At 73.6% G+C, this 46515-nt stretch carries 33 protein-coding genes, 2 tRNA genes and 1 pseudogene; 28 read left to right on the forward strand and 8 right to left on the reverse strand.

Features of this window, described 5'->3' with window-relative positions; translation table 11 throughout:
* Positions 1 to 54 precede the first annotated feature (54 nt).
* The 3 genes from GCU69_RS21500 (at position 55) to GCU69_RS21510 (ending at position 3235) form a co-directional block, all read left to right on the forward strand.
* Positions 55 to 1380, forward strand: coding sequence for a glutamate-5-semialdehyde dehydrogenase (locus tag GCU69_RS21500; RefSeq protein ID WP_098751871.1), 1326 nt, complete (start codon positions 55 to 57; stop codon positions 1378 to 1380).
* Between the two features lie 92 nt (positions 1381 to 1472).
* Complete coding sequence (locus GCU69_RS21505; protein WP_098751870.1) at positions 1473 to 2054, forward strand: SCO2584 family spore wall biosynthesis protein; 582 nt, start codon at positions 1473 to 1475, stop codon at positions 2052 to 2054.
* 89 nt (positions 2055 to 2143) lie between these two features.
* Positions 2144 to 3235, forward strand: coding sequence for an SCO2583 family membrane protein (locus tag GCU69_RS21510; RefSeq protein WP_098751869.1), 1092 nt, complete (start codon positions 2144 to 2146; stop codon positions 3233 to 3235).
* Between the two features lie 69 nt (positions 3236 to 3304).
* Here the strand turns inward: GCU69_RS21510 and GCU69_RS21515 are convergent, their stop codons facing one another.
* Positions 3305 to 4390: a M48 family metallopeptidase gene (locus GCU69_RS21515; RefSeq protein ID WP_098751868.1), complete on the reverse strand. Its 1086-nt coding sequence runs from the start codon at positions 4388 to 4390 to the stop codon at positions 3305 to 3307.
* A gap of 197 nt (positions 4391 to 4587) precedes the next feature.
* Here GCU69_RS21515 and GCU69_RS32765 point away from each other — a divergent pair, with 197 nt between their 5' ends.
* From GCU69_RS32765 to GCU69_RS21550, 8 genes are all read left to right on the forward strand, one after another.
* On the forward strand, positions 4588 to 4752 hold the full coding sequence (locus GCU69_RS32765; protein ID WP_098751867.1) for a hypothetical protein: 165 nt from the start codon (positions 4588 to 4590) through the stop codon (positions 4750 to 4752).
* A gap of 54 nt (positions 4753 to 4806) precedes the next feature.
* On the forward strand, positions 4807 to 5430 hold the full coding sequence (nadD, locus tag GCU69_RS21520) for a nicotinate-nucleotide adenylyltransferase (RefSeq protein ID WP_098751866.1): 624 nt from the start codon (positions 4807 to 4809) through the stop codon (positions 5428 to 5430).
* 36 nt (positions 5431 to 5466) lie between these two features.
* Entirely contained in the window at positions 5467 to 7299 is a 1833-nt protein-coding gene (locus GCU69_RS21525) for an LCP family protein (protein ID WP_098751865.1), read from the forward strand.
* A 153-nt stretch (positions 7300 to 7452) separates the two neighbouring features.
* Positions 7453 to 7884 (forward strand): ribosome silencing factor, encoded by a 432-nt coding sequence (rsfS, locus tag GCU69_RS21530; protein ID WP_098751864.1) that lies wholly within the window; start codon positions 7453 to 7455, stop codon positions 7882 to 7884.
* On the forward strand, positions 7881 to 8534 hold the full coding sequence (locus GCU69_RS21535) for a histidine phosphatase family protein (protein ID WP_098751863.1): 654 nt from the start codon (positions 7881 to 7883) through the stop codon (positions 8532 to 8534). Before rsfS ends, GCU69_RS21535 begins: the two co-directional genes overlap by 4 nt.
* A 138-nt stretch (positions 8535 to 8672) precedes the next feature.
* A tRNA-Ala gene (locus GCU69_RS21540) sits at positions 8673 to 8745 on the forward strand.
* A 158-nt stretch (positions 8746 to 8903) separates the two neighbouring features.
* Positions 8904 to 9056 carry a hypothetical protein gene (locus tag GCU69_RS21545; protein ID WP_156206928.1) on the forward strand — a complete coding sequence of 51 codons (153 nt, stop codon included), beginning with the start codon at positions 8904 to 8906 and terminating at the stop codon, positions 9054 to 9056.
* A 3-nt stretch (positions 9057 to 9059) separates the two neighbouring features.
* The gene (locus tag GCU69_RS21550; protein WP_098751862.1) at positions 9060 to 9293 is read left to right on the forward strand and encodes a hypothetical protein; all 234 of its coding nucleotides are present in this window, start codon (positions 9060 to 9062) and stop codon (positions 9291 to 9293) included.
* Here GCU69_RS21550 and GCU69_RS21555 read toward each other — a convergent pair.
* Positions 9272 to 10714 carry a glycosyltransferase 87 family protein gene (locus GCU69_RS21555; protein WP_408055830.1) on the reverse strand — a complete coding sequence of 481 codons (1443 nt, stop codon included), beginning with the start codon at positions 10712 to 10714 and terminating at the stop codon, positions 9272 to 9274. The two genes, GCU69_RS21550 and GCU69_RS21555, sit on opposite strands and share 22 nt — an antisense overlap.
* 179 nt (positions 10715 to 10893) lie before the next feature.
* Here GCU69_RS21555 and GCU69_RS21560 point away from each other — a divergent pair.
* Positions 10894 to 10966, forward strand: a tRNA-Ala gene (locus GCU69_RS21560).
* Positions 10967 to 11281: 315 nt separating this feature from the next.
* On the opposite strand, the gene GCU69_RS21565 is transcribed toward GCU69_RS21560, so the two are convergent.
* Positions 11282 to 12847 (reverse strand): NADH-quinone oxidoreductase subunit NuoF family protein, encoded by a 1566-nt coding sequence (locus GCU69_RS21565; protein ID WP_156206929.1) that lies wholly within the window; start codon positions 12845 to 12847, stop codon positions 11282 to 11284.
* Positions 12844 to 14742: a hypothetical protein gene (locus tag GCU69_RS21570; protein ID WP_156206930.1), complete on the reverse strand. Its 1899-nt coding sequence runs from the start codon at positions 14740 to 14742 to the stop codon at positions 12844 to 12846. The genes GCU69_RS21565 and GCU69_RS21570 overlap by 4 nt, the downstream gene beginning before the upstream one ends.
* A gap of 392 nt (positions 14743 to 15134) precedes the next feature.
* Here GCU69_RS21570 and leuS point away from each other — a divergent pair, with 392 nt between their 5' ends.
* The 6 genes and pseudogenes from leuS to GCU69_RS21600 all read left to right on the forward strand — a co-directional run bounded on the left by leuS (position 15135) and on the right by GCU69_RS21600 (position 26437).
* Positions 15135 to 18056: a leucine--tRNA ligase gene (gene leuS, locus GCU69_RS21575; protein WP_156206931.1), complete on the forward strand. Its 2922-nt coding sequence runs from the start codon at positions 15135 to 15137 to the stop codon at positions 18054 to 18056.
* A gap of 237 nt (positions 18057 to 18293) precedes the next feature.
* Positions 18294 to 19091 carry a hypothetical protein gene (locus GCU69_RS21580; RefSeq protein ID WP_156206932.1) on the forward strand — a complete coding sequence of 266 codons (798 nt, stop codon included), beginning with the start codon at positions 18294 to 18296 and terminating at the stop codon, positions 19089 to 19091.
* Between the two features lie 760 nt (positions 19092 to 19851).
* Complete coding sequence (locus GCU69_RS21585; protein ID WP_098751856.1) at positions 19852 to 20697, forward strand: DegV family protein; 846 nt, start codon at positions 19852 to 19854, stop codon at positions 20695 to 20697.
* A gap of 877 nt (positions 20698 to 21574) precedes the next feature.
* The gene (locus GCU69_RS21590) at positions 21575 to 22645 is read left to right on the forward strand and encodes a ComEA family DNA-binding protein (protein WP_235978616.1); all 1071 of its coding nucleotides are present in this window, start codon (positions 21575 to 21577) and stop codon (positions 22643 to 22645) included.
* Positions 22642 to 25290 (forward strand): annotated as a pseudogene (locus GCU69_RS21595) (ComEC/Rec2 family competence protein); the annotation flags it as partial. The gene GCU69_RS21590 and the pseudogene GCU69_RS21595, both read left to right, overlap by 4 nt.
* A gap of 265 nt (positions 25291 to 25555) precedes the next feature.
* Complete coding sequence (locus tag GCU69_RS21600; RefSeq protein WP_408055831.1) at positions 25556 to 26437, forward strand: YceI family protein; 882 nt, start codon at positions 25556 to 25558, stop codon at positions 26435 to 26437.
* Positions 26438 to 26512: 75 nt separating this feature from the next.
* Here the strand turns inward: GCU69_RS21600 and GCU69_RS21605 are convergent, their stop codons facing one another.
* A complete protein-coding gene (locus GCU69_RS21605; RefSeq protein ID WP_176604622.1) occupies positions 26513 to 26812 on the reverse strand; it encodes a hypothetical protein in 300 nt (99 codons plus the stop codon).
* A 425-nt stretch (positions 26813 to 27237) separates the two neighbouring features.
* On the opposite strand from GCU69_RS21605, the gene holA reads away from it, so the two are divergent.
* Entirely contained in the window at positions 27238 to 28230 is a 993-nt protein-coding gene (holA, locus tag GCU69_RS21610; protein ID WP_098751852.1) for a DNA polymerase III subunit delta, read from the forward strand.
* 405 nt (positions 28231 to 28635) lie between these two features.
* On the opposite strand, the gene rpsT is transcribed toward holA, so the two are convergent.
* On the reverse strand, positions 28636 to 28902 hold the full coding sequence (rpsT, locus tag GCU69_RS21615) for a 30S ribosomal protein S20 (protein WP_098751851.1): 267 nt from the start codon (positions 28900 to 28902) through the stop codon (positions 28636 to 28638).
* A 199-nt stretch (positions 28903 to 29101) separates the two neighbouring features.
* On the opposite strand from rpsT, the gene lepA reads away from it, so the two are divergent.
* The 4 genes from lepA to hemW all read left to right on the forward strand — a co-directional run bounded on the left by lepA (position 29102) and on the right by hemW (position 37516).
* Entirely contained in the window at positions 29102 to 30982 is a 1881-nt protein-coding gene (lepA, locus tag GCU69_RS21620) for a translation elongation factor 4 (RefSeq protein ID WP_098751850.1), read from the forward strand.
* Positions 30983 to 31245: 263 nt separating this feature from the next.
* Positions 31246 to 33135 carry an AMP-dependent synthetase/ligase gene (locus GCU69_RS21625; RefSeq protein WP_156206934.1) on the forward strand — a complete coding sequence of 630 codons (1890 nt, stop codon included), beginning with the start codon at positions 31246 to 31248 and terminating at the stop codon, positions 33133 to 33135.
* A gap of 526 nt (positions 33136 to 33661) precedes the next feature.
* The gene (locus GCU69_RS21630) at positions 33662 to 35725 is read left to right on the forward strand and encodes an ATP-binding SpoIIE family protein phosphatase (protein ID WP_156206941.1); all 2064 of its coding nucleotides are present in this window, start codon (positions 33662 to 33664) and stop codon (positions 35723 to 35725) included.
* A gap of 558 nt (positions 35726 to 36283) precedes the next feature.
* Positions 36284 to 37516 (forward strand): radical SAM family heme chaperone HemW, encoded by a 1233-nt coding sequence (gene hemW, locus GCU69_RS21635; protein ID WP_098751848.1) that lies wholly within the window; start codon positions 36284 to 36286, stop codon positions 37514 to 37516.
* A 393-nt stretch (positions 37517 to 37909) separates the two neighbouring features.
* On the opposite strand, the gene GCU69_RS21640 is transcribed toward hemW, so the two are convergent.
* Together GCU69_RS21640 and GCU69_RS21645 are read right to left on the reverse strand one after the other, a co-directional pair.
* On the reverse strand, positions 37910 to 38749 hold the full coding sequence (locus GCU69_RS21640) for a DUF3097 domain-containing protein (RefSeq protein ID WP_156206935.1): 840 nt from the start codon (positions 38747 to 38749) through the stop codon (positions 37910 to 37912).
* Positions 38750 to 38784: 35 nt separating this feature from the next.
* Positions 38785 to 39516, reverse strand: coding sequence for an MBL fold metallo-hydrolase (locus tag GCU69_RS21645; protein WP_156206936.1), 732 nt, complete (start codon positions 39514 to 39516; stop codon positions 38785 to 38787).
* 202 nt (positions 39517 to 39718) lie between these two features.
* On the opposite strand from GCU69_RS21645, the gene hrcA reads away from it, so the two are divergent.
* The 5 genes from hrcA (at position 39719) to GCU69_RS21670 (ending at position 46507) form a co-directional block, all read left to right on the forward strand.
* Positions 39719 to 40735 (forward strand): heat-inducible transcriptional repressor HrcA, encoded by a 1017-nt coding sequence (gene hrcA, locus GCU69_RS21650; RefSeq protein WP_098751843.1) that lies wholly within the window; start codon positions 39719 to 39721, stop codon positions 40733 to 40735.
* Complete coding sequence (gene dnaJ / locus GCU69_RS21655; protein ID WP_098751842.1) at positions 40736 to 41872, forward strand: molecular chaperone DnaJ; 1137 nt, start codon at positions 40736 to 40738, stop codon at positions 41870 to 41872. It begins immediately after the preceding gene.
* Positions 41873 to 42121: 249 nt separating this feature from the next.
* Positions 42122 to 43237, forward strand: coding sequence for a nitronate monooxygenase (locus tag GCU69_RS21660; protein WP_098751846.1), 1116 nt, complete (start codon positions 42122 to 42124; stop codon positions 43235 to 43237).
* Entirely contained in the window at positions 43234 to 43971 is a 738-nt protein-coding gene (locus GCU69_RS21665) for a 16S rRNA (uracil(1498)-N(3))-methyltransferase (RefSeq protein ID WP_098751841.1), read from the forward strand. The genes GCU69_RS21660 and GCU69_RS21665 overlap by 4 nt, the downstream gene beginning before the upstream one ends.
* A 250-nt stretch (positions 43972 to 44221) precedes the next feature.
* A complete protein-coding gene (locus tag GCU69_RS21670) occupies positions 44222 to 46507 on the forward strand; it encodes an ATP-binding cassette domain-containing protein (protein ID WP_156206937.1) in 2286 nt (761 codons plus the stop codon).
* The last annotated feature ends 8 nt before the right edge of the window (positions 46508 to 46515 follow it).

Raw genomic sequence — 46515 nt, forward strand, 5'->3', positions numbered from 1 at the left:
CTCGCGGGCCGGAACGGCGGACGGAGCCGTGCCCGGGCTCAGTACCCTGTCCGCATGAGCAGCGTCTTCCCCTCGCCCCTCGCCGATCCCACGCCGCAGTCCCCGGTCATCCGGGCCGCCTACCGCGCGCAGGCCGCCGCCGCCGAGATCGCCCCGCTGCCGCGGGCCGTCAAGGACGACGTGCTGCTCGCGATCGCCGACGCCCTGGAGGTGCGGGTCAAGGAGATCGTCGAGGCCAACGCCGAGGACGTCGGGCGGGCCCGTGAGGCGGGCACCGCCGAGGCGATCATCGACCGCCTCACCCTGACCCCGGAGCGGGTCCGCGCCATCGCCTCGGACGTACGGGACGTCGTGGCGCTGCCCGACCCGGTCGGCGAGGTCGTCCGTGGTTCGACGCTGCCGAACGGCATCGACCTGCGCCAGGTGCGGGTCCCGCTCGGTGTGGTGGGGATCATCTACGAGGCCCGGCCCAACGTCACGGTCGACGCCGCGGCACTGTGCCTGAAGTCCGGCAACGCGGTGCTGCTGCGCGGCTCCTCCTCCGCCTACTCCTCGAACAAGGCCCTGGTCACCGTCCTGCGCGACGCCGTCGGCGGCGCCGGGCTGCCCGCCGACGCGGTGCAGCTGGTCCCCGGTGAGAGCCGGGAGTCCGTACGCGAGCTGATGCGCGCCCGCGGCATGGTCGACGTGCTCATTCCGCGCGGCGGCGCCTCGCTGATCCGTACGGTCGTCGAGGAGTCCACGGTGCCCGTCATCGAGACCGGCACCGGCAACTGCCACGTCTACGTCGACGCCGAGACCGACCTCGACATGGCCGTGGAGATCCTGGTCAACTCCAAGGCGCAGCGGCCCAGCGTGTGCAACGCCGCCGAGACCCTCCTGGTGCACCAGGACGTGGCCGACTCCTTCCTGCCGCGGGCGCTGGTCGCGCTGGCCGAGCACGGCGTGACCGTGCACGCCGACGAGCGGGTCCAGGAGATCGCCGACCGGGTGCGGTCCGGCGCGACCGTGGTCCCGGCCACCGTCGAGGACTGGGAGACCGAGTACCTCTCGTACGACATCGCCGCGGGGGTCGTCGACTCCCTGGACGCCGCCGTGGCGCACATCCGGCTGTGGTCCTCCGGCCACACCGAGGCCATCGTCACCACCTCGCAGGCCGCCGCCCGCCGGTTCACCCAGCTGGTCGACTCCACCACGGTCGCGGTGAACGCCTCGACCCGGTTCACCGACGGCAGCCAGTTCGGCTTCGGCGCGGAGATCGGCATCTCCACCCAGAAGCTGCACGCCCGCGGCCCGATGGGGCTGCCGGAGCTGACCTCCACCAAGTACGTCGTCACCGGCGACGGCCACGTCCGGGACGCCCGGCAGCGCAGCTGCTGACACCGCCCCGGTCTCCCGGGGGCACCGTGCGTGCCCCCGGGATATTTCTTCCCGCCCTGCCCAAAGCGGCGGTCCCGGGCTAATCTGGTGGGGTGCCGGACGATGTGGGGGGCAAGCCGTTCCAGGACGGTGACGAACCCGACAGCGACAGCCACGGGGCGGCGGACGAAGAGTTCGCGACCGTGGTGTTCGACGAGGATTTCGTGCGGTCCGCCGAGATCCACGAGCCCAGCGCCGTCGAGCGCATGCTGGCCGCCGCCCAGGCCCGTGCCGAGGCCGAGGCGGCCCGCCGCCGCCCCGGCGCCTCCGTCAGCGACGAGGAGCTCTACGAGGCGTACGGCGGCCCCGGCGAGTGGTACGACCCGGACGACGACGGCCACGACCCGTACGGCCCCTACGGCGGCGCCCTGCGCCCCTATCGCAGCGGGACCCGCTGGCACCGGCCGGTGGCCTGGGTGCTCGCAATCGTGATGGGCGTCGGCATGGTGGCGCTCGCCTTCGCGGCGGTCTACCGCGGCGACGCGGGCAGCAGGCAGGACCCCTCGCCGCCGCCCGCGACCACCGGCGTCGACGACGACCGCGCCGAGCGTTCCGCCGGGCTGCCGGAACCGCTGCCGTACGCCCTCGCCGGGGGCGCCGCCCCGGCGGCCGTGGCCGTCCCGTACGCCCGCTGAGCGCGCCGCGCCGCGATGGCCGGCCCGCGCCGGGAAGTTCGGTGTCACCCAGGCGTTTACCAGGTGCCCTCCCGACCTACTCTGTTGGTATGACCGGGCCTGGAGACCCACCTGAGGGGGCACCCGAGGGCGTCCCGGGAGGTGGCGACGACGAATACCGATCCGTCGTTTTCGACGAATCCTTCGTTCGTGCTGCCCGGCTTCAGGAGTTCTCCGCCCAGGAGCGGCTGGACGACCACACCCCCGCGGTGCGCCGCCAGGGCCCGTGGCGCCGGAGCCGGGGATCCCGGCAGGCGCTCGTCCTGGTGCTGCTGATCGCCCTGGCCTTCGCCACGGCCGTGTACATGGGGGTGCGCAATCCCTACCGGAGCCTCGCCGAGCGCGACCCCGAGCCGCTGCGCAGCACCGTCGTCCCGCTGGCCCCGCGCGGCGCGGTGCCCGGCGCGGCACCGGCCGCCCTGTTCGAGCACAGCCCGGCGGCGCACTTCCGGGTGGGGGCCGAGGGGGTCAATCTGCCGGCCGTGCACGGCACCGAGAACTTCACCGACACCCAGGTCCTCGCCGCGCTGGACGCGGCCAAGGAGTACATCATCCGCTCCTCGCTGGACCCCGAGGTGCTGACCGGCGGCACCGTGCGGCCCGTGCGCGTCCTGGTCGACTCGTACCAGCTGGAGCAGTTCGACCGGAGCATGGACCGGCCCGCCGACGACGGGCGGCACGCGGCCACCGGCTGGCTGGTCCGCTTCGACGCCTCCCGGGTGGCGCTCGCCGACCCGCAGGTGCGCGTGCGGGGCAGCCTCGCCGTGACCGAGACGGGCTCCAGCCGGCTGGAGGTCACCGGCGACCACACCTTCGTCTACGCGCTGCGCCCGGCCGCCGGGCAGCCGGAGGGCGACGGCCGGGCGTCGCTCTTCACGGTCCGCCGCGAGGTCCGCTTCCGCTTCGACCGGGACGACCTGCGCGACCACCAGATCGAGGTGGTCCAGGCCTATGTGCAGGCGGGCCCGATGAGCTGCGGCGGCGACACGGCCGGGCAGCTGCGGCCGCTGCTGGCGGGGCAGGACGCCGGGAAGGGCCGCCCGGCCGGCACGGACCCGTACGCGCCCCAGCGGTCCACCGCCTCGCTGTGCGGGGTGATGGCCGACGAGGCGCAGCCGAGCCCGCCCCGGGGGTCGCCGTAGCGGCCGCCCGGGGCGCGGGACGGCGCCCGCCCGCCGGAATCCGACGGGGGGCGGCCCTGCCGGGGCCCGTCAGGAGGACGCGGCCGGGCCGCTGTCGTCCGCCGGCGGCGTGGAGCCGCCCTTGCCGCCGTTCGCGGCGCCGCTGAACCTGTCGCGGAGCTTGCCGCCGAGGTCGCCGGCGCCGCCCGCGATGTCCCGCACCAGGCCCATCAGCGGGTCCTTGCTGTTGCGGACCGAGTCGGCGTAGTGGTTCGCGGACTCCTTGAAGGAGTCGCTGACCGAGGTGTCCTTGTCCTCGTCGCGGCGCGGGTAGTGCCCGTCCATGAGCCGCTGGAAGTCCCGGCTCTCGGCCCACTTCTTGAGTTCGGCCGCGCGCACGGTCGTGAACGGGTGGCTGCGCGGCAGCACGTTCATGATCTTCAGCACGGAGTCGCGCAGATCGCCGCCCGCCTCGTACTCCTCGGCCTGCTTCAGGAAGGCCTCCACGTTCATCTCGTGGAGGTGGTTGCCGCCGGCCATCTTCATCAGGCCGCGCATCGAGGCCTGCAGGTCCTGGCCGACGACCAGGCCCGCGCGGTCCGCCGACAGCTCCGACTTGCGGAACCACTCGCGCAGCGCCGTCACGAGCGCCATGATCGCGACATTGCCCAGCGGGATCCAGGCGACCTTGAGCGCGATGCTGGTGAGGAACAGCAGGATCGTCCGGTAGACGGCGTGCCCGGACAGGGCGTGTCCCACCTCGTGGCCGATGACCGCCCGCATCTCCTCCTCGTCCAGCAGCTCGACGAGGCCGGTGGTGACGACGATGATCGGCTCGTCCATGCCGATGCACATGGCGTTCGGCTTGGGGTCCTGGTTGACATACATCGGCGGGACCTTCTCCAGGTCCAGGATGTCGCACGCGTCCCGCAGCATGACGTGCAGATGCGCGAACTGGTCCTCGCTGACCCGCACCGAGTCGGAGAGGAACATCAGGCGCAGCGAGCGCTCCGGCAGCAGCCCGCTCAGCGCCTTGAAGGCGGTGTCGAAGCCGCTCAGCTTGCGCAGCGCCACCAGCGCCGAGCGGTCGGCGGGATGTTCGTAGGCGCGTGAGGAGATCTGCGGGAACCGCCTGCGGTTGCGGCTCGGCACGTTCCCGTTGCTGTCTTCGGTCATCTTTGGCCCCCTTGTCGGCCCGGCACATGGCCTCGTCCCCCTGGCAGCCACCACCCTAAGTGCTGACTGTCACAGCGGGGCCGCGGCGGTCGGACCCGTAGGACGCCAAGAGTCGGCGTGAGGTTGCGTCGGCGCCCCGCTTACGATGAGAGCGCATCACGCGTCCTGTCCGACGACGACCCCGAGGTCTGCCGACGATGAGTCTCCCCAGCTCCGCCCACGCCCTGCTCACCCTCGCCTCCGGGGGCGGTGAGCACGGAAGCAACCACGAGAGCCTCAACCCGTACCTGATCGGTGGCCTGACGCTCGCCGCGCTGCTGCTCCTGCTCTGGATCACCACCCGTCTCAACCGCGACCGCTGAGGCGGCCGGAGGCAGCGGGACGCGCCGCCGGACCGGGAAGTAGGCTCTGCTCGCATGGGAGAACAGCAAGCGCCCGCGACCGGTCCGGTGAAGCGGCGGCTCGGTGTCATGGGCGGCACGTTCGACCCGATCCACCACGGGCACCTGGTCGCGGCCAGTGAGGTCGCCGCCCAGTTCCACCTGGACGAGGTCGTCTTCGTGCCGACCGGCCAGCCGTGGCAGAAGAGCCACCAGACGGTCTCCCCGGCCGAGGACCGCTATCTGATGACGGTCATCGCGACCGCGTCCAACCCGCAGTTCTCGGTCAGCCGGATCGACATCGACCGCGGCGGCCGGACCTACACCATCGACACCCTGCGGGACCTGCACGCCGAGCACGGTGACGCCGACCTGTTCTTCATCACGGGGGCCGACGCCCTCTCGCAGATCCTCGGCTGGCGGGACGCCCCGGAACTGTTCTCGCTGGCACACTTCATCGGAGTGACCCGTCCCGGGCACGTGCTCTCCGACCCCGGCCTCCCGGACGGCGGCGTCTCGCTGGTCGAGGTGCCGGCGCTCGCCATCTCGTCCACGGACTGCCGTGCGAGAGTGGCGGCGGGCGAGCCGGTCTGGTATCTGGTGCCGGACGGGGTGGTGCGCTACATCGACAAGCGCGGGCTCTACCGGGACGCCGGCTAGGCGCGACGGCAGGGCACGGCACGGGAAGGGGCACCGGTGAACGACGCACACTCCGGGCGGTACGGCAGGCCGGAGGACGGCCAGGATCCCTACGTCCCCGACGCGTACACGCAGCAGTACTACGACCCGTACACCGAGCGGGAGCAGCAGCCGCAGCAGTACGACGAGTACGGCCGTCCGTACGAGTCCTACGACCCGTACACCCAGCAGCAGCGGCCGCGCTACGACGAGCAGTACGACCAGTACAACCGCGGCTATCCGCAGCAGCAGTACGACCAGGGCTACGCCCCGCAGGACTACGGCCACGACCCCGACCCGGGCGGCTACGGCACCGGGACCGGCACCGCGCAGCCCTACCCGCAGCAGCAGCCCTACCCGCACGAGCAGCAGCCGCAGCAGCCGGACCCGTCGCGGTACCCGTCGCACCAGCAGGACCCGAGCCGGGATCCGCGGCACGGTGTCCCGCAGCAGTCCGCCCAGCAGCAGTGGGCGCCGCAGCAGCAGACCCGCGCCCCGGAGCGCCCCCAGCAGCCCGGGCAGCCGGGGCACCCCGGCCACCCCGGATCCGTTCCGGGCCCCCGGGACGACGACTCGGGCGCGCCCGACTACCGCACCGAGCAGTTCTCGTTCATCGAGGAGCCCGACGAGGACGCCGACGACGTCATCGACTGGCTGAAATTCGCCGAGACCCGCACCGAGCGCCGGGACGAGCGCAAGCGGAAGTACCGCAACCGCCTGGTCTCCCTCCTCGTGGTCCTCGCGCTCGCCCTGGCCGGCGGCGTCGGCTACCTCTGGTACGAGGGCAAGCTGCCCGGTCTGTCCGGCGACGGCGGGGGCGCCCAGGCGGCCGGCGGCCCGCAGAAGCGCGACGTGATCATCGTGCATCTGCGCGACACCAAGCAGGACGGCGGCAGTTCCACCGCGCTGCTCGTGAACAACGAGACGACCGGCAAGGGCACCACGCTGCTGCTCCCGAACTCCCTGGCGGTGACCGGCGAGAGCGGTTCCACCACGCTCGGCGCCTCCGTCGAGGAGGAGGGCAACGGCCCCACCCGCGATGCCCTGAACACGCTGCTCGGCTCCGGGATGAAGCACAGCTGGCGGCTGGACACCCCGTATCTGGAGAATCTGGTCGAACTCGTCGGCGGCATCACCCTCGACACCGACGCCGCCGTCCCCGCGGCGAAGAAGGGCGAGGACCCGCTGGTCGGGAAGGGCCGGGAGCAGAGCCTCGACGGCCGGGCCGCCGTCGGCTACGCCACCCTGCTGCAGAAGGGCGAGGACCAGGCCGACCAGCTGCGGCGGTTCGGGCAGGTCCTGCAGGCCGTGCTGCGGAAGATGCCGAGCGACCCCGAGCTGGCGACGACCACGGTGCAGACTCTCAACCAGATCGCCGACCCGTCACTGACCGAGGGGCAGCTCGGAGCCTCCCTCGCCGAACTGGCGGAGCAGGCGAAGAGCGGCGCGTACGAGACGACGCTGCTGCCGGTGCGGCAGGACGGGACGCTGAGCGACGGGACCGCGGAGAGCGTGGTCAAGGACGTCCTCGGCGGCACGGTCACCAACGCCGACCCGGACGCGGCCCCACGGGTGAGCGTGCGGAACGCCACCGGTGACACGAAGGCCGCGGGCACGGCGCAGGCGGCGCTGGTCAACGGCGGCTGGACATACGTCGACGGCGGCACCGGCACGGCGCAGCAGACCTCGCGGGTGACCTACGCCGACGCGGCACGGGCCGCCGAGGCGAAGGAGATCGCCACCGCGCTGGGCCTGCCGGAGAGCGCCGCCCGGAAGGGCGAGGGGGCGGCCAACGCGGACATCACCGTCGTCCTCGGCGGCGACTACGAGCCGGGCGGCGCCGGGCAGTAGCGCCCCGGGCGGCCGCCGGTCCCGGTGGCCGCCCCGGGGTCCGGCGGCCGCGGGCCGGGTGTGCCGGTGGATCGTGAGATCCTGGATTCCGGCCGCGCGACCCCGCCCGGGGCACCGCGGCCGGCATCCAGCCCCTCGACCGAAAGCCTGCTTGTGACCGTCACGGACCGCTCCAACGAGCTGATCAACGCCGCCGCCCAGGCAGCCGCCGACAAGCTCGCGCACGACATCATTGCGTACGACGTCAGCGAGGTGCTGTCGATCACCGACGCCTTCCTGCTGGCCTCCGCCCCCAACGACCGCCAGGTCAAGTCGATCGTCGACGAGATCGAGGAGCGGCTCAACAAGGAGCTGGGCGCCAAGCCGGTGCGCCGCGAGGGCGACCGCGAGGCCCGCTGGGTCCTGCTCGACTACGTGGACATCGTGGTGCACGTGCAGCACAGCGAGGAGCGCGTCTTCTACGCCCTCGAGCGGCTCTGGAAGGACTGCCCCGAACTGGAGCTGCCGGCCGACGCCGCCGCGACCCGCGGCAAGGCCGAGGAGCACGCCCGCGCCGAGGGCGACGAGGACGGTGAGCTGAGCTGAACGGCACGAGCAGCGGCCGGGGCCGCAAGATCGTCCTGTGGCGGCACGGCCAGACCGCGTGGAATCTCGAGCGCCGCTTCCAGGGCACCACCGACATCGAGCTGACGGAGACCGGCCGTTCCCAGGCGCGCCGCGCGGCCCGGCTGCTGGGCGCGCTGGAGCCGGACGCGATCATCGCCTCCGACCTGGTGCGGGCCCGGGACACCGCCGCCGAGCTGGCCGCGGTGACCGGGCTGGAGGTCACCGCGGACCCGGGCCTGCGGGAGACCTACGCGGGCAGCTGGCAGGGCCTGACGCACGAGGAGATCCTCGAGCGGCACGGCGAGCAGTACGCCGCGTGGAAGCGCGGCGAGCCCGTACGGCGCGGCGGCGGCGAGCTGGAGACGGACGTCGCCGACCGGGCGGCCCCCGTGGTCGCCCGGCATGCCGACAAGCTCCCGGAGCGCGGCACCCTGGTCGTGGTCAGCCACGGCGGCACCATCCGCACCACCATCGGCCGGCTGCTGGGCCTGGACTCCCGGCACTGGGAGGCGCTCGGCGGCCTGTCCAACTGCTGCTGGTCGGTGCTCGGCGAGGGCGCCCGCGGCTGGCGGCTGCTGGAGCACAACGCGGGCACGCTGCCCGAGCCGGTGCTCGGGGACGACGACTGACGCACGCGGCCGGGGCTCCCGGCGGGCCCGCCGGAGCCCGGCGCGGACCGGATTTCTCATTCGGCCTGGTCACCGGTTAAGCTACTGCTCGTTCACGGCGCGCCGGTGAGAACCGGACCGGGGCGTCGCGCGAACGGCGGGGCTATAGCTCAGTTGGTAGAGCGCCTGCATGGCATGCAGGAGGTCAGGAGTTCAATTCTCCTTAGCTCCACACCTGTCGATCCCGCCCTCCAAAAAAATGGAGGGCGGGATCGTTGCATTCCGGACAGTTTCCGGAAGCAAGGCGCTACGGGAGTTACTCCTGTGGTGAGAACGCTGACCGCGTGCCCGTCCCATGGCAGAATCAAAGGTCGTGAGGGGAGGAGCGACATGCCGGAGAGCATTCTCGGTGGCACCGGGAACCTTCTCGGTATGACTCTCCTCCGCTGTCCGTCCTGTGGCTCGGTCCATGTCGCCCAGATGCTCGGGGACAACGGCGGTATCTCCTACGTCTGCACGGCCTGCGGCCACAGCTGGAGCTGACTGATGGGTGCACACAGCAGGAAGTGCGACTGGTGCGGCAGCGGTACGCCGATCGTCCGCGACATGGAGCCGCTGAACCTCGACTACCAGTACTGGTGCGAGGAGTGCGCCCGCGCGCTGATCATCGTCGGCGACCCCATCGAGACGTACCGGGAGCTGGACGGCGAGCCGATCTACGGCCGGCTGCTCGACGAGCACTGCGCGCTGAAACGGTTCTACTCCTTCGCCACGGCCTGAGAGCCGACCCGCCCCACGCCCGTCCCCGCGCCCGCCCCGCCCGTTCCCGCCGCGCCACCGGCCCGCACGGCTCCGCCCAGCGGCGTCCCGCGCCGCGCCGCCCTCCGCCAGGCCCGTGCCGCCACCGCAGCCGTCAGCACCAGAAAGCCGACCGCGAGCGCCGGATAGCCCGCCGACAGCAGCATCTGGCCGCCGGTCTGCCGCAGTTCCTGCCGGGCGCCCGGCGTGTGCGGCACCCACCACAGGGCGTACGAGCAGAACACCAGCCAGACCGCGGCGGTGACCGCCGTCCACCACGCCCGGCGGTGCGACCGGCGCAGCGCCTCGCCGCCCAGCAGCAGCACCAGCGGCACGCACCACACCCAGTGGTGCGACCACGACACCGGGCTGATCAGCAGCGCGGTCATCGCACAGGCCAGGACCGCCCACGCGTCGAGCCCGGCGAGCAGCGCGGCCGTGCCCGCGGCCAGCCCGGCGACGGCGACCACGGCCACCGTGACGGCCCACCACACGCCCGGATCGGTGGTGTGCATCAGCCGTGCGAGCATCCCGCGCAGCGACTGGTTCGCCGTCTGTTCCAGATGGCCGGCCCGGCTCGCGGAGAACACCGTGCCGGACCAGAACGTCAGCGAGTCGCGGGGCAGCGCCACGGCGGCGGTCGCCACCGTCCCCGCGAAGGCCGCGGCCGACACGGCGGCCCGCCGCAGCAGCGGATTCCACGCCGCGGCGATCCCGCCCCGGCCGCCGGCGGCGCGCAGCAGCTGCCAGCCCCGTACCGCGCCGGCGACCGCCAGGAACGCCGCGAACAGTGCCGGGGTCAGCTTCACGCCCGCCGCGATGCCCGTGCCCAGCCCGGCCCAGCGGTGACCGGCCGGCCGGGACAGGTCCCACAGCACGAGCACCGCGAGCAGCAGATTGATCTGCCCGTAGCGCAGCGTCGTCCACACCGGTTCGCACCAGACGGCCGCCCCCGCGAGCGCGAAGGCCAGGGCCGGGCGCGGCAGCCGCGCCACCCGCCCCGGGAGCCGCTCCGGCAGACCCGTCAGCCTCAGCGAGAGATGGACCAGCGCGACCAGCAGACCGAGATTCCCGGCGGTGACGAGGAAGCGCATCGGCCCGACGTCGAGCAGCGTGAGGGGTATGAACAGCAGCGAGGCGAAGGGCGGATAGGTGTTGGGCAGGTCGGCATAGGTGGCCCGCATCGCGTAGAGGTCCCCGCCGGTGCGGGCCGTCCAGCCCTCGGCCCGGTAGACCATCAGATCGATCATGGTCACCTGCGCCGCCCGCTGCGCCGCCCAGAAGGCGGCGAACGAGGCGAGGCAGCAGACCGCCGCGATCAGGGTGGGATGTCCGGCGGCCCGGGCGCGCAGGGCGGGGACGGGGGGTTCGGCGGTCCGTTCCGTACGTTCCGTCGCGGTCACGGTGGCGCGGCTCCAGAATCCAGGTCTGCGGATGCGGGGTCGGCGACAGGGGCACAGGAGGGAGACAGTACCGGCCGGGATGATCTCCGGCGGAGGGGGAGGGATATGGATTTGGCGATTGGCGGGGTCTGCCGTGTAAAGTTGGCGCAGCCGCCACGGGGAACCGGGCGACAGCAAGCGGGGCTATAGCTCAGTTGGTAGAGCGCCTGCATGGCATGCAGGAGGTCAGGAGTTCAATTCTCCTTAGCTCCACGGTGAACGATGAGAACGGGCCGTCCGGAAGGGCGGCCCGTTCTGCGTTCCGCGGGGCCGTCCGCCCGCCGCGTCCGCCGCGTCCGCCCCGTCCGCCGCGGCTCCGGACGGGGCCGAGACGACGCGTACGCCGGGTGCCGCGTACGCCGGGTGCACCGGGTGCACCGGGTGCACCGGGCAGGACTCGGGCGACGGACGTGCCGGTTCCGGACGCCGCGCCCGCCCCGCGCCGACACGACGGAGCGCCCCGTCCCCGTGCCGTCTCAGCAGGGGGGCGGGGCGCTCCGGCCCGGGCCGGCTCGGCGGCTGCGCGGCTCAGCCGCCCCCGCGGGGCAGCGCCTGGCGGTTGCTCGGCGCCGGACCGCGCGGCGCCGGGGCCTCCTCCAGCCGCAGCGCGAGCGCGGGACAGCGGCGCACGGCCCGCTGCGCCTGGCCCTGGAGGTGTACGGGCACGGAGGCGTCGGCGAGCACGGGATAGCCGTCCGGGCCCATCCGGATGAGTTCCGGCACCAGCCCGGCACACAACGCGTGACCCTCGCAGAGCGTCCAGTCGACGGCCAGCTTCTCCCCGCTGGGCACGCCCTCCTCCTGGTAGCCCGGCGCGGGCAGCGGCAGCACGCCCTGGGTCGGGCGGCCGCAGCCGCCGTTCAGCACATGGGAGGCCAGATCGTCGGTGAAGGTGCTGAGCGCCGAGGTGATGAACCGTACGGAACCGTCCGGGTGCGCACAGGCCCCGCGGCCCCGTACGGACTGCGTCACCTGCCGCAGAGCCTCCAGCGAGGTCCGGCCGCCGCCGCCCAGCACGTCGGAGAGCCCGGCGGCCGCCGCGGGCAGCCCCAGCTTGCACGGGCCGCACTGCCCCGCGGTCTCCGCCGCCAGCCAGTGGGCCACCCGCAGGGTCTCGCCGAGCGGGCAGGTCTCCGGGCCGATGGGCAGCAGCGCGCCGGCCCCGAGCGCCCCGCCCGCCGCGTCCATCGACTTGCGGGAGACCACCGCGCCGTGCGCCGTCATGCCGTCGATCCACTTGCCGTGGTAGCCGCCGGAGGCCACGCCCTGCGGCAGCGGCGGCGCCCCGCACAGCTCCAGGACGTACCGCAGCGGTACGCCGCTGGGCACCTCCAGGACCGTGGGCCGGGCCACCGAGCCGGAGACGGTCAGCAGGACGGTGCCGGGCTCGGTGCTCAGCCCCGTGTTGCCGTAGCGCTGCGGGCCGAGCCGGGCGGCGACGGCGAGCTGGGCGAAGGTCTCGGTGTTGGACAGCAGCGTCGGCGCGTTGCTCACCCCGGAGTCCGAGGCCCGTACCTTGCGGCCCGGGGGCAGCGAGGGGCCGCCGTTGGCGGCGCGGATCACGGCGGAGGACTCGCCGGAGACCATCCGCTCCGGGGTGCGGACGATCCGGGCACGGAGGGTCTGCCCGCGCCGGTCCGACAGGCCCCGCTCGCCGAACGCCTGCCGGACGGACGCCTCGGTCGAGTCCCGGGTCACGGCGACGACCAGGGTGCGCGCCCCGAGCGCCTCGGCGGCCAGCAGCGCGCCGTCGAGCACCAGGTGCGGGGCGCGGTTGAGCAGCACGGTGTCCTTGCGGCAGGCCGGTTCGCCCTCGCTGCCGTTGACCACGACCACGGGGCGCACCCCGCGGCGGATGGAGGACTTGGCGACGGCCCGCAGTTTCCTGCCGAACGGGAAGCCCGCGCCGCCGCGGCCGCTGAGTGAGACGGCCTCGGCCAGCTCGGCGAGCCGTTCACCGGGCATCGGCTCCAGGGCGCCGTGAACCTTGAGATGCATGTCGAGGTCCAGGCGGTGGACCAGATCGAAGCCTGACGTCAGCTGGGGGAGTCCCACGACCCGGACCTCGGGTACGTCGGGCAGCGGCACGTTCATGGCCGGTCTCCTGCGGGCTCGTGCCACGGCTCACCGGGCGGGGGCGGGTAGAAGGGCCCGGGCGCGTCGGAGGCGCCCGTGGTGCCGGACGGCCCGCCGTCCCGGGAGTCGGGGCCGGCGGCCGGGCCGAGGCGGTCGGCGGGGGTGGGCGGCGGCGGGGACGGGACGGGCCAGGGTGCCGCGGCCCGCTCCGGGGACGGGCCGGCGCGGACATCGAAGCGCGGGTCGGAACGCAGGTCGGAGGGGCGGGCGAAGGGCTCGGTCGGGGCGGCGTCGAAGACCGGGTCGCGCAGCGGGTCGCCGCCGGTCCCGGAGCCGGCGGGGAAGCCCGGGGAACCGGCGGGGAAGCCGGGGGAGCCCGCCGGGGAGCCGTCCCACGCCGCGCCGCCGCCCGGGGAGGCGCCCGGCGGAGAGCCGACTCCCGCCGGACCGTTGTCCCGGGGATGCGCCCAGGAGCCGCCCCGGGTGTCCGCGCCCGGCGGGTCCGCGTACGGCCGGGGCAGCGGCTCGGTCCGCGGTCCCTCGCCGGAAGCGGAACCGCCGGTCCGCGCCCCGGAACCGCCGAAACGGGACCCCGACCCGGACCCGAAATCGGACCCGGAATCGGACCCGGACCCGGAATCGGACCCGAAATCGGACCCGGACCCGGAATCGGGCCCGAAATCGGACCCGGACCCGAAATCGGACCCGGACCCGAAATCGGACCCGGAGCCGAAACCGGACCCGGAGCCGAAACCTGCACCGGCATCCGCGCCGGACCCGGCCGTGAAACCGCCCGCCGCATCGCCCCGCGCCCCGGTGAGCGGCCCGTCCGGCGTCCCGGACAGCGGGTCCGCCGCGCTCCCCGGCACCGCCCGGACCGGCGCCGCCGGGGAGAATCCGCGCCCCGGCGGCACGATCCGGGAGGGACGGTCCGGATCCGCGTCCGGCGTCCCGTCGGCGGACGTCATGGCCCGGTAGCCCGCCGAGAGGCCCGCGCCGGGGCCCGCGGCCCCCGCCGGCCGGCCCGGAGAGCCGAGCGGGACCGCGCGGGTCGACTCCAGCGGTGGCCCGGAACTCCCGCGAGCGGGCCGCGGGATCGCGGCCCCCCGCCGCTCCCCGGCCCCCGGCAGCGGCGTCACCGCGGTGTCCCGCGGCGGGGGAGCAGGCGCACCCGGCGGTCGCGCGGGCTGTTCGCCCGGCCGCAGCAGGGCCAGCAGCACCTGCGCGATCCGCCGCCGGTACGGCGCGGGCAGGATCCGTACCGACACGGCGAGCCCGACCGCGAGCAGGCACAGGGTGTACAGCGCGACCACGTAGCCGGCCGCCTCCCGGCCCGCGTACAGGCCGTGCACCAGCGCCGCGCACCAGGCGGGGTAGGCCAGCGAGTGGATGGCGCGCCAGCGGCCCGCCACCTTGCGGCTCTCCGAGGCGAACGCGCTGCGCAGCGCGCCGGTGGAACCGGCGATCACCATCAGGTACCCGGCGAGCGAACCGAGTCCGATGAGCCCCGCCGAGCCCTGGACACCGAGTCCGAACGGCACCAGCGCGCCGATCAGGGACGTGTGTCCGGCGGAGACCTTCAGGACGATGTGCATCACCAGGAAGCCGAGGGAGGCCACGGCCACGGCGCGGTGGACCGCCTGGGCCAGCAGCCGCTGGCGGGGCGCGAGCAGCACCCGGTCGGTGGCGATGAGCCCCCAGACGACGGCCGCGGTGAGCGAGAGCAGGGTCAGGACTCCGCCGACGAAGTCCAGCAGGGCGCGGAGCTGTTCCCCCGTGAAGAGAACGAGCATCGGAACGAGGATCAGCAGTGCCGTCGAACCGGCGAACAGCGCGGGCCTGGGGACGGCCGGCCGCTCGGGTGCCGGATTGCGAGGTATCAGGGGCTGGGTCCGTTTCTTACGAGGGTTCATGCGGTGACTCCTGTGGCGCGAGAAAGGGGTCCCGGCTCCGCATGCTAAGTGGCCTCTCGGGTAACGTCCGGGCGTTTGGTTATTTGCTCAGCTGTCAATTACGGACGGCCGCCGCACGGTGTTCAACGCCCGCTCCGTGCGGCCCGGGCGGTCGCTGCGGTACCCTGACGCCATGCGTGCCGTACGCCTTCTGCTTAGCGAGCCGCGCTGATCAGTCCCGACCCGTGGTGCCTCGCGGCAACCCGAGGTCGGAATCGGCGCGGCGTCCCCTCCTGTGCGAGGGGCATTCCCTTTTCCGGGCACCTTCCGGTGCGGGACGAGTTCCCGCCCGGAGACGGCGCCGGGACAGGTTTCGGGTAACGGCAGAGACGATCGATGGAGCTTTGAGGACGATGAGCGAGAACCATTCCGCCGCCGAACCGGCCGCGTCGCCCCGTACCACGTCATTCCGGTACGAGGCAGCGCTGGCAGCCGACATCGAGGCACGCTGGCAGGACTTCTGGGACGCCGAGGGCACCTACGAGGCCACCGGCCCGGAGGGCGGCCCGGGAGCCGCCGGAGAAGCCGGTGACGCCGCCGCGCGGCCGAAGAAGTACGTGATGGACATGTTCCCGTACCCCTCGGGCTCGGGACTCCACGTCGGCCACCCGCTGGGCTACATCGCCACCGACGTCTACGCCCGGCACGCCCGGATGACCGGCCACAACGTCCTGCACACGCTGGGCTTCGACGCCTTCGGGCTGCCCGCCGAGCAGTACGCCGTGCAGACCGGCACGCACCCGCGGGTCTCCACCGAGGCCAACATGGAGAACATGACGGCGCAGCTCCGCCGGCTGGGCCTGGGCCACGACAAGCGCCGGTCGTTCGCCACCATGGACCCGGAGTACTACAAGTGGACCCAGTGGATCTTCCTGCAAATCTTCAACGCCTGGTACGACGACGCCGCGGACCGCGCCCGGCCGATCGGGACCCTGGTCGAGCAGTTCGAAAGCGGTGAGCGGGAGACGCCCGGGGACTGGGGCCCCTGGAGTGAGCTGAACGCCGCCCAGCGCGCCGACCTGCTGGGCGAATACCGGCTGGCGTACGCCTCCGACGCCCCCGTCAACTGGTGCCCCGGGCTGGGCACCGTGCTGGCCAACGAGGAGGTCACCGCCGAGGGCCGCTCCGAGCGCGGCAACTTCCCGGTCTTCAAGGCCAAGCTGCGGCAGTGGAACATGCGGATCACCGCCTACGCCGACCGGCTGCTGAACGACCTGGACGCGCTGGACTGGCCGGAGGCCATCAAGTTGCAGCAGCGCAACTGGATCGGCCGCAGCGAGGGCGCCCGGGTCGACTTCCCCGTGCACGCCACCAGCGGGGCCGACCGGGCCGTCACCGTCTTCACCACCCGCCAGGACACCCTGTTCGGCGCGACGTACATGGTGCTGGCGCCCGAGCACGGCCTGGTGTCCGGGCCGGACACGATCGTCCCGGACGCCTGGCCCGAGGGCACGCACGAGGTGTGGACCGGCGGATACGCCACCCCCGCCGAGGCCGTCGCCGCCTACCGCAAGCAGGCAGCGGCCAAGTCCGACGTCGAGCGGCAGGCCGAGGCCAAGGACAAGACGGGCGTCTTCACCGGCGCGTACGCGGTCAACCCGGTCAACGGCGAGCAGGTCCCGGTCTTCATCGCCGACTACGTCCTGATGGGCTACGGCACCGGCGCCATCATGGCCGTACCGGCGCACGACTCCCGGGACTTCGCCTTCGCCCGCGCCTTCGAGCTGCCGATCCGCTGCGTGGTCGAGCCCACGGACGGCCGCGGCACCGACACGGCGACGTGGGACGACGCCTTCGCCTCCTACGACGCGAAGACCGTCAACTCCGCCAACGACGAGATCTCCCTGGACGGCCTGGGAGTCACGGAGGCCAAGGCCCGCATCACCGAGTGGCTGGAGCGCCGTGGCATCGGCGAGGGCACCGTCAACTTCCGGCTGCGCGACTGGCTGTTCAGCCGGCAGCGCTACTGGGGCGAGCCGTTCCCCATCGTGTACGACGAGGACGGCATCGCCCACCCGCTGCCCGAGTCGATGCTGCCGCTGGAGCTGCCCGAGGTCGAGGACTACTCCCCGCGCACCTTCGACCCGGACGACGCGAACACCTCCCCGGAGACCCCGCTGTCCCGCAACGGCGACTGGGTGAACGTCGAACTGGACCTGGGCGACGGGCGGGGTGTGCGGAAGTTCCGCCGCGAGACCAACACCATGCCGAACTGGGCCGGTTCCTGCTGGTACGAGCTGCGCTATCTGGACCCGCGCAACAGCGAGCGGCTGGTCGACCCGGAGATCGAGCGCTACTGGATGGGCCCGCGCGAGGGGCAGCCGCACGGCGGTGTCGACCTGTACGTCGGCGGCGCCGAGCACGCCGTGCTCCACCTGCTGTACGCCCGCTTCTGGTCCAAGGTGCTGCACGACCTGGGCCACATCTCCTCCGCCGAGCCGTTCCACAAGCTCTACAACCAGGGCATGATCCAGGCCTACGTCTACCGGGACAGCCGCGGCATCGCCGTCCCGGCGGCCGAGGTCGAGGAGCGCGACGGCACGTACTGGTACGGCGGCGAGCAGGTCACCCGGCTGCTGGGCAAGATGGGCAAGTCCCTCAAAAACGCCGTCACACCCGACGAGATCTGCGCCGAGTACGGCGCGGACACGCTGCGGCTCTACGAGATGGCGATGGGCCCGCTGGACGTCTCCCGGCCGTGGGACACCCGTGCGGTCGTCGGCCAGTTCCGGCTGCTCCAGCGGCTGTGGCGGAACGTCGTCGACGAGACGACGGGCGAGGTGACCGTCGTCGACAGCGAGCCCGACGAGGCGACGCTGCGCGCTCTGCACAAGGCGATCGACGGCGTCTCGCGCGACATGGAGGCGCTGCGCTTCAACACCGCCATCGCCAAGATCACCGAGCTGAACAACCACCTGACGAAGGCGGGCGGCCCGGTGCCGAGGACGGTCGCGGAGCGGCTGGTGCTGCTGATCGCGCCGCTGGCCCCGCACATCGCCGAGGAGCTGTGGTACAAGCTGGGCCACCGCACCTCGGTCGCGCACGCGGACTTCCCGGTGGCCGACCCGGCGTACGTGGTGGACGAGACGGTGACCTGCGTCGTCCAGGTCAAGGGCAAGATCAAGGCCCGGCTGGAGGTGTCGCCGTCGATCGCCGACGAGGAGCTGGAGGCACTGGCCCTGGCCGAGGACGCGGTGCGGTCGGCGCTGGGCGGGGCGGGGATCCGCAAGGTGATCGTCCGGGCACCGAAGCTGGTGAACATCGTTCCGGCTTGATCTCCCGGACGAGCCGGGGCATCGGGGCTGGGTGACCGCCGGGCCCGGGCAATCGGGCGGGCCGGGGAGCGGAACGGCTGCCTCCGCCCGCCGTGGCCGGGGGGAGGCGGTCGCCCCTAGGGGCCGGTTGGGGGTTCCGCCGGGGACCCGGTGGAACCCCCAACCGGCCTCGGCCGTTTACGGTGGAGAAGGTGCGCCGGACGGCGTGTCGTACCGGAGTGTGACGAGGGAGCGCTCATGGAAGCCGCGATCGCGGTGGTGGCTCTGCTGTTCGTGCTTTTCGTCGCGGCCGGTGTCTATGCCGCCGCCAAGGCGGTCGGCGCCGCGAAGCGCGGCGTGGACCGCACCGTCGCGCAGGCCCGGCGGACCGTGGAGGACACCACGCTCCGGGCCCGGCAGCTCGCCCAGCCCGGCGCCGCGGGGGAACTCGCCGAGCTGCGGATCAAGCTCCGCACGTCCATGCGGGCCACCCAGGACACCCTGCACGCGGCCGCCCCCGACGATTCCTCGCTCGGTGAGACCCTGGGCCTGTTCGAGCGGCTGAGCACGCACGGCCGGGAGCTGGACGACGAGCTGAAGCGCCTGGAGCGAGAGCCCGACAAGAGCCGCGTCGCCGCCGCGCTGCCCGACCTCCGGGAGCGCACCGAGCGCGTCGTGCACTCCGCCGACTCGCTGCGCTGGGCGGCCCAGGACCGCGCCCGGAGGTTCGCCGACGACGATCTGGCGGCGCTCAGCAGCGACATCCAGCTGGAGGCCGGCGCTCTCCGGCACTGGGACAGCACACCCGGGACGACCGACGCGGCGGGTTCCGGCAGCACCGGCGGCGCCCAGCGGTCGCCGGACCCGGGACAGGCTCGGCAGGCGGAAGCACGGACGGCACCGGCAGGCGAACCGGCGGGGACGCCGGACCGTACGCCGGACCGCGAGCGCCAGCCGGAGGAACCGCCCGCCCTGACCGCCCGTGACCCGCGGCAGCGGACGGGCTTCCCGTGGGAGAAGGCGGGGAAGACCCGGCGGCCGGAGAGCACGGCCTGACCGTCCCCTCCGGGCACCCCGACCGTGTGCCCTGGCCGTGTGCCCCGCCCGACCGGATCCCGGCCGCGCTCCCGACTCGTTCCCGGGCTGTGCCCGGCCTGTCCGGGCCGTACGCGCCCCTTCCGCCGCCTGCATCCGGCCGTTCCTCGGTCCGGACGCCGGTCTGTTCTCGGGCCGTGTTCGGCCGGTCCCCCGGGGCATTCCGCTGGGCCGGCCCCGCGGGGTTCTTGGCCGATCCTCGTGCCGGGGTGGGGCTCTCGGCCGGTCCTCGCGCCGGGCCCGGCCGTGCCCGGAACGTCCACTGGCCCGTTCCCGGCTCACTGGCCTGTTCCCCGTCCACTGGCCTGGTCTGGTCTCCCCACTGGGCCGCCCCCGCGGGCGGGGGCTCGATTGATCCTTGCGCCGGGCCCGGCCCTGTCCTGGCGCCGGGGCGCCTGGCGCCAGGGCGCGGCGCGTCTCCGGGACACCCGCTCGCGCCGGGGCGCGGCAGGCTCCCGGACACCCGCTCGCCAATCCTCCGGGCGGGGCTCGACCGATCCCCGGGCCGTGCTCGGCCGGCGTCCCGGGCCCGTGGTCGGCCGGGCTCGGGAGCCCGTGCTCGGCCGGTCCTCCGGCCCGTGTCCGGCCGGCGTGGGTGCCTTCGGCCGCTCCTCCGCTTTCCCGGAGCGCATCGAGTCGCCGCCCCCCTGGCCACGGCCGTACGGTGGCCCCGTACTGTCGGCAGTAGTCGTCCCCGTCGTCCACGGATAACCTCCCATTCATGTCCCGCCATGTCGCGATCGTCACCGATTCCACGGCCTACCTGCCGCAACAGGCGATGGAGCGGCATGCCATCACCGCGGTTCCGCTGACCGTGGTGCTCGGTGACCGGGCGTTGGAGGAGGGCACGGAGATTTCCGCGCGCTCCGTCGCCGAGGCGCTCCGGCGCCGTGCCTCCGTGACGACCTCCCGCCCCGGCCCGGCCACCTTCGCCGCGGCCTACCGCACGGCGGCCGAGGCCGGCGCGACCGGCATCGTGTCGCTGCACCTGTCGGCGGAGATGTCCGGGACGTACGACGCCGCGGTGGTCGCCGCCGAACAGGCGCCCGTCCCCGTCCGTGTGGTGGACACCGGCATGGTCGCCATGGCGCTGGGCTTCTGCGCGCTTGCCGCGGCCGAGGCTGCCGAGGCGGGCGGGACCCTCGACGAGGCCGTCGCCGCGGCGGAGAAGCGGGCGGAGGGCACGGCCGCCTACTTCTACGTCGACACCCTGGACTATCTGCGGCGCGGTGGACGGATCGGCGCCGCGCAGGCGTTGCTCGGATCGGCCCTGGCGGTGAAGCCGCTCCTCCAGTTGGACAACGGGCGGATCGAGCTTCTGGAGAAGGTGCGCACGGCGTCCCGGGCACTGGCGCGGCTCGAGGAGATCGTCGTCGAACGGGCCGGTGTGGCCCCGGTGGATGTCGCGGTCCACCATCTGGCGGCCGCCGACCGCGCGGAACAACTGGCGGCGCGGCTGCGGACGCGGGTGCCGGGCTTGGCGGAGCTGCACGTGAGCGAGGTGGGCGCGGTCATCGGCGCGCACACGGGTCCGGGACTGCTGGGCGCGGTGCTGTCACCGCGCTGAGATCCTGCGGGGCGGTCGGGTGAAGCGTCTGCGACGCGGCCGACCGCTGGACGGATGTCTCGCCTTCTTCAGGTACGTGCGACTCTCGAATGGTGCGGGCCTTCGGTCGTGCAGGCCCTGCGACGGGTGCCGGTTCTGCGACGGGTGCCGGCCTCGGTTGTGTGCGGAGAGCCCCGGACCGGCGACGTCTCGATGATGCACTCGGATCCGTCGTGAGGAACCTACCGAGCCCGGGGTTCACCCGCACGTGTGGTCGGGTTTTCCACAACTCGCGGGTTGTCCACGGCAATTCGGACACCGCCCCGCGGATTTGGGAAGCCCTCGTACGTTCGGCGGCATGGATACACGATCACGCACCGTGACAGCGGCTCGAGGGCCGGGACGCGCACCGGGTTCCGACCGCCGGACCCGTAGACGCCACCGCCTGCGCCGCTCGCCGGCCGTCCCGTACGGACGGGGGCGTCGTCCGACACCGGCCGAAGCCCGCGCCCGTGCGACGGCCCTCTTCGGCGAGCCGGCCGCGCGGGACACCCTTCTCCGGCCCACCGCCTGGGACACCCTTCCGGACCCGGGCGGGCGGTTCCACATTCCGGGCCTGCGCTCGGGAGCCGGGCCGGGCGAAGGGCCGATGGACGGGAGAAGGAGAGCGGTGCCCGTCCCGGAGCCGGGGCCCAGGGCTCGCCGTGGCCCCGCGCCACCGGGCGCCGCCCTGCCCCGGTCCGCGGGCGCGGCTCCGGCGCCGTCCGATGCCGCACGGCCCGGCGCTACCCCGCTCCTCGACCCTGCGCGGCCCCGCGATCCCGCCCTGGCCCGCGTCGCCCTGCCTCGTGATCCCGTCCTGCTCAGCGGCACCGCTCTGCCCCCCATCGCCCCCACCCTGCCCGGCGACCCTGCGCGGCCCTTCGCTCCCGCCGGGCCCACCGGCCCTGGGAGTCCCTCCGGTCCCGGGCATGCTCCCGCTCCCGAGCACTCCTCCGTTCCCCGCCGTCCGTCCGGTCCTGAGCGGCGTGTTGAACCTGCGTCGTCCCCAGATCCCGCGTCTTCCCGCGATCCTGTGCGTCTGCTCGGCTCCGCGCGACGCGCCACCGTCCGGCCGGAGAGGACCGCTGCCCACTCCGACCCGCCCGAGCCCGACGCGCCCCGTGCCGAGCCCGTCGAGCCCGACCCGGCCGGTGCCCCCGCACCAGCCTCCGCAGCCGCAGCAAGGCGCCTCCCGTGGCACACCCGATGGCGCCTGGGACTCCGCGAACGTCTGCCGCTCTGGGTGCAGTTGCGCTGCGGCATCGAGCCCAGGACGCTCGCCGCGCTCACCGTGCTGCTGGTCCTCGCGGCCGGGCTGGCCGTCCACCATTACTGGACGGGCCGCCCGGAGACCGTGCGAAGTCCTTCGGCCGAGCCCGCTGCTCCATCGGCCCCGGAACAGGGTCCGTCCCCCGGTGCGCCGGCCGGCCCCGCGGCGGCTCACGGCGCGGGCCGGACCGCGCCCCGAGGCGCCGCCCGCACAGTCGTGGTGGACGTGACGGGCAAGGTCGGGGATCCGGGTGTGCACCGGCTCCCGACCGGCTCCCGGGTGGAGGACGCGCTGCGTGCCGCGGGCGGCGTACGTCCGGGCACCGACACGGGCGCTCTCAACCGGGCCAGAGTCCTGGTGGACGGTGAACAGATCGTGGTTGGAGGCCCGCCCGGGGCCCCGGGCGCGGGCGGTACGGCGGGCTCGCCGGGAGCGGGCGTCCCTTCCGGTACGGGACCCGCGGCCGGTCCAGTCAGCCTCAACTCGGCGACTTCCGAACAACTGGAGACCCTGCCCGGCGTCGGCCCGGTGCTCGCCCAGCACATCATCGACTACCGCACCCAGCAGGGCGGCTTCACCTCGGTCGACCAGCTCCGAGAGGTGAACGGCATCGGTGACCGCCGCTTCGCCGACATCCAGCCCCTGGTCCAGCCGTGAGCAGGGCCGCGGCGCACGCCGAGTCCGGGCACCGGCTCGGCGCCTCGAACCCGGTCCGCAAGAGCCCGCCGGATCTGCGGCTGGTCGTACCCGCGCTGGCGGCATGGGCGGCGGCCGCCCTGGCCCTGGGGGCGGCACCGGAGCGTGCGGGGACAGGCGCGCTGGTATGCGCGGTGGCCGGTCTGCTGCTGCTCGCCATGGCCTGCGGCCGGCGCCGTGCCCGTTCCCGCCGGACAGCCGATGCGGGCGCCCGGTCGCCGGCGGCCGCCCCGGGGACTCACCGGCCAGGAGAGGGACCGGTGGACCCGGCGGGGCCTTCACCGCTCCGGCCACACCTGTCGGTCACGGCGGCCGCGGCGGCCCTGCTCTGTGCGGCGGCCGCCGCCGGGTCCGCCGCCCTGCACGCCGCTGATCTGCACCGGGGACCCCTGCCGGACCTGGCGCGGCAGTCGGCGCAGGTCGGTGCCGAGGTGGTTGTCACCGGCGACCCGCGCCTCACCCGCCCGCCAGTGCGCGGGGCACGGCCCATACCGCCTGCCGTGGTCGTGCCGGCCGAGGCGAGGCGCGTCACCGTCCCGGGACGCCCGGGCGCGCACCGGGTGCGCACCCCCGTGCTCGTCATCGTCAGGCTGCCCGAGCCGGACCCGGAACGCGGCGGCAGGCCCCACCCACGCGAGGGCGGGAAGGAACCGGACACACCGGCGGGGTCGGGGACCGGCACGGGTCAGGAAGAGGCATCGGATGGCCGGGCGGCCTGGCTGAGCCTGCTCCCCTCCACGCGGCTGCGCCTGGAAGCCCGGGCGGTGCCCACCCTGTGGGAGGGCCGGCCAGTCGCCGCCGTGCTCCGGGTGACGGGGGATGCCCCACCGGAGGTGGTGCGCGGTCCGACAGCGGTACAGCGCGTCGCCGGCGGACTGCGCGCCGGGCTGCGGGAGGCCTCCGACGGGCTGTCACCGGACGCCCGGGCCCTGCTCCCCGGCCTGGTGGTGGGGGACACCTCCCGGGTGCCCGACGACCTGGACGCGGCCTTCCGCAGCACGGACCTCACTCACTTGCTGGCGGTGTCCGGAGCCAACCTCACGGTCGTGTTGGCCCTGTTGATCGGCCCGCCGCATCTGGCCGTCCGTGCCGAGCGGCGGGGCATCGCGCCCCGGTTCGGGATCCCGCTGCGCGGCACAGCCCTCCTCGCGGGGACGCTCATTCTCGGCTTTGTCGTCGTGTGCCGGCCGGAGCCGAGCGTCCTGCGGGCTGCCGCCTGCGGTGCGATCACGCTGCTGGCCATCGCCACCGGGCGGCGGCGGTCGTTGCTGCCCGCGCTGGCCGCCGCGGTGCTGCTGCTCGTCCTCTACGACCCCTGGCTCGCCCGGTCCTACGGCTTCCTGCTGTCCGTCCTGGCCACGGCCGCGCTCCTGACGGTCGCCCCGCGCTGGAGCGAGGCACTGCGCCGGCGCCGGGTGCCGTCCCGGCTCGCGGAGGTGCTGGCCGCCGCGGCCGCGGCACAGGCTGCGTGCGCGCCTGTGATCGTGGTGCTGGCGTCCCGGGTCGGCCTGGTCGCCGTGCCGTGCAACCTGCTCGCCGAACTGGCCGTCGCCCCCGCCACGGTGCTCGGCTTCGCCGCTCTGGCCGTCGCACCCTGGGCGATGCCGGCCGCGAAGGGGCTCGCGTGGCTCGCCGGCTGGCCCGTCGAGTGGATCGCGGGGGTGGCCCGGGCCGGCGCGGCACTGCCCGGTGCCGAACTGGACTGGCCGGGAGGCTGGAAGGGCGCGCTGCTCCTCGTCGTCGTCACACCGGCACTGGTGTTCCTGGTCCCGCGGCTGCTCCGCCGCCCCTGGCTCGCCACTGCCTGTGCGCTGGCGCTGCTGTTCGCCGTGCTCCGGCCCGCGCCGCTGCCACGGTTCCTCACGGGGTGGCCGCCGCCCGGCTGGCGGCTCGCGGTCTGCGACGTCGGCCAGGGGGATGCCCTGGTGATCCCGGCGGGTGACGGCACGGCCATAGTCGTCGACGCCGGCCCCGAACCGGAGCCTGTGGACCGCTGTCTGCGCGGACTGGGGATCACCAGGGTGCCGCTCGTGGTGCTGACACACTTCCACGCCGATCACGTGGCCGGTCTGCCGGGTGTGCTCCGGGGACGCGCGGTCGGTGCCATCGAGACGACGACGCTCGACGAGCCGCCGGACCAGGCCGAGTTCGTCCGGCGGACCGCCGACGAAGCCGGGGTCCGGGTGCTCCGCACCGCGCCGGGGGAGCGGCGCCTGGGGCCGGTCTCCTGGCGGGTGCTGTGGCCGTTGCCGGGACGGGCGGCAGAGGGAGCCAACGACGCCAGCGTCACCCTGCTCGTGCGTACGGCGGGACTGACCGTGCTGCTGCCCGGCGATCTCGAACCGCCCGCGCAGCAGGCGCTCGCGGGCACCGCCGGACTGCCGCCCGTCGACGTGCTGAAGGTCGCCCACCACGGCTCCGGCTACCAGGATCCGGGGCTGCTGCGCCGGCTGAGGCCCCGGCTGGCCCTCATCAGCTGCGGCAGGGACAACTCCTACGGCCATCCCGCCCCGCGCACCCTGGCAGCGCTGCGGGCGGGCGGCGCCCGAGTGCTCCGTACCGACACACAGGGCACGATCGCCGTCACGGGTACGGCGGAACGGCTGGGCTCGGCCGTCCTCGGCGCCGAAACGGGACGGGACCCGCCGGCGCACGCCGTGGGTGCGGGGCCCACAGAGGAGGTCGTCCGGACCCGAACCATGTCCGGAACGCGACGTCCTGGGGCTCATGGCAGAGGTTCACCTGCTGTTTCCCGACCCGCTCTTGATGATCAAGTTCGTACCGTGAGACCCGATTGCGCCGCATCCCGGGACGGTGGTCGAATGCAGGTTCAATTGCATGGAGTTGTACCGGAGAGGTGCCCCGACGATGGTGCTCAGCCGCTGGCGAAGCAACCGCAAGAAGGGGGCCGCCGGCCTCCCCGAGTTACCGGGCCTGGCCGTCCCGAGATCCGCGGGACTGCTGACCTGCCGGGTCCTCGACCCGGTCGGCCAGCCCGTGAGCCAGGCAAAGATAACGGTCAACGAGACCGGCGGGCGCCAGGTCATGACCGGGCAGACGGATCCCTACGGCGCCTTCGTCGCCGCGGTCCCCGCAGGCGGCTACCAACTGCTCGTGGCGGGCGACGGCTACACCCCCTACCGCAGCAAGGCCGAGGTCAGCGAGAACACCCACACGCCCGTCGGCGACGTGACGCTGAGCTTCGCTCCCGCGCTGGAACTGCCGGCGCCCGGAGACTGGGACGTCGACCCCACGCACAGCACCATCGGGTTCACGGCCCGGCACATCGCGCTGGCGCGGGTGCACGGCCGGTTCAACCGGTTCGCGGGCGTGCTGCGCATCGGCGAACGGATGACGGACTCCGCGATCCATGTCGTCATCGACGCCGCGAGCATCGACACCAACGCGCAGATGCGGGACAACCATTTGCGCTCGCCCGACTTCCTGGACGTGCGGAAGTATCCGACCCTGGAGTTCTACGGCGACCGCTTCCGGCACCGCGGCGGGCGGCACTGGACGGTCACCGGCAGCCTGACCATTCACGGGGTGAGCCGATCGGTGTCCCTGGACACCGAGTACCTGGGCAGCGGCCACGGAGTCGAGGAGGAGTTGCGCGTCGCCTGCCGCGCAAGCACCCAGCTGCACCGGGAGGACTACGACCTCAACTGGCGCCACATGATCACACAGGGCATCGCGGCCGTCGGGTCGACCATCGACGTCCACCTCGACATCCAGGTGATTCCCCGGAGCTGAGCAGCCGGGGCAGAGCTGCCGCCGCGCGACGCGGTGTGCGCCCTTCCGTCCCCATGGTTCCGCTCGCCCGTCCGGCTAACCGGCCTCTTCGGTCTCCACCCAGCCCTCGTAGCGCGCGGCGAACGCGTCCAGCTCGGCCGGGTCCAGGCGCCTCTCGGGGTCCTCGATCACCACCAGCCACTGGGCGTCCTCGGCGTCGTCCTCGCCGGCGAGCGCCTCCCGCACGACCTCTGGTTCGTCGCCGAGGCCGAAACGTGCCGGCGTTTCGGCAGCCGCCTCCTCGGCGGCCTCCCGGTCGGGGAGCACCAACAGATGCAGTACGGGACGTGTCGCCGGCAGGGATGCCTCTCGAGGCAGGAAACGGGCACTGCTCATCCGCACATTCTGCGGCATGCCCGGGGGCGGACGGACGGCCACCGGATGTGACGTCCGCGCCATCGCCACCCGCGCCACCCGCGCCACCGCGACGCCACCGCGCGCCAGCGCGCCGCTGCGTCACCGCGCCGCCCCGTCACGTCTCGCCTGCCGTCCGCTGCCACTCGTCGCCCGCCGTCCGCTGCTCTGTCACGCGCCGCCCCCGTCGCCTGCGCCCCGCCGTTCGCTGCCCCCGTCCGCTGTCTCCCCGGCCGTCCTCTGCCCCCGTCACCTGCCTCCTCCGCCGTTCGCTGCCTGCACGACCTGCCATCGCACCGGCCCGGCGGACAGCGGCCCAGTGCCGGAGGCTCCAGTGCCGGAGGCCCCGCTGCCGGTGGCCGGTGGTGGCGGCCCGGTGTCGGAGGGGCGTGGGATGCTTGTCGGCGATGGCCAGGAAGACGACGAACGACGACCCGCTCGCCCCCGTGACGCTCGCGGTGGGCCAGGAGGACCTGCTCCTGGACCGTGCCGTGCAGCAGGTGGTCGCGGCCGCGCGCGCCGCCGACGCGGACACCGACGTGCGCGACCTCACCCCGGACGCGCTGCGACCGGGCACGCTCGCCGAGCTGACCAGCCCCTCGCTGTTCGCGGAGCGCAAGGTCGTGGTCGTGCGCAACGCGCAGGATCTGCCGGCGGACACGGTCAAGGACGTGAAGGGCTATCTCGGCGCGCCCGTCGAGGAGATCACCCTGGTCCTGCTGCACGCCGGGGGCGCCAAGGGCAAGGGATTGCTGGACGCCGCGCGGAAGGCGGGTGCCCGGGAGGTCGCCTGTCCGAAGATGACGAAGCCCGCCGACCGGCTGGCCTTCGTCCGCGGCGAGTTCCGCACCGCGGGCCGGTCGGCGACCCCGGAGGCGTGCCAGGCCCTGGTCGACGCCATCGGCAGCGATCTGCGGGAGCTGGCCAGCGCCTGTTCCCAGCTCGCCGCCGACGTCGAGGGCACGATCGACGACGCGGTCGTCGCCCGCTACTACACCGGCCGTGCCGAAGCCTCCAGCTTCACAGTGGCCGACCGGGCGGTCGAGGGCCGCGCTGCCGACGCCCTGGAAGCCCTCCGCTGGTCCCTGTCCACCGGGGTGGCACCGGTGATGATCACCAGCGCCCTAGCGCAGGGTGTCCGGGCCATCGGCAAGCTGGCCTCCGCCCCGCGCGGCGCCCGCCCCGGCGACCTGGCCCGCGAGCTGGGGATGCCGCCGTGGAAGATCGACCGGGTGCGGCAGCAGATGCGCGGCTGGTCGGCGGACGGCGTAGCCGCCGCGCTCCTGGCCGTCGCCGAGGCGGACGGCCAGGTCAAGGGCGGTGGCGCCGACCCGGGGTATGCCCTGGAGAAGGCTGTGGTCGCGGTGGCCCGGGCCGCCCGCCCCGCGGGCCGCGGCTGAGTCCGGCCAAGCCCCCGCCAACAAGCCCAAGCCCCCGCCGAACAACCCGAAGCCCCCACCAACAAGCCAACCAACAAGCCAACCAACAAGCCGAAGCTGCTGCCAACAACCCGCAGGCGCTCCCGCACAACCCGCATGCGCCCCCGCGCAAGCCAAAGGCTCCGCGCAAGCCAAGAGCCCCGCGCAAGCCAAAGGCCCCGCGCCGTCCTGGGGAAGGACGAGTGCGCGGGGCCTTCGGCCGAGCTTGGTGCGCCGCACCCGCGTGGCGAACGCAGGCCGCGTGCGGCGCGATCACGGCAGAGCCGCGAGGGTGCCGGCCGGAGCGGTTGAGAGGGCCCGCTGGATCCGGAGCGGCGGGGTGGGGACGGAGCCCCTGCGGGCGCAGTGCCCGCGAGTGGATCGGGGTCAGCCCTTGAGGGAGGCGACCCGGGCGGCCAGCGCCGACTTCTTGTTGGCGGCGGCGTTCTTGTGGATCACGCCCTTGCCGGCGGCCTTGTCGAGCTTCTTGGTGGCCTCGCGGGCGGCGACGGTGGCCTTCTCGAGGTCGCCGGCCTCCACGGCCTCGCGGGCCTTGCGGATCGCGGTCTTGACGGAGGACTTGACGGCCTTGTTGCGCTGGCGCGCCTTCTCGTTCGTCTTGTTCCGCTTGATCTGGGACTTGATGTTCGCCACGAAGGAGCCTTTGCAGGTTCGTCGGATTCTGATGCGCGCCGCGTGTGAACCGCATGTGAGAGGTCACGAGACGCGATGGACCAGGCTACCAGTCGGCCGGTCGGCCTCCCAAACCGGACCGGGGCCGCCGGTCATGGGACGATGGGGGCACTGTCACCACACCTGACCAAGCTGCGTCTCGTCATCGAATGGACCCTGCGTGCCCGCGACCCCTACCAATGTGCCGGAGCCGAGCCGTACCGATCCGGCGCTGATCCGCAACTTCTGCATCATCGCGCACATCGACCACGGCAAGTCGACGCTTGCCGACCGGATGCTCCAGCTGACCGGTGTGGTCGAACAGCGACAGATGCGCGCCCAGTATCTCGACCGCATGGACATCGAGCGCGAGCGCGGCATCACGATCAAGTCCCAGGCCGTCCGGCTGCCCTGGGCTCCCACCGGTGGTGAGGACGGGACTCCGGGCGCCACCCATGTGCTCAACATGATCGACACCCCGGGGCACGTCGACTTCACCTACGAGGTCTCGCGGTCCCTCGCCGCCTGTGAGGCCTGCGTCCTGCTGGTGGACGCCGCCCAGGGCATCGAGGCCCAGACCCTGGCCAACCTCTATCTGGCGATGGAGCACGACCTCACCATCATTCCGGTGCTGAACAAGATCGACCTGCCCGCCGCGCAGCCCGAGAAGTTCGCCGCCGAGCTGGCCCACCTCATCGGCTGCGAGCCGTCCGACGTGCTGAAGGTCTCCGCCAAGACCGGCGAGGGCGTCGGCGAGCTGCTCGACAAGGTGGTCGAGGTGACCCCGCCGCCGGTGGGCGACAAGGACGCGCCCGCCCGCGCGATGATCTTCGACTCGGTGTACGACGCGTACCGCGGCGTCGTGACGTACGTGAAGGTCGTGGACGGCCATCTCGGCAAGCGCGAGCGGATCCGGATGATGTCCACCGGCGCCGCGCACGAGCTGCTGGAGATCGGCGTCTCCTCGCCCGAGATGAAGCCCGCCGACGGCCTGGGCGTCGGCGAGGTGGGCTACCTGATCACCGGTGTGAAGGACGTCCGCCAGTCCAAGGTCGGCGACACGGTCACCCTGCTGAACAAGGGCGCGGAGGAGCCGCTCGGCGGCTACAAGGACCCGAAGCCGATGGTGTTCTCCGGCCTCTACCCGCTGGACGGCTCGGACTATCCGGAGCTGCGCGACGCGCTCGACAAGCTCCAGCTCAACGACGCCGCGCTGGTCTACGAGCCGGAGACCTCCGCGGCCCTCGGCTTCGGCTTCCGCGTCGGCTTCCTGGGCCTGCTGCACCTCGACGTCATCCGCGAGCGGCTGGAGCGCGAGTTCGGTCTCGACCTGATCGCGACCGCGCCCAACGTGATCTACCGGGTGATCATGGAGGACGGCACCGAGCACACCGTCACCAACCCGAGCGAGTTCCCCACCGGCAAGATCGCGGAGGTCTTCGAGCCGGTCGTCCGCGCCACGCTGCTCGCCCCGAGCGAGTTCATCGGCGCCATCATGGAGCTGTGCCAGAGCCGCCGCGGCACCCTGCTCGGCATGGACTACCTCTCCGAGGACCGCGTCGAGCTGCGCTACACCCTGCCGCTCGCGGAGATCGTCTTCGACTTCTTCGACGCGCTCAAGTCCAAGACCCGCGGGTACGCCTCGCTGGACTACGAGCCCACCGGCGAGCAGTCCGCCGATCTGGTGAAGGTCGACATCCTGCTGCACGGCGACAAGGTGGACGCCTTCTCGGCGATCACGCACAAGGAGAAGGCGTACGCCTACGGGGTCCGGCTCGTCGGCAAGCTCCGCGAGCTCATCCCGCGGCAGAACTTCGAGGTGCCGATCCAGGCTGCCATCGGCAGCCGGGTCATCGCCCGGGAGACCGTCCGCGCCATCCGCAAGGACGTGCTCGCCAAGTGCTACGGCGGTGACATCTCCCGTAAGCGGAAGCTGCTGGAGAAGCAGAAGGAAGGCAAGAAGCGGATGAAGATGGTCGGCAACGTGGAGGTGCCGCAGGAGGCCTTCATCGCGGTGCTGTCGTCCGACTCCGCCGCCGGCGAGGTCAAGGGCAAGAAGTAGGGACGCCGCCGCAGCGCGCACCGTACGGCCGTCTCCGGCCGGCAGGCGCCCGCCCCACCGGGGCGGGCGCCTTCGTGCTGATCACGGCCGGGAAGCGGAGCTGATGATCACGGCCCGGACACGGAATCGGGGATGCGCGGAAACCATGGGTGTCAAGCCCTTACGCGGGAGCCGCCCGGCCTTTACTCTGATGCCTGCCCGAAGGTTACTCACCAGTTAAACAAGTTCCAGTCACAGCACTGCCGGGGGCCACGGAGGATGTCGTGAGCGACACGCAGACGTTGATCGAGAACAGGCCGCCGTCGGTGGCGGCGCTCTTCGTGGAGCGGGTCGATGCGACGCCGGACCGCGAGGCCTATCGCTATCCGGTGCCACGGGCCGGCGGAGAGGGGCCCGACGACTGGCGCTCCTACACCTGGGGCCAGGCCGCGACACGGGTCTACGCGCTGGCCGCCGGACTCATCGAGCTGGGCGTGGAGCCCGAGCAGCGGGTCGCGATCGCGTCCAGCACCCGCGTCGAGTGGATCCTCGCCGACCTCGGCATCCTCTGCGCGGGCGCGGCGACCACCACGGTCTATCCGAGCACCAACGCCGAGGAGACCGCCTACATCCTCGCCGACTCCGAGAGCCGGGTGCTGATCGCCGAGGACGCCGAGCAGCTGGCCAAGGCCCGCGAGCGGCGCGCCGAGCTGCCGGCGCTGGCCCATGTGGTGGTGCTCGACGAGGACGCGGCAGCACCCGCCGAGGGCGACCCGGAGGGCTTTGTGCTCTCGCTCGCCGAGCTGGAGCGGCGCGGCGCCGAGCGGCTGGACAAGGACGCGAACCTGGTCCGGGACCGGGTCGCCGCCATCACCGCGGACCAGCTCGCCACCCTCATCTACACCTCGGGCACCACCGGCCGGCCCAAGGGCGTACGGCTCCAGCACGACTGCTGGGCGTACATGGCCCGGGCCATCGAGGCCAGCGGCCTGGTGACCTCCGACGACCTGCAGTACCTCTGGCTGCCGCTGGCGCACGTCTTCGGCAAGGTCCTCACGGCCGGCCAGATCGGCGTCGGGCACGTCACCGCCGTGGACGGCCGGATCGACAAGATCATTGAGAATCTGCCGGTCGTGCAGCCGACGTACATGGCGGCCGTGCCGCGGATCTTCGAGAAGGTCTACAACGGGGTCGCGGCCAAGGCGCGGGCCGGCGGCGGCGCCAAGTACAAGATCTTCCAGTGGGCGGCCGGTGTCGCCCGCGAGTACGCCCGGGTCACCCAGGACAACTTCCGCCGCACCGGCAAGCGCAGCGCGCCGCTCGGTCTCTCCGCGAAGCACGCCGTCGCCGACAAGCTCGTGTACGCCAAGCTGCGGGAGGCCTTCGGCGGCCGGCTGCGCGCGGCGGTCTCCGGCTCGGCGGCGCTCGCGCCCGACATCGGCTTCTTCTTCGCCGGCGCCGGGGTGCACATCCTGGAGGGCTACGGGCTCACCGAGTCCAGCGCCGCCAGCTTCGTCAACCCCGGCGAGGCCTACCGCACCGGCACGGTCGGCAAGCCGCTGCCCGGCACCGAGGTGCGCATCGCGGACGACGGCGAGATCCTGCTGCGCGGCCCCGGCATCATGGAGGGCTACCACAAGCTGCCCGAGAAGACGGCCGAGGTGCTGGAGTCGGACGGCTGGTTCCACACCGGTGACATCGGTGAGCTGTCCGCGGACGGCTATCTGCGGATCACCGACCGCAAGAAGGACCTGATCAAGACCTCCGGCGGCAAGTACATCGCCCCGGCAGAGGTCGAGGGCCAGTTCAAGGCGGTCTGCCCGTTCGTCTCGAACATCCTCGTGCACGGCGCCGACCGCAACTTCTGCACGGCCCTGATCGCGCTCGACGAGCCGACGGTGACGTCCTGGGCCGAGGAGAACGGCCTGTCCGGCAAGCCCTACGCCGAGGTCGTCTCCTCCCCGCAGATGTGCGAGCTGATCGACGGCTACGTGCAGCGGCTCAACGAGGGCCTGCAGCGCTGGCAGACCATCAAGAAGTTCCGCATCCTGCCCCGTGACCTGGACGTCGAGCACGGCGAGCTGACGCCGAGCCTCAAGCTCAAGCGCCCGGTCGTGGAACGGGAGTACAAGGACCTGATCGAGGAGATGTACGCGGGGTCGCGCGAGGCGTAACGGCGGCGCTCCCGCAGTCCGGGGCCGGTGCGGTGAAAGCCGCACCGGCCCCGCTGTCGTTTCCGCGCCGGAGAACTCGCCCGGCGGGCCGTGCGGCGGCAAGGGGCGGTGCGTGCGGGGCGGTGTGTGCGTACGGGCGGTGCGTGCGTACGTCGGTGTGAGCGGGGCGGTGATGTGCGCCGGGCAGCGGCGCGTGCGGGGCGGTACGGGGAGGGGTGCCTGCGTGCGCGGCGCCAGCGGCGGTGCGAGAGCGCGGGCGCGGGAGCCGGTCGGTCGGTCGTCCGGTCGATGAGCCGGTCAGCCGGTCAGCCGGTCAGCCGGTCGTCCGGTCGGTCGGTCGGTCGGTCGGTCGTCTGTTCCCAGGACATACCACTCCCGGGCTCAGCGATGGGGCATTTCGGTAACTCCGTGCTCACGGGCGCGGCCCGTCTGCCACTCTGCTGACAACAGCGGCACGAAGCCCGAACTGCTCAGGAGCTGCACCGTGGGGGTCTTGTCCACGCAGCGCACGACCGCAGGCCGCCCCATGCCGCCGTCCGGCGGGCCCGCAGGCGACACCGCCGTACCGGCCGCCGGGCCGGGCGGGGTCCGGCCGGTGCTCCGTACCAGCCTGCCCGGCAACTCCCTCGGACCTGGAGCCGCACGCCGGTTCGTACGGGCCGCGCTCGCCGACTGGACGACCCAGCAGGCGCTTCCCGCCGCGGCGGGCATCACCGGCCGGCTCGCGGACGACGCCACGCTGCTCGTCAGTGAGCTGGTCACCAACGCCGTGCTGCACGCCGGCACCCAGGTCGAAGTCCTGTGCCGGCTCGACGGGGCCGAACCGGAGCCGTCCGGCGAACCGGCGGAGCCGGGCCCGGCCGCGCTCGTCGTCGAGGTGTCCGACCACCACCCCGCCCGGGACGTGCACTGCCCGCGCGGTACGGCGGACGGCACCAGCGGGCGCGGGCTCCGGCTGGTCGGCGCCGTGGCCGAGGCCTGGGGCGTGACCTACCACGGCGGTCTCAAGACCGTGTGGTTCCGGCTGCCGGTCGCCGACCCGGACGACCCCGCGCTGCCGGAGCTGGCGCCCCCCGAGGACCGGGCCCTCCAGCGGGAGCTGCGCGCCGCCGACATTCTGGCCACCGAGCCCCGCCCGGACGGGGACCGCGAGCCCGGCACCGACTGGGTGAGCCGCGGCGCCCTGTTCTTCCTCGCGGAGGCGTCCGACCTGTTCGCCGGGGAGTTCGACGAGGACAGGGTGGCGGGGCTGGCCGGGCAGCTGCTGGTGCCCCGGCTCGCGGACTGGTGCGCCGTCTGGCTCGACCAGGAGGGCGGCGGCGCGAGCGCGCGCCTCGCCCGCGTCCTGCACACGAGCGAGAGCCGCGTCGAAGGGCTGCGGTCGGTCCTGGAGAAGAACCCGCCCGTCGTCACCGAGGCGGCCCGGGGCTGGCCCGTTCCGTGGCCCTGGCCCGTGATCCCGCCCGCCCCGGTGGACGGCGCCGCACTCCCCGGGCCGCATGCCCCCGGCGGCACCACCGGGGGCGAGCCGCCCGGGGAGGGCGGCACCGTCCGTACCACCGCCAACGGTCAGCCGCCGCCCGCGGCCGGTACGGCGCTCGCCTGCCGGCTGATCGCCGGCGGCCGGGGCGTCGGCACCCTGCTGCTCGGCAAGGCCGGTCCGGTGCGCACGGCCGACGAGGTCACCGCGCTCATCGCCGACTTCGCCCGGCGCGTCGCCCTCGCGGTCGCCTCCGCCCGGCAGTACACCCGGCAGGCCACCATGAGCGCGATCCTCCAGCGGGGCCTGCTGCCCGCGCGCCTCTCGACCGTGCCCGGGATCGACCACCACGTGGTGTACGAGCCGGCCGGCGAGGGAGCGGCGGTGGGCGGTGATCTCTACGACCTGTTCCGCGCCTCGGACGGCCGCTGGTTCTTCGCCCTCGGCGACGTCGGCGGACACGGGCCGGAGGCGGCCGTCGTCACCGGCCTCGTCCGCCCCATCGTGAAACTGCTGGCCCAGGAGGGGTACGGAGCCGCGGGCGTCCTCCGCCGGCTCAACCGGCTGCTCTGCGACCACGCGGCACAGGCCGCCAAGGCGGCCGCGGCCGCCGCGACGGGTACGGGGCCGGGTCCGGTGGCTGCGGGGGCGGCGGCGCTCGTCCAGGAAGAGGCGACGCCGATGCGCCTGGTGTCCCTCCTCTGCGGCGAGCTGGAACCGGAGACGGGGGACGACGGGAAGGTTCTCCGGGTGCGCTGCACCGTGGCCAGCGCGGGCCACCCGCTGCCGCTGCTGCTCCGCCCGGACGGCGCGGTGCGCCAGGTCGCCGCGTCGCACGTACTGCTCGGTGTGCTGGACGACGCCGAGTACGAGAGCGAGACCTTCGACCTGGAGCCCGGGGACACGCTGCTGTGCGTGACGGACGGGGTGACCGAGCGGCGCTCGGGGCGGCACCAGTTCGACGACGGCGACGGGCTCTCCTCCGCGCTGAGTGGCTGTGCCGGGCTCGGGGCGGACGGGGTGGCGCGGCGGATCCGGCAGGTCGTGCACGAGTTCGCCGACCAGCCGCCGGACGACGACCTGTCGCTGCTGGTGCTCCAGGCGACCTGACGGGACCGGGCACGACCGGACCCGGATGACCTCGGACCCCGCACCCGCACCCGCACTCGGACCGGGACCTGCACTCGGACCCCGCACCCGCACCCGCACTCGGACCCGGACCCGGACCCGGACCCGGACCCGGGGCCGGGGCCGGGACCGTCCGGACGGAGACGGCCGGGCCACGGCGGACGAGCGGTCCGCGGCGCCCCGCCCGGAGGGAACGGGTGGCCGCGAGGGCGGGGCCCCCGGCCGTCGGGGTACGGAACACGGCGGGGGAGGCGAGACACCCGCCGTCGCCCCCGTCGCCCCCGTCGGACGCGAGCCGCCGCCCTTGCCCCGCCGGACGTGAGCCGCCGGCCGTCACCCCTCGCCGGACGCGAGCCGCCGCCCTTGCCCCGCCGGACGTGAGCCGCCGGCCGTCACCCCTCGCCGGACGCGAGCCGCCGGCCGCCACCCCTCGCCGGACGCGCGCCATCGACCGCCACCCCGCCGGACGCGAGCCGCCGCCCCACCCCGCCGGGCGGCGGCCGGCCGGACACCGCCACCGGATGACGGACAATGGTCCCCATGCCCTCCGTACTGCCCGATGGGGAACCCGTGCCCGCCGACGGGACCCTGCCCGCCCGTGCTCTCGACGGCGCCGGTGACCGCCCGCTCGGCTTCTATCTGCACGTCCCGTACTGCGCGACCCGCTGCGGCTACTGCGACTTCAACACGTACACCGCCGCCGAGCTGCGCGGCTCCGGGGGCGCGCTCGCCTCCCGCGACAACTACGCGGAAACCCTCGCCGAGGAGATCCGGCTCGCCCGCAAGGTGCTCGGCGACGACCCGCGCAGGGCGGAGACCGTCTTCGTCGGCGGCGGCACGCCCACCCTGCTCCCGGCGGAGGACCTGACGCGGATGCTCGGTGTGATCCGCGACGAGTTCGGGCTGGCGGACGGCGCGGAGATCACCACCGAGGCCAATCCGGAATCCGTGGACCCGCGCTATCTGGCCGCGCTCCGCGAGGGCGGCTTCAACCGGGTCTCCTTCGGGATGCAGAGCGCGCGGCAGCACGTCCTGCGGGTCCTGGACCGCACGCACACCCCGGGCCGGCCCGAGGCGTGCGTCGCGGAGGCCCGCGCGGCGGGCTTCGAGCACGTCAACCTCGACCTGATCTACGGCACCCCGGGGGAGACCGACGACGACTGGCGCGCCTCCCTCGACGCGGCGGTCGGCGCGGGCCCGGACCATGTGTCGGCGTACGCGCTGATCGTCGAGGAGGGCACGCAACTGGCCCGGCGGATCCGGCGCGGCGAGGTGCCGATGACCGACGACGACGAGCACGCCGACCGCTATCTCATCGCCGAGGAGCGGCTGACGGCCGCCGGCTTCGGCTGGTACGAGGTGTCGAACTGGGCGACCACCGAGGCCGGCCGCTGCCGCCACAACGAGCTGTACTGGCGCGGCGCCGACTGGTGGGGCGCGGGCCCCGGCGCGCACAGCCACGTCGGCGGTGTCCGCTGGTGGAACGTGAAGCACCCCGGCGCGTACGCCCAGGCCCTCGCCGAGGGCCGCAGCCCCGGTGCCGGGCGCGAACTGCTGGGCGAGGAGGACCGCCGGGTCGAGCGGATCCTGCTGGAACTGCGGCTCGCGGACGGGTGCCCGCTCGGGCTGCTGGCCCCGGCGGGCCTGCGTGCCGCCGGCCGTGCGGTTGCGGACGGGCTGCTCGCCCCGGAACCGTACGAGCGGGGCCGGGCGGTTCTGACGCTGCGCGGCCGGCTGCTGGCCGACGCGGTCGTCCGCGACCTGGTCGACTGACGGCACGGACACCGCTGCGGGCACCGGCCGGGGACCGGCCCAAAACCTGTCGGCCCCTCCCACGCGCCCCGCACCCTGCCACGCGCCCCGCGCCCGCACGCGCGGCCCGCGCCCGCACGGGACCGTCATCCGTCACCGGGACTCAGCCACCGTTCCGTCACCGCGGCTCGGTCACCGCGACGAACGCCGGAATCCCGGTACGGAACCCCGCGCGCGACCGGACACGGGGACGGACCTCCTCGGCCCGCGATCTGGCGAAGCCGGACCTCGCGCCTGCGACCGGCCCCGCATCCGCGGCCGCACCTGCGACCGGCCCCGCATCCGCGACCGCACCCGCGACCGGCCCCGCACCCGCGACCGCATCCGCACCCGCGTCCGCGGCCGGACCCGGTCTCAAGGCGCCGTCACATGGTCGATCAGCTCCTCGACCCGGCCCAGCAGCGCCGGCTCCAGGTCGCGGTAGGAGTGCACCGAGGACAGGATGCGCCGCCAGGCGGTGCCGGTGTTCTCCGGCCAGCCCAGCGCCCGGCAGACGCCCTTCTTCCAGTCCTGCCCGCGCGGTACCGACGGCCAGGCCGGAATGCCCGCCGCGGACGGCTTCACGGCCTCCCAGATGTCGATGTACGGGTGTCCGACGACCAGCACGTGCTCGCCGCTGTGCGGGTCGCCCATGACCTCGGCGGCGATCCGGGACTCCTTGGAGCCGGGGACCAGGTGGTCGACCAGGACACCGAGCCGCGCGTCGGCCGCCGGGCCGAACTCCCGCACCACCGCCGGAAGATCGTCGACGCCCTCCAGATACTCGACGACCACGCCCTCCAGCCGCAGGTCGTCGCCCCAGACCCGCTCGACCAGCTCCGCGTCGTGCCGCCCCTCGACATAGATGCGCCCCGCGCGTGCGACCCGTGCCCGCGCCCCCGGGACGGCGACCGAACCGGAGGCCGTACGGGCCGGGCGGCGCGGGCCCGCCGGCACCGAGGGGCGGACGAGCGTGACGACGCGCCCCTCCAGCAGGAAGCCGCGCGGCTCCATCGGGAACACCCGGTGCTTGCCGAAGCGGTCCTCCAGCGTGACCGCGGGGCCCTGAGCGGTCTTCTCACAGCGGATCACCGCGCCGCAGAAGCCGGTGGTGACCTCCTCGACCACGAGGTCGGTCTCCGCCTCGACCTCCGGCGCCGGTCGCTGCTTCTTCCACGGCGGGGTGAGATCCGGCCCGTACCTGTCGCTGCGCATGGTGACCGACGATACGAAGTGATCACCGCCCGCGTTCACGACACGCCGAAACGCGCCGCCAGTTGATCACGCTGGGCCCGGACAAAAGCGGCGTCCACCACCGCTCCGTGACCGGGCACGTACCGAGCGTCCCCGCCGCCCAGCCCGAGCAGCCGGTCCAGCGCGGCGGGCCACCGCTCCGGTACGGCGTCCGGCCCCGCCTGCGGTTCGCCGGACTCCTCCACCAGGTCGCCGCAGAACACCACGCAGGGGTCGCCGGGCACCATGACCACCAGGTCGTGCGCGGTGTGCCCGGGGCCCGCGTTGACCAGCACCGCCTCCCGCCGGACCCCGTCGCCGCCGAGGTCCACCGTCATCTCCCCGGACACCAGGTGGTGCGGCCGCACCAGCAGATCGGCCGCCTCCGCGGTGGCCGCCGGGTCCGCCCCGTGCCGTACGGCGTCGGCGGCCAGCTCCTCGCGGCCCGCGGCGAGCAGCCCGTCCAGGCCGACCGCCCCGTAGACGGACACCCCGGCGAAGGCCGCGGCACCCAGGACGTGATCGAAATGTCCGTGGGTCAGTGCGAGATGCGTCACCCGGCCGCCCGTCCGTTCCCGCGCCCACCGCCGGATCGCGGCGCCCTCGCGGAGCCGCGCCCCGGCGTCCACGACGAGCGCGCCCGCGGGGCCGTGCACGAGCCCCGCCGTCGCGTCCCAGCCCGGCAGCCTGAGCCGTGCGACCCCCTGCGCCAGATGCTCCCCGGCTGCCTCTTCCCAACCGCCGTCCATACCGCGACGCTAGTCGCACAGGAGCCGGCGCGCCCGCCCCGGTGCGCCCGCCTGCTGCTGTGTCCTCCCCGTGACCGGCTCGGCCTTGCCCGCGGCGTACCGGACGGCCGTACACTTGGGCCGGGAAACCTGGCACTCAGCCGCACCGAGTGCCAAGCCCGAGGACCGAGGGCGCCCGACGAGCGAGCTGGAGGTGTGCGCGATGCTGAGCGAACGCAGACTCGAAGTCCTGCGCGCCATCGTCCAGGACTACGTGGGCACGGAGGAGCCGGTCGGCTCCAAGGCGCTCACCGAGCGGCACCGGCTCGGTGTCTCTCCCGCGACGGTGCGCAACGACATGGCCGCCCTGGAGGACGAGGGGTTCATCGCCCAGCCGCACACCAGCGCCGGGCGCATCCCCACCGACAAGGGCTACCGGCTGTTCGTCGACAAGCTCGCCGGTGTCAAGCCGCTGTCCTCGCCGGAGCGCCGTGCCATCCAGAACTTCCTGGACGGCGCCGTCGACCTCGACGACGTCGTGGGGCGCACCGTCCGGCTGCTGGCCCAGCTGACCCGGCAGGTCGCGGTCGTGCAGTATCCGTCGCTGACCCGGTCCACCGTCCGCCATGTCGAACTGCTGTCGCTGGCGCCCGCCCGCGTCATGCTGGTCCTCATCACCGACACCGGCCGGGTCGAGCAGCGCATGGTCGACTGCCCGGTGCCGTTCGGCGAGACGTCGCTGGCCGATCTGCGGGCCCGGCTCAACAGCCGGGTCACCGGCCGCCGGTTCGCGGATGTGCCGCAGTTGGTGCAGGATCTTCCGGAGTCCTTCGAGGCGGAGGACCGCGGGACGGTCTCGGCCGTGCTCGCCACGCTGCTGGAGACGCTGGTCGAGGAGACCGAGGAGCGGCTGATGATCGGCGGCACCGCCAATCTCACCCGCTTCGGGCACGACTTCCCGCTGACGATCCGGCCGGTGCTGGAGGCGCTGGAGGAGCAGGTCGTGCTGCTGAAGCTGCTCGGCGAGTCGGAGGACTCGGGCATGACGGTGCGGATCGGGCACGAGAACGCCCATGAGGGCCTCACGTCCACATCCGTCGTCGCGGTCGGCTACGGTTCGGGCGACGAGGCCGTCGCAAAACTCGGCGTGGTCGGACCGACCCGCATGGACTACCCCGGAACGATGGGAGCGGTACGCGCAGTGGCACGTTACGTCGGACAGATCCTGGCGGAGTCGTAAGTGGCCACGGACTACTACGCCGTACTGGGCGTGCGCCGCGACGCGGGACAGGACGAGATCAAGAAGGCCTTCCGCCGTCTTGCACGCGAGCTGCACCCGGACGTCAATCCGGACCCGAAGACCCAGGAGCGGTTCAAGGAGATCAACGCCGCTTACGAGGTGCTCTCGGACCCGCAGAAGAAGCAGGTCTACGACCTCGGCGGAGACCCGATGTCGGGTGCCGGGGGCGCCGGCGGGGCCGCCGGCTTCGGCGCGGGCTTCGGCAACTTCTCCGACATCATGGACGCCTTCTTCGGCACCGCCTCGCAGCGCGGGCCGAGGTCCCGCACGCGGCGCGGCCAGGACGCGATGATCCGGCTCGAGGTCGAGCTGGACGAGGCCGCGTTCGGCACCACCAAGGACATCCAGGTCGACACGGCCGTCGTCTGCAACTCGTGCAGCGGCGAGGGCGCGGCGCCGGGCACCTCGGCGCAGACCTGCGACATGTGCCGCGGCCGCGGCGAGGTCTCGCAGGTCACCCGTTCCTTCCTGGGCCAGGTCATGACCTCCCGGCCGTGCCCGCAGTGCCAGGGCTTCGGCACCGTCGTGCCGACCCCGTGCCCGGAGTGCGCCGGTGACGGCCGGGTCCGCTCGCGCCGCACGCTGACCGTGAAGATCCCCGCGGGCGTCGACAACGGCACCCGGATCCAGCTGGCCGGCGAGGGCGAGGTCGGCCCCGGCGGCGGCCCGGCCGGCGACCTGTACGTGGAGATCCACGAGCTGCCGCACCCGGTGTTCCAGCGCCGCGGTGACGACCTGCACTGCACGGTGACGATCCCGATGACGGCCGCCGCGCTGGGCACCCAGTGCCCGCTGGAGACCCTGGACGGTCTGGAGGAGGTCGACATCCGGCCAGGCACCCAGTCCGGCCAGTCGATCCCGCTGCACCAGCGGGGCGTCACCCATCTGCGCAGCGGCGGCCGCGGCGACCTGATCGTCCACGTGGAGGTGCAGACCCCGGGCAAGCTCGACGCGCAGCAGGAGGACCTGCTGCGCCAGCTCGCCAAGTTGCGCGGCGAGGAGCGGCCGTCCGGCCACTTCCAGCCGGGCCAGCAGGGCCTGTTCTCCCGGCTGAAGGACGCCTTCAACGGACGGTGACGGCGCGGCCGGACCTCCCCCGGGCCCTTGGTCCGGGGAAACCCGGGCCGCTCGCGCCGAGCCGGACCTCCTCCGGCTCTGGTCCGGGGGACGCCCGGCCGCTCGCCGTCCGTGCCGCGGCCTCGCCGGATCCGTCGCGGGGGTCCGCCGCGCGGGGCGGGCTCTTCCCGAGGTGTGGCTGTTTCCCTTCCCCCGGAACCGGGGGGGAGCGGAGATGGCCCAAAAGAGACTGCGTGACACCATGTGGTCATGGTTGTACCAAGCGGGGGCGTTCCCACGATCACGGATCTGTGCACCCATCCGATCGTCCAGGCCCCGATGGCCGGCGGCATCTCCACCCCGGAGCTCGCCGCGGCCGTCTCCGAGGCCGGCGGGCTCGGGTTCCTCGCTGCCGGTTACAAGACCCCCGAAGCCATGTACCAGGACGTCCTGGCGCTGCGCAGGCTCACCCGCCGCCCCTTCGGGGTGAACCTCTTCATGCCGCAGCCCTCCACCGTGGACCCCGCCGTGGTCGAGGTCTACCGGGAGCAGTTGAGCAACGAGGAGAGTTGGTACGGCACCCGGCTCGGGGACACCGACACGTACGCCGACGACGCGTACGACGCCAAGCTGGCTATCCTCGCCGACGACCCGCTGCCCGTCGTCTCCTTCACCTTCGGCTGCCCGGACCGGGCGGTGCTGGACCGGCTCGCCGGAGTCGGCACGCTCACCGTGGTCACCGTCACCGGACCGGCCGAGGCCCTGGACGCGGAGCGCGCGGGGGCCGGGGCGGTCTGTGTGCAGGGCATCGAGGCGGGCGGCCACCAGGGCACCCACCGCGACGACCCGTACGGGGACGCCCGGGTGGCAGGGCTCGGCCTGCTCACGCTCGTCGCCCAGGTGCGGGAGGCCGTACGGATCCCGGTGATCGCCGCCGGCGGGCTGATGCGCGGGGCGCAGATCGCGGCCGTGCTCGCGGCGGGGGCGGTCGCCGGCCAGCTGGGCACCGCGTTTCTGGTCTGCCCCGAGTCGGGCGCGAACCAGCTGCACAAGGCGGCCCTGACCGACCCGGTGTTCCCGCGCACCGAGCTGACCCGGGCCTTCACCGGGCGCCAGGCCCGGGGGCTGGTCAACCGCTTCATGCGGGAGCACGGACCGTACGCCCCCGCCGCGTATCCGCAGGTCCACCACCTCACCGCCGGGCTGCGCAAGGCGGCGGCCCGCGCGGGCGACCCGCAGGGCATGGCGCTGTGGGCGGGCCAGGGCCACCGGATGGCCCGCGCGATGCCCGCGGGCGACCTGGTGCAGACCCTCGCGGCGGAACTGGCCGCGGCCGGCGCCGCGTTGGCGGCAACGATGTCATCGGTCCCCGAGGAGGATGTATGACCGCCCCCGTGTTCCTGGTCGAGAAGGGCGCGATCGCTCCCGGCCCGGTCACCCTGGACGGCCCCGAGGGGCGGCACGCCGTATCCGTACGGCGGCTGCGTGCCGGGGAGGCGATCGTGCTGACCGACGGGGCGGGCACCGGGGGCTACGGCACGGTGGCCGCCGTCGAGGGCAAGGACGTACTGCGCGCCGAGGTGACCGAGGTGCGCACGGAGCCGGCGCCGGCGCCCCGGATCACCGTGGTGCAGGCGCTGCCCAAGGGAGACCGGGGCGAACTGGCCGTGGAGACCATGACGGAGACCGGGGTGGACGCCGTGGTGCCCTGGGCCGCGTCCCGCTGTGTCACGCAGTGGCGGGGCGAGCGGGGGCTGAAGTCGCTCGGCAAGTGGCGGGCGACGGCCCGGGAGGCGGGCAAGCAGTCGCGCCGCCTCCGGTTCCCCGAGGTCACGGACGCGATGACCACCCGTGAGGTGGCCGCGCTGCTGGCGGGGGCCGCGTTCCCGGCGGTCCTGCACGAGGAGGGCGCCGCGCCGCTCGCCGCCGCCGGGCTGCCCGCCGGGGGAGACATCGTGCTGGTGGTCGGTCCGGAGGGCGGCGTCTCCCCGGAGGAGCTGGCCGTCTTCGCGGAGGCGGGCGCGCGCCCGTACCGGTTGGGGCCGAGCGTGCTGCGCACCTCCACCGCGGGCACGGCGGCGGCGGCGCTGCTGTTGGGGCGCACGGGGCGCTGGGGCTGAACCGGCTCGCCGGTCGCGCCGCGTGCCGTGTGCCGTGTCCTGAGTCCTGAGTGCTGAGTGTGCCGCGTGCTGAACGGGTGCTGCGCCGGCACGTGTTCCGGTGTCACGGCGCGACCACGCGCTCCGGTGGCACGCCGCGCCACGCACGGCCGTGCGCGGCGCGGCGGCCGGACGCGACCGGCGGTGTCAGAGGCGCTGGCTAGGGTGAGCCCGCCCGTGTTCAGCAGACCTCCAGCAAGGGGACAGCCGGATGACGTCCGACCGGTCCAGCGGCCACCCGGCCGACAGCCACGATCTGATCAAGGTCCGCGGAGCCCGTGAGAACAACCTCGCGGACGTCTCCCTCGACATCCCCAAGCGCCGGCTCACCGTCTTCACCGGCGTCTCCGGGTCCGGCAAGTCCTCGCTGGTCTTCGGGACCATCGCCGCGGAGTCGCAGCGCCTGATCAATGAGACCTACACCGCGTTCGTCCAGTCGTTCATGCCCAGCCTCGGCCGGCCGGAGGTCGACCGGCTGGAGAATCTGAGCGCTGCGATCGTCGTCGACCAGGAGCGCATGGGCGCGAACTCCCGCTCCACGGTGGGCACGGCCACCGACGCGTACACGATGCTCCGCATCGTCTACAGCCGCCTCGGCACCCCGTACATCGGGCCCTCGCACTTCTTCAGCTTCAACAGCCCCGAGGGCATGTGCCCGGAGTGCGAGGGGCTCGGCCAGGTCTCGGAGATCGACGCCGACCAGCTCGTCGACCGGGACCTCTCGCTGCGCGAAGGGGCGATCACCGTCCCGCAGTTCGGTGTGGACACCTGGTATTGGCAGGTCATGGCCCACTCCGGCTTCTACGACCCGGACAAGAGGCTCAGGGACTTCACCCCGCGGGAGTGGGAGGACTTCCTCCACAAGGAGACCACCAAGATCCGGGTGGGCTCCAACAACTTCACCTACGAAGGACTCGTCACCAAGGTCCGCCGGCTCTTCCTCGCCAAGGACCGTGACTCCATGCAGCCGCACATCAGGGCCTTCGTGGACCGGGCCGTGGTCTTCGCGGACTGCCGGGCCTGCGGCGGCACCCGGCTCGCACCGGCCGCGCTGTCCTCCAAGATCGACGGGGTCGACATAGCGCAGTGCTCCGCGATGCAGATCAGCGACCTCGCCGAGCACGTCCGGGGCATCCGGGATCCGTCCGTGGCGCCGCTGCTGGGCAGCCTGCGGGAGTTGCTGGAGTCGCTGACCGAGATCGGGCTGGGCTATCTGAGCCTGGACCGCCCCTCCGCCACGCTCTCCGGCGGTGAGGCGCAGCGGGTGAAGATGGTGCGCCACCTCGGTTCCAGCCTGACCGATGTCACCTATGTCTTCGACGAGCCCACCGTCGGACTCCACCCGCACGACATCCAGCGGATGAACGACCTGCTGCTCCGGCTGCGCGACAAGGGCAACACCGTGCTCGTCGTCGAGCACAAACCCGAGGTGATAGCGATCGCCGACCACGTCGTCGACCTCGGCCCCGGCGCCGGGACCGGGGGCGGGCGGGTCTGCTACACGGGGGACGTGGCCGGACTGCGCGCGTCCGGCACGCTGACCGGACGTCATCTGGAGCACCGGGCACGGCTCCGGCAGACCGTGCGGCCGCACCGGGGACAGCTGTCGGTCAAGGACGCGGAGCTGCACAACCTGCGGAACGTCAGCGTCGACATCCCGCTCGGCGTGCTGACCGTGGTGACGGGTGTGGCCGGTTCCGGCAAGAGTTCGCTCATCCACGGCCATCTCACCGGCCGGGACGGCGTGGTCGTCGCCGACCAGTCGCCCATCCGCGGCTCCCGGCGCAGCAACCCGGCCACGTACACCGGGCTGCTGGGCCCGATCCGCAACGCCTTCGCGAAGGCCAACGGCGTCAAGCCCGCGCTGTTCAGCGCCAATTCGGCCGGTGCCTGCCCCAACTGCAACGGGATCGGCCTGGTCTACACCGACCTCGCGATGATGGCCGGGGTCGCCTCGGTCTGCGAGCAGTGCGACGGGAAGCGGTACACCCCGGAGGTGCTCGGGTACACGCTGGACGGCAAGAACATCAGCGAGGTGCTCGCCCTGTCGGTGGCCGAGGCGTACGACTTCTTCCGCACCGGGCAGGCGCACACCCTGCTCGGGCGGCTCAACGACGTGGGGCTGGGCTATCTGCGGCTCGGGCAGCCGCTCAACACGCTGTCCGGGGGCGAGCGTCAGCGGCTGAAACTCGCCATCCACATGGCCGAGAAGTCCTCCGTGTACGTCCTGGACGAGCCCACCACCGGGCTGCACATGGCCGATGTGGACCAGCTCCTCGCACTGCTCGACCGGCTGGTCGACGAGGGCAACACGGTCGTGGTCATCGAGCACCACCAGGCGGTCATGGCGCACGCCGACTGGCTGATCGACCTCGGTCCCGGCGGCGGCCACGACGGCGGCCGGATCGTCTTCACGGGCACGCCCGCCGAGCTGGTGGCCGGCGCGGACACCCTCACGGCCCGCCATCTGCGCGGCTATGTCGGCGCCGACGGCTGAGGACGGAG

The sequence above is a fragment of the Streptomyces lycii genome (genome assembly GCF_009735685.1).
GTDB lineage: Bacteria > Actinomycetota > Actinomycetes > Streptomycetales > Streptomycetaceae > Streptomyces > Streptomyces lycii.

Excerpts from the sequence above, each read along its gene's own strand:
- holA (WP_098751852.1), top strand. The coding sequence starts at position 27,238 with ATGGCCAGGAAGACGACGAACGACGACCCGCTCGCCCCCGTGACGCTC.
- GCU69_RS21630 (WP_156206941.1), top strand. The coding sequence starts at position 33,662 with ATGCCGCCGTCCGGCGGGCCCGCAGGCGACACCGCCGTACCGGCCGCC.
- GCU69_RS21605 (WP_176604622.1), bottom strand. The coding sequence starts at position 26,812 with ATGAGCAGTGCCCGTTTCCTGCCTCGAGAGGCATCCCTGCCGGCGACA.
- GCU69_RS21515 (WP_098751868.1), bottom strand. The coding sequence starts at position 4,390 with ATGACCGAAGACAGCAACGGGAACGTGCCGAGCCGCAACCGCAGGCGG.
- GCU69_RS32765 (WP_098751867.1), top strand. The coding sequence starts at position 4,588 with ATGAGTCTCCCCAGCTCCGCCCACGCCCTGCTCACCCTCGCCTCCGGG.
- GCU69_RS21510 (WP_098751869.1), top strand. The coding sequence starts at position 2,144 with ATGACCGGGCCTGGAGACCCACCTGAGGGGGCACCCGAGGGCGTCCCG.
- GCU69_RS21640 (WP_156206935.1), bottom strand. The coding sequence starts at position 38,749 with ATGCGCAGCGACAGGTACGGGCCGGATCTCACCCCGCCGTGGAAGAAG.
- hrcA (WP_098751843.1), top strand. The coding sequence starts at position 39,719 with ATGCTGAGCGAACGCAGACTCGAAGTCCTGCGCGCCATCGTCCAGGAC.
- GCU69_RS21565 (WP_156206929.1), bottom strand. The coding sequence starts at position 12,847 with ATGAACGTGCCGCTGCCCGACGTACCCGAGGTCCGGGTCGTGGGACTC.
- GCU69_RS21545 (WP_156206928.1), top strand. The coding sequence starts at position 8,904 with ATGCCGGAGAGCATTCTCGGTGGCACCGGGAACCTTCTCGGTATGACT.
- GCU69_RS21645 (WP_156206936.1), bottom strand. The coding sequence starts at position 39,516 with ATGGACGGCGGTTGGGAAGAGGCAGCCGGGGAGCATCTGGCGCAGGGG.
- GCU69_RS21580 (WP_156206932.1), top strand. The coding sequence starts at position 18,294 with ATGGAAGCCGCGATCGCGGTGGTGGCTCTGCTGTTCGTGCTTTTCGTC.
- hemW (WP_098751848.1), top strand. The coding sequence starts at position 36,284 with ATGCCCTCCGTACTGCCCGATGGGGAACCCGTGCCCGCCGACGGGACC.
- nadD (WP_098751866.1), top strand. The coding sequence starts at position 4,807 with ATGGGAGAACAGCAAGCGCCCGCGACCGGTCCGGTGAAGCGGCGGCTC.
- GCU69_RS21550 (WP_098751862.1), top strand. The coding sequence starts at position 9,060 with ATGGGTGCACACAGCAGGAAGTGCGACTGGTGCGGCAGCGGTACGCCG.
- GCU69_RS21570 (WP_156206930.1), bottom strand. The coding sequence starts at position 14,742 with ATGAACCCTCGTAAGAAACGGACCCAGCCCCTGATACCTCGCAATCCG.
- GCU69_RS21660 (WP_098751846.1), top strand. The coding sequence starts at position 42,122 with ATGGTTGTACCAAGCGGGGGCGTTCCCACGATCACGGATCTGTGCACC.
- GCU69_RS21670 (WP_156206937.1), top strand. The coding sequence starts at position 44,222 with ATGACGTCCGACCGGTCCAGCGGCCACCCGGCCGACAGCCACGATCTG.
- GCU69_RS21500 (WP_098751871.1), top strand. The coding sequence starts at position 55 with ATGAGCAGCGTCTTCCCCTCGCCCCTCGCCGATCCCACGCCGCAGTCC.
- GCU69_RS21665 (WP_098751841.1), top strand. The coding sequence starts at position 43,234 with ATGACCGCCCCCGTGTTCCTGGTCGAGAAGGGCGCGATCGCTCCCGGC.
- GCU69_RS21585 (WP_098751856.1), top strand. The coding sequence starts at position 19,852 with ATGTCCCGCCATGTCGCGATCGTCACCGATTCCACGGCCTACCTGCCG.
- leuS (WP_156206931.1), top strand. The coding sequence starts at position 15,135 with ATGAGCGAGAACCATTCCGCCGCCGAACCGGCCGCGTCGCCCCGTACC.